This is a genomic window from Paraburkholderia sp. BCC1876, assembly GCF_902833695.1.
Classification (GTDB): domain Bacteria; phylum Pseudomonadota; class Gammaproteobacteria; order Burkholderiales; family Burkholderiaceae; genus Paraburkholderia.
In genome coordinates, this window is sequence record NZ_CADFGI010000004.1 from 688,230 (window position 1) to 743,904 (window position 55,675).

Genomic DNA, 55,675 nt, shown 5'->3' on the forward strand with positions numbered 1-55,675 from the left:
TGGGCGCCGATCGGCGTGGTAGTCGGTTTGTTGTGGCTGCTCTTTACGCTGTGGCACTGGTTCGGCGACGCGATCGCGGAATCGGAAAGCGGCATGTACGGCAAAAATGTCGACAAGTCGTACCGCTGGAGCATGAGCTGGTTCATCTTCTCCGAAGTGATGTTCTTCGGTGCGTTCTTCGGCGCGTTGTTCTATGCGCGTGAAATTGCGCTGCATCAACTGGGCAGCCTCGACTACAAGCTAATCTGGCCGGACTTTTCGGCGGTGTGGCCGAACAACGGTCCGGCAGCGCTGGTCTCGACCTTCAAGTCGATGCAGCCGTGGCCGGTGCCGACTATCAATACCGCGCTGCTGCTGTCGTCGGGCGCGACGTTGACGGTCTCGCACCATGCACTGCGTGAAGATCATCGCAAGAAGGCGATCATCTGGCTGGCGGCTACGCTGGTGCTCGGCGTCTGCTTCCTGTTCCTGCAAGCCTTCGAGTACTTCCACGCGTACAACGAATTGAATCTGACGTTGTCGTCGGGCGTCTATGGGTCGACCTTCTTCCTGCTGACGGGCTTCCACGGTTTCCACGTGTTCCTCGGCGGCACGATGCTGGCGGTGGTGCTGGTGCGATTGATTCGCGGCCACTTCACGGCGGAGCATCACTTCGCGTTCGAAGGCGCGGCGTGGTACTGGCACTTTGTGGACGTTGTGTGGCTCGGGCTGTACATCGTCGTGTACTGGCTGTAAGCAGGTGGTCTGGCAGTCTGGCCTGCGCCTACCGGTAGTCCGGAATGTGTGCAGGCCGCTCGCGTGACGTTCTTTGGGGCGTGGCGCACGAGCAGTATGCAAAGCACGTAAGCAGCGCCGCCCTCGACCCTGTCAGGGCGGCGTTTTGTTTGGCGGCGTGGAACGCTTGGAAGGCTTGATAAAGTCCCGCCGGGCTCAGCGCCCGTAGGGAATGCCGGTCGACTGAATCCAGCCCATCCAGTGAGCGAACAGGATGAACAGGAACAACGAGATCGACAGACCCACCCGCGTGGCGAGCGACCAGACCATCCGCTTGGTTTTGCCCTTGTCATGCATCATGAAATACAGCGCCGACACCATGCTGGCGATGATCAGGACGAAGGCGATGGGAACGAGAATGTGCATGGAAGCAGCTGAAACCCGAAAGCGCAGAGGCAAGACGTTTATTATCGCACCGCGCGCCGGCGTTTGCCGTCGCTTCCAGGCGGCGTCGCGAGCGGTGACAGCGGAGTGCCGTCAATGAAATTCCGCCTCATTCCCGCGCTGCTGATTCTGCTGGTGATCGTGGTGACGGTGCGACTTGGTTTCTGGCAGCGCGATCGCGCGCATCAAAAAGAAGCGCTCGAGGCGCACATCTCGCAGTTCGAGAACGCGCCCGCGCAGACGCTGAGCGGTACGCCGGTGGCACTGAAGGACATCGAATTTCATCGGGTGAAAGCGCGTGGCAGTTTCGTCGCGGACAAGGTGGTCTACCTCGATAATCGTCCGTATAACGATCAGCCGGGCTTTTACGTCGTGATGCCTTTTAAACTGGCCGACGGCGGCTACGTGCTGGTCAATCGTGGCTGGCTGCCGCGCAACATGAATAATCGGGAAACCATCGCGCCGTACAGCACGCCGCAGGGCGAGATCCAGATCGAAGGCATTGCGCGGGCGGATGCCACGCGCGCATTCGAGTTGGGGCAGGGCGGCTCGGCCGAGCATCAGTTGATCCGTCAGAATCTGGATACCGCCGCGTACGCCGCGGAAACCGGGCTGCCGTTGCAACCGTTCGTGATCCAGCAATTGAGCGACGACGGCGACAAGTTGGTGCGCGATTGGCCCGCGCCGGACAACGGCGTCGAGCGCAATTACGGCTACATGTTCCAGTGGTGGGGCATGGCCGCCGCCGCGCTGGTGTTCGGTCTGTATGCCGCGCGCCGGGCGGGCAGAAAAGCCCCGGTGTCCGGCGTATAACGCAAACACAGCACAAGCGGTTTCGCGAGAGCACGACGCAAACCGCGCAATTATTGAAGTGAGGTCCCGTAGTGTCGACGCAATCTCCCCGCACGCCGCAAGCCGGCAAACCCGCCGCACCGAAAGCGATGCCGGGCCAACCCAACGGCAAGGGCTCATGGCAACGTGGCCGCTGGATCCTGCTGCTGCTGGCGGTGATCTGCGCGGCGCCGATCGCCGTGTCGTATTTCACTTACTACGTGATCAAGCCGACCGGCGGCAGCACGAGCTACGGCACGCTGGTCGAGCCCCAGCGGCCGATTCCAGACTCGCTGACGGTCACCGGTGAAGACGGCAAGCCGCTCAAGCTCGAGTCGCTGCGCGGCAAGTGGCTGATGATCTCGGTCGACAACAGCGCGTGCGACAAAGCCTGCGTCACGAAGCTGTACTTCATGCGACAAATCCGCACAGCTCAGGGCCCGGAACGCGAGCGCGTCGTGCAAGTGTGGCTGCGCACGGATGCAGGCAATGTCGGTGACGTGATACAAAAGGCGTATCCCGACACCGACATGCTGATCGCCGATCCGGCCCAGGTCTCCGCCTGGTTGCCGACCGACACCGGCACCCAGGTGACCGACCACATTTATCTGGTCGATCCGAACGGCAATCTGATGATGCGTTTCCCGAAAGATCCGAACCCGAGCAAGATCAAGGGCGACGTGACCAAGCTGCTCAAATGGTCGAGCATCGGCTGATGCCGCAACCAGGGTAAGAGAGATGTTCGTACTGCAACTGGCCTTGATCGGCTTATGTATCGCGTTGTTGCCGCTGTCCTATGTGTGGGTCAAGGCCGACGACAACAAATTCCGCAAGCTGGTCTGGCTCACCACTTTCCTGACGCTCGATCTGGTGATGTTCGGCGGCTTCACGCGCCTCACCGATTCCGGGCTTGGCTGTCCCGACTGGCCGGGCTGCTACGGCACGTCGTCGCCGTTTATCGCGCATGCGGCGATCAGCGCGGCGCATCAGTTGATGCCCACCGGGCCGGTGAGTTTGACGAAGGCCTGGATCGAGATGATCCACCGTTACTTTGCGATGGCGATCGGCGTGCTGATCATCGCGCAGACGATCATTGCGTGGACCGCGCGTATCAAGCGCCGTCCGCTGCATGTGTCGCCGTGGTGGCCGACTTCGCTGCTGCTGCTGATCCTCGTGCAGGGTGCGTTCGGCGCATGGACCGTGACGATGAAGCTGCAACCGATCATCGTCACGACCCACCTGCTGCTCGGTCTCGCGCTGCTCGGCACGCTCGGCTGGCTGGCCGCGCGGCAAACGCCGCTGCCCGCCTACGAGCCCGAAGCCGCGCGCTGGCGCGTCGCGGCGCTCGCCGGCCTCGTGCTGCTGGTCGCGCAGATCGCGTTGGGCGGCTGGGTCAGCACGAACTACGCGGTGCTCGCCTGTACCGACTTCCCGACCTGCAACGGCCAATGGGTCCCGCCGATGGACTTCGCGCATGGCTTTCACCTGTGGCGCGCGCTCGGCATGACCGGCGACGGCGAGATGATCACGCAGGACGCGCTGGTCGCGATCCACTGGACGCATCGCACGTTTGCGATCGTGGTGGTCGCGTATCTGGTCTGGTTCGCGTTGAAACTGCGCCGTTTCGAGTCGCTGCGACGGCCGGCGAATGGCGTGCTGCTGGTGGTGCTGATCCAGTTCATCACCGGGTTGTCGAACATCGTTCTGCAATGGCCGTTGCCCATTGCAGTGGCGCATAACGGGGGGGCCGCGATCCTGCTGCTTCTGCTCGTTATGTTAAACTTTCGGATCGCTTATAGCCGTCCCGGCCGCGCCGCGCTTCCTGCGCGCGATGCCGCGCCAGCGTGACTCCACATGGACAGCACAACACTCTCCCAAACGCCCGGTAGCCGGGTCTCCCAGTATCTCGCCCTGACGAAACCGCGCGTCACGCAACTCGCCGTGTTCTGCGCCGTCATCGGTATGTTTCTGTCTACGCCCGGCATGGTGCCGTGGACCAAGCTGATCGGCGGCACTGTCGGTATCTGGCTGCTGGCCGGCGCCGCGTTCGCGATCAACTGTCTCGTCGAACAGAAAATCGACGCGAAGATGCGGCGCACGTCATGGCGTCCGTCGGCACGCGGCGAAATCACCACCCCGCAAATCCTGTCGTTCTCCGCCGTACTCGGCGGGCTCGGCATGTGGACGCTCTACACGTTCGCGAATCCGCTGACCATGTGGCTCACGCTGGCCACTTTCGTCGGCTATGCGGTTATCTATACGCTGTTGCTCAAGCCGGCCACGCCGCAGAACATCGTGATCGGCGGCGCTTCGGGTGCCATGCCGCCGGCGCTCGGTTGGGCCGCGGTCACCGGTCACGTGCCGGGCGACGCATGGATTCTGGTGCTGATCATTTTCGTGTGGACGCCGCCGCATTTCTGGGCGCTCGCGCTGTATCGCCGCAAAGACTACGAAAACGCCGGCCTGCCGATGCTGCCGAACACGCACGGCGAGCAGTACACGCGCCTGCATATTCTGCTGTACTCGGTGATCCTGTTCGCGGTCACGATGATGCCGTTCATCTCCGGCATGAGCGGCGTGGTGTACCTCGCGGCCGCTGTGCTGCTCGGCGCCCTATTCCTTGCGTACGCCTGGAAGATCTACCGGGAGTACTCGGACGATCTGGCGCGCAAGATGTTCCGTTATTCGATCGTCTATCTGTCGCTGCTGTTCGCCGCGCTGCTGATCGACCACTATGCGCGCGTCCTGATCGGCGCGTAACACCACACCATGTTCAAGAACCGCTTCGCACGCAGCACGCGTGCCGCTGTGATGGCTTGCGCGCTCGGCGCCGCGTTGATCGCCGCAGGCTGCGGCAAACAGCCGCCGGCGTTCACGAATCTCGACATCACCGGCAATACGCAATTCGGCAGTAACTTCTCGTTGCCCGACACGTCCGGCCAGGTTCGCACCATGGCCGACTACAAGGGCAAAGTGGTGGTGCTGTTCTTCGGCTACACGCATTGCCCGGACGTTTGCCCGACCACCATGGCCGAGCTTTCGCAGGCGCTGCAGCAACTTGGCCCAGACGCCGCGAAGCGCGTGCAGGTGCTGTTCGTCACCGTCGATCCCGAACGCGATACGCCAGCGTTGCTTGCGCAATATGTGCCGGCGTTCAACCCGACGTTCGTCGGCTTGCGTCCGGCGGATCAGGCGCAGCTCACCAAGATCACGAAAGACTTCCGCGTCTACTATGCGAAGGTGCCGGGCAAGACGCCGGACAGCTACACAATGGATCACACGGCCGCGAGCTACGTGTTCGATACCGACGGCAAGTTGCGTCTGTTCGCGCGCGACGGCCAGGGTGCAACGCCCTGGGTGCACGATATCAAGCTGCTGCTTGATTGATGATGCTGTGATGGAAGCGGGCGCGTGCTTGAAGCAGGTGCCCGTTTTTGACTCTGCGTCTCAGTCGAATTGGCGCCGCTTCAGACTTCAGCGCTGCAACCCCGCTCGCTTCATTCCTTCCGCCGTAACGCTCAAGCCGGCATCGGCAAATTCAAACCCGGCGCTAGCCGCGTCGCCTTGAACTCCGTCACCTCGTAGCGTGCGATCTGCTGCACCGCGAACGGGTCGCTGGCGAGAATCGCATCCAGTTTTTCACGCTCGACGCCCACCGCCAGAATGACGCCGCCATCGCGCGGCACCTTCGGTCCGGCCGCGACGAACACGCCGGCTTCGAACTGCTTTGTCAGAAACGCGCGATGCGCGTCGAGCACGTCGTCGACGCGTTCGAGCGATGCGATATAGCTCAGGTTGATGACGTACATGATGGTTCTCTTTTCTCCCAAGCGTCGATTATCGGTCAGCGGACGACTTATTGCGCGCGATCAACCCGAGCGCGCGCGACGCCGCAAAGCAATCAGTTTCCTTACAAGCTCCCTCAAGTTGGCCGCCTGCCATGCCGTTATAAATGGAGCAATCGTTTGCGGGCAGTCACGGTGACGAACCACGCGCCCGCATTCGCAAGCTGAAGCAAGCTGAAAACGGATCACACGAGAGAGACCATAACAATGAGCAGGATGAGTTTGAATCGCAAACTGTGGCTGTCGCTCGCACTTGTCTGGCTGGGTTTGCTCGGCGTCGGGCTGTGGAGCGCGGTCGAAACGCGTAGCACGATGCTGGCCGAGCGCAAGGCGGGCATGGTGAATCTCGTCGACGCGGCGCAGGGCGTCGTGAACGGCTATTACACGTTGTCGCAGGGCGGCAAGATGAGCGAGGCCGACGCGCAGCGCGAAGCGCTCGCCCGTCTCGCGACCATGCGCTACGGCGAATCCGGCTATCTGTTCGTGATGGATTCGAAGCCAGTTGTGCTGATGCATCCGACGTTGCCGCAAATGACCGGCAAACCCGTCGGCGATTTCAAGGACCCGGACGGCAAGCTGCTGTACGTCGCGATCGTCGACGCGGCCAAAGCAAGCGGCCGCGGCTTCGCCGAATATCGCGGACGTTTGCCGCACAGCGAAACGGCGGTGCCGAAGATCAGCTACGTGGTGCGTTTCGCGCCGTGGGACTGGAATATCACGAGCGGTGTGTTCATCAAGGACATCGACACCGTCTACTACGAGACCTTGGCGTTGCATCTGGCCGTGGTGCTGGTGATCGGCGCGATCATCACGCTTGCGATGTTGCTGATCATCCGCAACGTGCGCGCGAGCCTCGGCGGCGAGCCGGATCAGGCGGCGCGGATCGCGGCGAGCATCGCGCAAGGCGATCTGACGCAGGTCGTCGACGTGCGTCCGCAGGACACGACCAGCATGATGGCGGCGATGCACGGCATGCAGGACCGCTTGCAGCGGACCATCGGCGAGATTCGTCGGTCGTCGGAATCGATCGCGTCGGCGACGCAGCAGATTGCCGCGGGCAATAACGATCTGTCGCAGCGCACCGAGCAGCAGGCGGCTTCGTTGCAGGAGACCGCGGCGAGCATGGAAGAGCTGACCGCGACGGTCAAGCAGAACGCCGACAACGCGCGTCAGGCGAGCGGGCTCGCGCACAACGCGTCCGAAATCGCGACCCGCGGCAACGACGTGGTGAGCCGCGTGATCGGCACGATGGGCGAGATCAACGACAGCTCGCGGCAGATCGCGGACATCATCGGCGTGATCGAAGGGATTGCGTTTCAGACCAACATTCTCGCGTTGAACGCGGCCGTGGAAGCCGCGCGCGCCGGCGAACAGGGCCGTGGTTTCGCGGTCGTAGCGGGCGAGGTGCGCAGCCTCGCGCAGCGTTCCGGCACGGCGGCCAAGGAGATCAAGCAGTTGATCGGCGCGTCGGTGGAGCGCGTGCATAACGGCTCGACGCTGGTGCAGCAGGCCGGCACGACGATGGGCGAGATTCTGCTGGCCGTGCAACGCGTGACCGACATCATGGGTGAGATTGCGGCGGCGTCCGAAGAGCAAAGCACGGGCATCGCGCAGGTCGGCCGCGCCGTCACGCAGATGGATGAAGTCACGCAGCAGAACGCGGCGCTGGTCGAGCAGGCTGCGGCGGCCGCCGCTTCGTTGCAGGATCAGGCCGGCCGGTTGCGCGATACGGTGAGTGCGTTTCGGGTGAATGGCGGGGCGACGGTGGCGACGGGTTCATCGGTTTCGTTGGCTGCGACACGACTGGCGGCGGTCACTTCACGCGACGCCAAACCGGCGACGGCGCAAAGCGCTTCGAAGCGGGTCGCTAACGCGACGGGTTCGGCGCGGACTCATACGCCGGCATCGGCATCGGTGCAGGTTGAACCGAAGGTGTCGGCGTCCGCTTCGGCGGCATCCATGGCATCGAATGCGACGGTAGCGAGCGCGAAGCCCGCCGCGAACTCCAGGCCAACGCCGGCACCGACGCGCGTCTCCGCCGAACCTGCAAAATCCGCCTCCTCGGACGAGGACTGGACCACGTTCTAACGTAGCCGAAGCCGCAACCCAACCCAGCCGCGTGCCCATCCCGCACGCGGCCCCTCACGATGCATACCTATATGCGATCGTGATATTTCCCATCTCGCCGGGCATATGAGACCATTTGCGGTCCAGTTGGCGCCGCACTGCCAAAAGCAGCACGCGCGCCAACTTTCACCCGAATCTGACACCGATCAGAGCGTCGATCAGCCCATCGGATCGACTGGAACCAGCGAGAATCAAATGCAGCGCAGAAACATCCTCAAAGCCCTCTCCGCAGTGATCGCCGGCGCGGCGATCGTGACCAGCGTCGGCGCACATGCCGACGACAAAGTGATCGAGGTCGGCACCATCGGCGGCCCGGACGCGCAAATCTGGGAAGTCGTCACCAAGGTAGCGAAGCGCGAAGGTCTCAACGTGAAGGTCGTCGAATTCAACGACTACGTGCAGCCGAACGCCGCACTCGACGCGGGCGATCTCGACGCGAACAGCTTCCAGCATCAGCCCTACCTCGACAGCCAGGTCAAGCAACGCGGCTACAAGATCGTCAACGCCGGTCTCACGTACATCTCGCCGCTCGGCATCTACTCGAAGAAGCTGAAGTCGGTGAAGGATCTGCCGCAAGGCGCGAAGGTCGCGGTGCCGAACGACCCGTCGAACGAAAATCGCGCGCTGCTGTTGCTGCAGGCGCAAGGCGTGATCAAGCTGAAGGCCGGTGCCGGCACGAACGGCAATAACGCCACGCCGCTCGACGTTGCCGAGAATCCGAAGAAGGTCAAGCTCATCGAACTCGACGCCGCGCAACTGCCGCGCTCGCTGTCGGACGTCGACGCCGCCGTGATCAACACGAACTTCGCGCTGGCCGCCGGCCTGCAGCCGACCAAAGACGCGATCGCGCTCGAAGACATCCACAGCCCGTACGCGAACCTGATCGCCGTGCGCGCGCAGGACAAGGACAAGCCGTGGGTGAAGAAGCTGGTCGCCGCGTATCAGTCGGAAGAGGTGCGCCAGTTCATCAAGACGCAGTTCAAGGGTTCGATGGTGCCGTCGTTCTAAGCGACTGAATCACCCGAGCCGTAGCAGGGGCGTGTGCCGACACAGCGCCGCCCGCTTCCGCAAGCCCATGAGCACCGCTCGACACGGGCAACAAAGCGAGCGCATCGAGCAGCGCAGCGTTCCGTGCTGCCGCCTCGCTTCTACAACTCCAATTCCCATCGCTCGATCGTCAGATCCCTGCCGAAGCGGCGCTCCGGCGCCGTGCCGGCCAGCGTAAAACCGACGCGCTCGCACAAGCGTCGTGGCTCGGCAAGCGAAAGCGCGGTGGTCAACGTGAGCTTCGTATAGCCCGCGCGCCGCGCGAAGCGCACACATTCGCCGATCAGCTGCGTGCCGATGCCGAGCCGCTGCAAATCCGGCTCGACCCACAACAGCCGCACGCCCGCCACCGTCGTCGACACGCCGACGATGCACACCGAGCCGACCACCACGCCTTCCTGATCGGCGACCCAGCACATCTCGCGCACGGGGTCGCCGCGCTGCGTGTAATCCGCGACGACCCGCGCGAGCAGCCCCTCGAACGAACGATCCCAGCCGTATTGCGCCGCAAACCACTGCGCCTGCCGATGCACGAGCCAGCCGCATTCGCCGGGACGCGGTTGCCGTAGCAGCACGAGTTCGTGCGACGGCTGGGCGCGCAACAGCCGCTCGATCAGCTTCATCGCACCGATCAACTGTTCCTGGGAGAGTGGCGTAAGACCTTCGAGCAGCGCCGACACTTCTTCGATCGCGGCGGTATCGAGCGGCGCGTAGGCCGCGTGGCCGTTGTCGGTGAGGGCGATCAGCGACTGCCGCGCATCCGTATCCGACGGGCGCCGCGTGATCAGATTGCGTCGTTCGAAGCTGGTCAGCAGGCGGCTCAGATAACCGCTATCGAGGCCGAGCGCGCGCCCGAGCACCGAGGCCGTTTGCGCACGTCCACGGGAGAGTTCGTGCAGCACGCGCACTTCCGTCAGCGAGAACGCGCTCCTTGCCAAATGCTCATGCAGCGCGCCGATATGCTGGGTGTAGAAGCGGTTGAAATGGCGGACGGCCTGAGCGCGCCGCAGCGCCTCGGAATCTGTCAAATGCTGCTCCCCGGGGAATTTTTATGGCCTCGTATCCAGCACTATATTGGAACGTATCCCATTAAAAAAGACGCGCCGATCGTGCGGTAGAGGCACTGGTATCAGACAGGTATCGAGCGCGGTTTTCATCAGACCAGTTGAGAGCCCGCATGGGCTCCGCCAGCACGCTTTCAGAAGCCCGAATACGGGTAAGTCCTGGGCTCCGGAAAGCCCCGCCCAGCACCTTCAAAAATCGCGCAAACGCTTGCGGGATAAGGCTTTCAGGTGATCCAAACCAGCGTGATACCAGTTGATTGACTGGTATTATGTTGGTTATATAATGGGCTCTCATTTTTCGTCGGCCGACATCCCCGCAACGGCCCCCGGAGCCCCATGGAAACTCGCTGGTCCGCACTGATGCCTGACGCTCGCAACGTCACGCCGCTCTATTTGCAGCTCGCGCGCAATCTGGCGACGGCGATCCATTGTGGCGTCTGGTCGGCGGGTGAGGCGCTGCCGTCGGAGCGCACGTTGTCGGACGCGATCGGCGTGTCGCGCATCACCGCGCGCAAGGCGATCGAACTGCTGGTCGAGCAAGGCTTGATCCGGCGCGCTCGCGGCGCGGGCAGCTTCATTACGCCGCGGGTCGAAGATCCGCTGTCGCGCCTCACCGGTTTCACGAAGAAGATGCAGCAACGCGGTTTCCGGCCGGATTCGGTGTGGCTCGAGCGCGATATCCGCGCCGCCAATCGGGACGAACTGGTGCATCTGGGTCTGTCGCCCGGCGCGGCGGTGGCGAGTTTGCGGCGCCTGCGGCGCGCGGACGGCATCGTGATGGCGGTCGAGCATTCCGCGCTGCCGGCGGCGATCGTGCCCGACCCGCAAGCGATCGGCGTGTCGCTCTACGCGCATCTGGAGCAACGCGGCCAGGCCGTGGTCCGTGCGTTGCAGCACTTCCGTGCGGTCAACGCGTCGAGCGAGATTGCTTCGCTGATGGATATCGAACCGCGCTCCGCGCTGCTGGTCATTACCCGTATCGGCTATAGCGCGGACCAGCGCGCCATCGAACTGACCGACACCTATTGCCGCGACGATTACTACGACTTCGTCGCTGAATTGCGAACCTGACTGGCTGATCTGCCGGCGAGCCGCGAGGCCCACCGGGCGACGCGGCGACATCGAGCGCGATTCAGCCACACCCCGTATTACGCCTGACCAGAGAGACTCATGCTGACCGGAAACATACTCACCACCGATGGGTGGATTCACGGCACGCTCGAATACGAAAACGGCCGCATCACGGCACTGACCGGCGTTCGCGTCGATCCGTCGACGAACGACGCGCCGTACATCCTGCCCGGCTTCATCGATCTGCACGTGCATGGCGGCGGCGGTTCTGACGTGATGGAAGCCGGCGACGCGATCGAAACGATCACCCGCACGCATGCGCGCTACGGCACCACCAGCCTGCTGGCCACCACCATGACCGCGCCGCGCGACGAACTGATGGCCGTGGTCGCCGGTCTCGGCGATGTCGCGCGAATCCGCACGCCAGGCGGCGCGCGCGTGCTCGGCGTGCATCTGGAAGGGCCGTACATCAACCCCGGCAAACTCGGCGCGCAACCGGACGCCGCGGTCTCCGCGGTGATGGACGAAGTGCTGAAGTATCTGTCGATCGCGCCGATTCGCGTGGTCACGCTGGCGCCGGAAATTGCCGGTCACATGGAGATCATCTCCGCGATGGCGGCGCGCGGCGTGCGCGTGCAGCTCGGCCATTCGCTCGGCACCTACGACGACGCCGTCGCCGCGCTCAAGCACGGCGCCTGCGGCTTCACGCATCTGTTCAACGCGATGTCGCCGCTGCATCACCGCAATCCCGGCCTCGTCGGCGCCGCGCTCGCGCACGCCGAATTCGCCGAAATCATTCCCGATCTGCTGCACGTGCATCCGGGCGCGATCCGCGCCGCGTTGCGCGCGATTCCGCGTCTGTATGTGGTGACGGACAGCACCTCGGCCACCGGCATGCCGGACGGCGAATACCGCCTCGGCAGCCAGCACGTCACCAAGTGCCTCGGCGGCGTGCGTCTCGCCGACGGCACGCTCGCCGGCAGCACGCTGACCATGGATCAGGCGCTGCGCAATCTCGTCTCGATCGGCCTGCCGATCGCCGATGTATCAAACCGTTTGTCGCGCTACGCCGCCGACTATCTCGGCATCGAAGACCGCGGCCGCATCGCGCGCGGCGCGTGGGCCGATGTGGTCGTGTTCGATCGTGAACTGGCGTTGAGCGCGACTTACGTCGAAGGAGAAGCAATTGTCGAATATGCTTAAAGAGGCGCTGGCGTCCGCTGAAACGGTCGCCGCGCAACTCACGGACACCTCGCGCGTGGAGGCTTTGGCCGCGAAGCTTGCGCAGCAGCCGCGCCATGTCGCGCTCACCGTCGCGCGCGGCAGCTCGGACCATGCGGCGAGCTACTTCGCCAGCCTGACCATGAGCCGCCTCGGCGTGCCGGTCGCGTCGCTGCCGATGTCGGTCGCGACGCTTCAGCAGGCGCCGCTGCAAGTGCGCGATCAGCTCGCGCTGGCGTTCTCGCAATCGGGCAAGAGCCCGGATCTGGTCGGCACGATGCAAGCGCTCCGCGAAGCCGGCGCGCTGACCGTCGCCGCAGTGAACGCGCCGAACTCGCCGTTGGCCGATGCGTGCGAATGGCATCTGCCGCTCGTCGCCGGTCCGGAACTGAGCGTCGCGGCCACCAAAAGCTATATCGCGATGCTGTCGATCTCCGCGCAGCTGGTCGCGCATTGGCAGCAAGACGCCGACCTGCTCGCCGCATTGAACACGCTGCCCGACGCGCTGCAAACGGCGGGTACGCTCGACTGGTCGAAGGCCGTCGACGAATTGCGCGGCGTCGAACGCATGATCGTGATCGGCCGTGGTCTGGGTCTCGCGATCGCGCAGGAAGCCGCCCTCAAGCTGAAGGAAACCTCCGGCATTCAGGCCGAAGCGTTTTCGAGCGCGGAAGTGCGTCATGGTCCGATGGAATTGATCGACCGCGACTATCCGCTGCTGGTGTTCGCGCCGCGCGGACCCGAGCAGGCCGGCCTGCTGCAACTCGCCCGCGACATGCGCGCGCGCGGCGCCAACGTGCTGCTCGCGGCGCCCGCCGACGTGGCGGAAGCCACGCTGCCGCTCGCGACTACCGCTCATGCGGCGCTCGATCCGATCGCCGCGATCCTGTCCTTTTACGTGATGGCCGCCGGCCTTGCCGCCGCACGCGGGCGCAATCCCGATGCGCCGCGCCATCTCAACAAAGTCACCGAAACTCACTGACGAGAAATCAGATGCGACGTGTCGAGGAGTCCCGCTTGATGAGCCCCACTGCAGGCCATATTGTTTTGCTCGCGCCGATGACCGGTCCGGTCGTGCCGCTGGCGAAGGTGCCCGACCCTGTGTTTTCGGGCGGCATGTTCGGCGACGGCATCGGCGTCGATCCGCTCGAGGGGCGACTCGTCGCGCCGTGCGACGGCACCGTCACGCATCTCGCGCGCACGGGTCATGCGGTCACGCTGGCCACCGCCGAAGGCGCGGAGATCCTGCTGCATATCGGTATCGACACAGTCGAACTGAACGGCAAAGGTTTTGCGCCGATGGTCGCGCAAGGCGCCCATGTGCGTGCCGGCGACATCCTGATCGAGTTCGATCAGGATCAGGTCGCGCTGAATGCGCCGAGCCTGGTGTCGGTGATCGCGATTGCCAATTCGGATGCGTTCGAAATCGTCGAACGCGTGGAAGGCGGCATGCTGAAGGCCGGCGAAACGCCGCTGCTGGTGCTGCGTGCCCGCGACGGCGCAGTCGCCGAAGCGTCGCGCCAGGCGAGTGCCACGAATGTGACGGAAGAAGCGCGTCAGCAGGTCACGCTGGTTCACGCGGGCGGTTTGCATGCGCGTCCGGCGGCGCGTGCCCGTGAAGCGGCACGCGGTTTCGACGCGCGCGTCGAAGTGCGTTACGAAGGACGCAAGGCGTCGATCGAAAGCGTGGTCGGTTTGCTCGGCCTGGGTGCGGGCGAAGGTGCGACCGTCGAGTTGCTCGGCGTCGGCCCGCAAGCCAAGGCCGCGATCGAAGCGATCGCCCATGAATTGACGCGTGAAGCGCACGGCGAAGTCGAAGAGAAGCCGGCACGTCAAAGCTCGCCCGCGCCGCAAGCGGTGGCGCGTCCGGCGGGTGAAGCGCTCGCGCCGAATACGCTCGCGGGTGTGTGCGCGGCGCCGGGCGTCGCGGTCGGCAAGCTGGTGCGCTGGGACGACGCGGACATCGATCCGCCGGAGAAGGCGAACGGCACGTCGGCGGCGGAAAGCCGTTTGCTCGACAAGGCGATTGCCACCGTCGACGCGGACCTCGGCACGACGGTGCGCGATGCGTCGCAACGCGGCGCGGTCGGTGAGGCGGGAATTTTCGCGGTGCATCGCGTGTTGCTCGAAGATCCGACGCTGCTCGACGCGGCGCGCGATCTGATCAGCCTCGGCAAGAGCGCCGGTTTTGCGTGGCGCGATGCGATTCGCGCGCAGATCGCGATCCTGTCGAATATTGAAGACGCGTTGCTCGCCGAACGTGCCGCCGATCTGCGCGACATTGAAAAGCGCGTGCTGCGTGCGCTGGGTTATACGAACGCGGCGGCACGTGTGCTGCCGGAAGAAGCCGTGCTCGCGGCGGAAGAATTCACGCCGTCGGATCTGTCGACGCTGGATCGCTCGCGCGTCACGGCACTGGTGATGGCACGCGGCGGGGCGACCTCGCACGCGGCGATTCTCGCGCGTCAGGCCGGGATTCCCGCGCTCGTCGCAGTCGGCGATGCCTTGCACGCGATTCCCGAAGGCACGCAAGTCGTGGTGAACGCGACCACCGGCCGTCTGGAATTCGCGCCGACCGAAGTCGATGTGGAACGTGCTCGCACGGAACGCAGCCGCCTCGCTAACGTGCGTGAAGTGAACCGCCGCACGTCGCAGCAAGCCGCCGTGACCGCCGACGGTCGCGCGATCGAAGTAGCCGCGAACATCGCCACGCTCGACGACGCCAAGATCGCCGTCGACAACGGCGCCGATTCCGTCGGCCTGTTGCGCACCGAACTGCTGTTCATTCACCGCGCGGCGGCACCGACCACGGACGAACATCGGCAGAGCTATCAGTCGATCGTCGACGCGTTGAGCGGCCGCACCGCGATCATTCGCACGCTCGACGTCGGCGCCGACAAGGAAGTCGATTACCTGACGCTGCCACCCGAACCGAATCCGGCGCTCGGCCTGCGCGGCATTCGCCTCGCGCAAGTGCGCCCGGATCTGCTCGACGATCAGTTGCGCGGTCTGCTGGCTGTGCAGCCGCTCGGCGCCGTACGCATTCTGCTGCCGATGGTGACCGACGCCGGCGAGTTGATCCGCATCCGCAAACGTATCGACGAATTCGCCCGCGAGCTGGGCCGCACGGAGCCGATCGAAGTGGGCGTAATGATCGAAGTGCCGTCGGCGGCGTTGTTGGCCGATCAACTGTCGCAGTACGCGGATTTTCTGTCGATCGGCACCAACGATCTGACGCAGTACACGCTCGCAATGGACCGCTGCCAGGCCGACCTCGCCGCGCAAGCCGACGGCTTGCATCCGGCCGTGTTGCGCCTGATCGCGGCCACGGTAGAAGGCGCGGCGAAGCACGGCAAGTGGGTCGGCGTGTGCGGCGCGCTGGCGGGCGATCCGGTGGCGATGCCGCTGCTGGTCGGCCTCGGCGTGACCGAACTGTCGGTCGATCCGGTGTCGGTGCCGGGCATCAAAGCGCGCGTGCGCAATCTCGATTATCAGTTGTGTCGCCAGCGCGCCCAGGATGCCTTGGCGCTCGAATCGGCACAGGCGGTAAGAGCAGTAAGCCGCGAAACCTGGCCGCTGGACTGAGCACTACATAGTCCGCAGCCAGCTTCGCACAACGATGACGTGTAGCTAGAAAATTCAACGACAAACAGTCGACCACGAGACTAAGGATTGGAGGTATCGATGGATGGGAATCCGTTTCTGAAGATTCAGCGCCTGGGACGCGCGCTGATGCTGCCGATTGCGGTGCTGCCGGTTGCCGGCCTGCTGCTGCGCCTCGGCCAACCCGATGTGTTCAACATCAAGATGATCGCCGACGCCGGCGGCGCGATTTTCGACAACCTGCCGCTGCTGTTCGCAATCGGCGTGGCGGTCGGGTTCGCGAAAGACAACAACGGTGTGGCGGGTCTCGCGGGCGCGATCGGTTATCTGATCGAAGTCGCGGTGATGAAGGACATCAACGACAAGCTCAACATGGGCGTGTTGTCGGGGATCATCGCGGGTGTTGTCGCGGGCTTGTTGTACAACAAGTACAAGGACATCAAGCTGCCCGATTACCTCGCGTTCTTCGGAGGGAAACGCTTCGTGCCGATTGTCACGGGGCTGGTCTGCCTGGTGCTCGGCATAGCGTTCGGGTACGTGTGGCAACCGGTGCAAGCCGTGATCGATACGGCCGGCCATTGGCTGACCACCGCGGGTGCGCTCGGCGCGTTCGTGTTCGGCGTGCTGAACCGTCTGCTGCTGGTCACGGGTCTGCATCACATCCTCAACTCGCTGACGTGGTTCGTGTTCGGCACGTTCACGCCGCCGGGCGGCGTTGCGGTGACGGGCGACCTGCATCGCTTCTTCGCCGGCGACCCGACGGCCGGAACGTTCATGACGGGCTTCTTCCCGATCATGATGTTCGGTCTGCCGGCCGCGTGTCTGGCCATGTTCCATGAAGCGCCGAAGGAACGCCGTGCGATGGTTGGCGGCTTGCTGTTCTCGATGGCGCTGACCTCGTTCCTGACGGGCGTGACCGAGCCGATCGAATTCAGCTTCATGTTCCTCGCGCCGGTGCTGTATGTGATTCACGCGCTGTTGACCGGCTTGTCGCTTGCGATCTGCTCGGCGCTCGGCATTCACCTCGGCTTCACGTTCTCGGCCGGCGCGATCGACTACGTGCTGAACTACGGCCTGTCGACGAAGGGCTGGATGGCGATTCCGATCGGTATCGTGTATTCGGTGGTGTATTACGGGCTGTTCCGCTTCTTCATCCGCAAGTTCAACATGGCGACGCCGGGTCGCGAACCCGCTGCCGCTGACGAGCAGGTCGGATCGTTCGAGGCCGGCGGTTTCGTTTCGCCGGTGGCCGGTGCGGCAGTGCCGCGTGCGCAGCGGTATATCGCGGCGCTGGGTGGCGCGGCGAATCTGTCGAACGTGGATGCTTGCACGACACGTTTGCGTTTGTCGGTGGTCGATTCGAATCTGGTCTCCGAGAACGATCTGAAGACGATCGGCGCGCGTGGTGTGCTCAAGCGCGGTTCGGGCAATGTGCAGGTGATCATCGGGCCGGAAGCGGACATCATCGCGGATGAAATTCGTACGGTGATCGCGCAGGGTGGTGGTGAGGCGGTGAGGGCGGCGAGTGTTGCGCCTGCTGCTGCGCCGGTGGCTGCTGCGGCGGTTGCGGGTGGGCACGGTGGTCCGCTCGACCCGGATCCGCTGCGCTGGCTCGCCGTGTTTGGCGGCGCGGGCAACGTGGTGTCGCTGGATGCGGTCGCGGCAACGCGTTTGCGTGTGGTCGTGCGCGATCCGTCGGCGGTGGATCGTCAGCGGCTCGCTACGCTCGATACGGCATGGATCTCGGCGGATACGTTCCATATCGTAGTGGGCGATTCGGCGCAGCGCTATGCGGCGGTGCTGGCGACGCGTATGTCGTCAAATGGCGGCGCTGCTTCGCCTTTGCCGGCGTGATGCGGTGATGGCGTAACTGCGTCGTAACGGAGTGGGGCGGCTCGCGCCGTCCCGACTCAAGCCGACGCAGCACGCAGCAATAAAAAACGGCACCTTGAGTTTCTTCAAGGTGCCGTTTTTGCGTTAACCGACCGGCTTCATCGCAGCCGGTCCACATCGCCTCAGCGCGTCTTAACCTTGGCTTCCACCGGCTTGCGCGACTCCAGCCACATCACATTGATGATGCCGAACGCCAACGCCACGCCGATCCCAAGCAGCCAACTGAAATACCACATCACAAACTCCCATTAAAAGCGTAGTGCCGGTCAATACATCGAATGCTGGTTTTCTTCGAGTGCGGCGGCGGTCACCTTGCCGCGCATCACGCGATACACCCAACTGGTGTAGATCAGAATCAGCGGCAGGAAGATGATGACGGCCACCAGCATGATCTGCAGCGTCATGCGGCTCGACGTCGAATCCCACACGGTGAGACTGCTGCGACCGTCGAGCGACGAAGGCATGATGAACGGGAACATCGAAAAGCCCGCCGTCAGAATCACGCCGATGATCATCAGCGAGGTCGCCAGAAACGCGCTCTTCTCGAACCGCGAGCGCGCCAGCAGCAAAGCCAGCACACCGCCCACCAGACCCGCCACCGGCGCGGCGACCATCCACGGATAGTTCGCGTAGTTGGTGAGCCACAACCCAGGCGCGCCGATCACGTTCTTCATCAGCGGGTTAGCGACGGAATCGAGCGGCGGCGCGTCGATCACCTGATAGCCACCGATCACCGTCGCGATCAACACACCGGCAATCAGGAACAGCACCACGCCCACCAGCGACGCGATCCGCAGCGCGAGCGAGGCCCGCTCGGCCACCACGCCGTCCGACTTCATCTTCACGAAGGCCGCGCCATGGGCCGCCAGCATCGACACGCTCACCAGCCCGCACAACACCGCGAACGGATTGAGCAGCGCGAAGAAGCCGCCGTGATAGGTGACGCGCAGGTCGGTATCGAACGAGAACGGCACGCCTTGCAGCAGGTTGCCGAACGCGACGCCGATCACCAGCGAAGGCACGAAGCCGCCGACGAACAGCGCCCAGTCCCACGCACTGCGCCAGCGCGGGTCTTCGCGTTTGCTGCGGTAGTCGAAGCCGACCGGCCGGAAGAACAGCGAGAACAGCACCAGCAACATCGCGAAGTAGAAGCCCGAGAACGAGGCGGCGTACACCAGCGGCCATGCCGCGAACATCGCGCCGCCGGCCGTGATGAACCACACCTGGTTGCCTTCCCACGTCGCGCCGACCGTGTTCACGACAATGCGTCGTTCGGCGTCGGTCTTCGCGATGAACGGCAGCAGAATCGCCGCGCCCATGTCGAAGCCGTCGGTGAGCGCGAAGCCGATCAGCAGCACGCCGATCAGCACCCACCAGATCAGTTTGAGGGTTGCGTAATCCATGATGATCTTTTCCCTTGATGCTCAGTGGCGGCGCATCAGGCGGCCGTGTTGGTCGGCAGCGGCTGATTCAGCGGCTGTTCCAGTTCGTGGTGGTAGCGGCCCGTATGCAGCGACGACGGTCCCAGGCGCGCGTACTTGAACATCAGCATGATTTCGATGATGAACAGCACGGTGTAGAACACCACGAAGCCGCCGATGCTCAGATACAGATCGGTCGGCGTCAGGCTCGACACGGACAGGTTGGTCGGCAAGATGCCGGCAATCGTCCACGGTTGACGGCCCACTTCCGCGACGATCCAGCCGAACTCGGCCGCGAGCCACGGCAACGGAATCGCCCACACGGCCCAGCGCAGAAACCAGCGACGCTTTTCCAGCAGCAACGAGCGTTGCGCGCAGAACCAGAACGCCGTCACGAAGGTTGCAAGGAACAGGATGCCGAGGCCCACCATCAGACGGAACGAGAAGAACACGGGGGCGACCGGCGGAATCGTCTTCTTCGCCGCCTGGACGATCTGGTCCGGTGTGGCGTCGGTGACGTTCGCGGTGAACTGCTTGAGCATCAGGCCGTAGCCGAGGTCTTTCTTGTGCGCGTCGAAGGCGGCTTTGGCTTCGTCGGTGGCGTCGCCCTGCTTGAGCTTTTGCAGCGCGGCGTAGGCCAGCATGCCGTTCTTGATGCGCACTTCGTTTTGCGCCATCAGGTCTTTCAGGCCGACCACGGGTTCATCGACCGAACGGGTGGCGATCAGGCCGAGCGCGTACGGAATCCGGATCGCGTAGTCCGTGCGTTCTTCCTTCTGATTCGGAATACCGATGATCGTGAACGGTGCCGGTGCCGGCGCGGTGTCCCATTCGGATTCGATCGCGGCCAGTTTCACCTGCTGGACTTCACCGGTGCGATAGCCGGACTCGTCACCGAGCACGATCACGCACAGCGTCGATGCCAGACCAAAGCCGGCGGCAATCGCGAACGAGCGCAGCGCGAACTCGGTGTCGCGGCGCTTGAGCAGATACCACGACGACACGCCGAGCACGAACATCGACGCTGTCACATAACCGGCCGACACGGTGTGCACGAACTTCACCTGCGCGACCGGGTTGAACAGCACGGAGAAAATGCTGTCGAGCTCCATCCGCATGGTCTGGTAGTTGAAGGTGGCGCCGACCGGATTGTTCATCCAGCCGTTGGCCACCAGAATCCACAACGCGGACAGATTCGAGCCGAGCGCGACGAGGAACGTGACCATGACGTGCTGCACTTTCGAGAGCCGTTTCCAGCCGAAGAAGAACAGACCCACAAAGGTCGATTCCAGGAAGAACGCCATCAGGCCTTCAACGGCGAGCGGCACGCCGAAAATATCGCCGACGTAATGCGAGTAGTACGACCAGTTGGTGCCGAACTGGAATTCCAGCGTGAGCCCGGTGGTCACACCCATCGCGAAGTTGATCCCGAACAGCTTGCCCCAGAACTGGGTCATGTCCTTGTAGATCTGCTTGCCGGTCATCACATAGACGGATTCCATGATGACGAGCAGCCACGACAGGCCGAGCGTGAGCGGCACGAACAGAAAGTGATAAAGCGCCGTGATGGCGAACTGGAGGCGCGATAGTTCTACGACTTCGCTAACGGGCATGTTGATCACCTTGGGACGAATGCGAGGCAGGCACGGACAGCAGCATCTGCGCGACTTGTTCAGGCGGCAGCGACATATGCTCCGCCTGCGGATGATTGAAAAATGCGTATTTGAGCGCCATCAGCAGTGCAAATTTGATGGCGAGGACGATGGCGATGTCCCGCGCCAACGTCGGACCGCGCACCCAGCGGTCGAACCGTTTGCGCAGGTTCGAGCGGGGGCGGCTGTTGCGTTTGAGGGCTATGGTCATGATCGGTCGAAGGCGACTTCACGCCGGTGAGTCCGGCTGGATCCAGGCCGCTTCGAGCGGTCTGGCGAGTGCATCCCGATTCTAGGAGCAGAACCCTATGCGCATCATTTAAGCGCTGCGGCATTGGGTCGCTAGGCTCGCCCCGTCTGAACAGTATTGCTATCTGGTTTGTGTTACGTCAAGAAAACGTATGCCGGGTGGGCAAGGCCACGAAAGGGGTTGAGCGCAGTGAAGGCGTCGCCGCGCGGACGAAAAAAAGCCCCGCCGTTTTGCGAGGGCGGGGCTTTGCGGCCAGTTGGCGTTGGCCTGGCGGTGTGCCTTTTTTGCGAAGGTTTTAAGCCTTACGCATATTCGGTCAGCGCGCCGCGCATCTTCTTCATGGCGCTGGCTTCGATCTGGCGAATCCGTTCCGCCGATACGCCGAACTCGTCGGCGAGTTCGTGCAGCGTCGAGCCGCCCGAACCGTCGTCTTCCACCTTCAGCCAGCGTGCCTCGATGATGCGGCGGCTGCGGGCGTCCAGTGCGTCCAGCGCGCTCGCGATACCGTCGCTTTGCAGCTTGTCGCGCTGGCGCGAAGCCAGCACGGCGGTCGGTTCGCTATGCGAGTCGGCCAGATAGGCGATCGGCGCGTACGCTTCTTCACCGTCTTCAACCTGGCCTTCGAGCGCGATATCGCCGCCCGACAAACGCGTTTCCATTTCGGAGACTTCTTCGCGCTTCACGTTCAGCTCTTTGGCCAGATCGTCGATCTGGTCCGGCGTGAACGCGCCCAGTCCCTGCTTGTGGCTGCGCAGGTTGAAGAACAGCTTGCGTTGCGCCTTGGTGGTGGCGACCTTCACCATCCGCCAGTTGCGCAGAATGTATTCGTGGATCTCAGCCTTGATCCAGTGCATGGCGTACGACACGAGGCGCACGTTCTGCTCCGGGTCGAAGCGCTTCACGGCCTTCATCAGGCCGATATTGCCTTCCTGGATCAGGTCGGCGTGCGGCAGGCCGTAACCGAGATAATTGCGCGCGATCGACACGACCAACCGCAAGTGCGACAGCACCATACGGCGCGCGGACTCGAGGTTGTCCTGCTCGCGAAATTCGGTGGCGAACTGGCGTTCTTCCGCCGGCGTCAGCATCGGAATCCGATTAACGGCCTGGATGTAGGCGTCGATATTGCCCAGTTGACCGGGCAGCAGCGAGGAATGCGAGAGCGCCAGTGCACCTGCCGAAGCGGCCTTAGCCGCCGACGGGCTCAGAGTACTCGGAAGGGTCATTGCATGGCTCACGTGGAAAACTCCTTTGGAATCAGACAAAAGCGTATTCAGGTAAACGACTCCAGCGTTGGATGTTAGCACTCTGATTTCCCGAGTGCTAATACTTAGAGGCCGTAGGGACATCCAAGTTCCGTAAATCCCTATTGAAATTTGGATTTCAATAGCCATGATACGCTTCCCGCGCAGGCCATGCTCGAGTCGTATAACTTACCTGACAATTCACCTTCACTCTTATAACTGACCGATTTTTGCTGATTTTGAAGTGACTAATTGTGAAAACTTAGGTTTCTTCATACGATCCATCGATCCGACTTTGTCTTTAGAATAAGGGAACGGTTGCAGATTCTTTAACGTTCGGCGGAGATCGGGTGTTAGATGAACAATAAGAACGATGTGTTGCGTGGTCTGGCGCTAAAAGCCGCGTGTGCGGCGTTGTTGATCGGCGCTTCGGCGGCGGCTTCGGCCGACCAGTTCGGCGTGCAGATCGCCGGCGGTCTCGGCGACCGGCACGTCAAGAAACTCGATCTCGGCTTCGTCTGGGATCCGAATCTGACCTGGTGGCAGATCGGCGACTGGCATTTCTCGCTGATCGGCGAAGCGCACGTGGCCTGGTGGCACACCAACGAAGGCAATGTGCACGACAACATCGGCGAAGTCGGTGTGACGCCGATCATCCGCTTCATCAAGGGAAGCGGGTCGCTGCGTCCGTACGCCGAACTGGGCGCGGGCATCCGGCTGCTGTCGAGTCCGCGGCTGTCCGAGAAGTTCACGCTCGGCACCGCGTTCCAGTTCGCCGACATGGCGGGCGTGGGCCTGCAGTTCGGCAGCCACCAGCAGTACCAGGCGGGCTACCGTTTCCAGCATGTTTCCAACGGTGGTATCAAAGAGCCGAATCCTGGTATAAATTTCCACCAGCTATATCTGCAATATAACTTCTGACGACGGTGGCCACGTTCGGCTCACCGGTGCGAGGGGCTGAGCGATGGTGGCAAAGATGATCGAAGCGATTCGCGGGCTCGAGCGAGAGCGCTTTCGTGCGATGGTCGACGGCGACGGGCCCTCGCTCGACGCGCTGCTCGCGGATAACGTCAGCTATGTCCATACGAACGGCAAGCGGGAAACGAAGCGGCAGTTCATCGACGGAATCACCGCCGGGCGGCGGCGTTACCGGCAGATCGAGGTGCAGTCGCAAGAGGTCCTGCCGGTCGGCCGCGAGACCTGCGTCGTGACCGGCCGTGCGTTGATCGAGATGGAAGCGAATAACGGCGCGCTGTTGTTTCCGATTGCCTACACGGCCATTCATACGCAGGAAGACGGGCAATGGCGGTTGATCGCGTGGCAGGCGACCCGTTGTGCAATCGAGTGAGCCTTGTGGGCTCACGCTTTATTTTTCACGGCCGGTTGCGCCTTGTGAGCGCGCGGCCTTGAGAGGCGAGGGCGCGTGGGTTTCAGCGCCTCATCTCACCTCACCTAGCGTGCCAATCTCACGCGGCAATGCGTTGCTGACCTGCGCCGCTTTGTCCCACCCCGACACCAGCCCCATGGGTCAGGGTTTCTTCCTCGGTCACGGTTTCCTCGCCCGTGACGCTATCGCCTCGCTGTGCCTTCACCTGCATCGCCGCCACGCCCGCATACGGATGCCGCTGATGCACCGGAAGCTGGTTACAGCGCTCGACGACACGCCGCACCGCATCGATATCCGAGAAATCCAGACCTGAATCGAGGCCTTGCGCGTCGAGATTCATCGCGAGCGTGACGAGATCCAGATTGCCGGTGCGCTCGCCGTTGCCGAACAGACATCCTTCGACGCGGTCCGCGCCCGCCATCAGCGCCAGCTCCGCCGCGGCTACCGCCGTGCCGCGATCGTTATGCGGATGCACCGACAACACGATGCTGTCGCGATAGCCGAGATTGCGGTGCATCCATTCGATCTGATCGGCGAACACGTTCGGCGTCGCCGCTTCGACGCTCGCGGGCAGGTTGACGATCATCTTGCGATCGCGCGTGGGCCGCCACGTCTGCGCGACCGCGTCGCAAACCTCGCGGGAGAACGGCAGTTCCGCCGTGTTGAACGTCTCGGGCGAGTACTGGAAGGTCCACTGCGTCTCCGGCCGCGCCTGCGCGTGTTCCTTGATGACGCGCGTGCCTTCCACGGCCAGCGCCTTGATCTCGGCCTTCGACTGGTTGAAGACGATGCGCCGGAACGACGGACAGATCGCGTTATACAAATGGACGATGGCGCGCGGCGCGCCCGCGAGCGCGTCGAAGGTCCGCGCGATCAACTCGGCGCGCGACGGCACGAACGCTTCGATGGTCACGTCGTCGGGAATGCGCTTTTCCTCGATCAGCTTGCGCACGAAATCGAAGTCGGTTTGCGAGGCCGACGGAAAGCCGACCTCGATCTCCTTGAAGCCGATCGCCACCAGCATCTCGAAGAATTCGAGCTTCTGCGTGGCGTTCATCGGTTCGATCAGCGCCTGGTTGCCGTCGCGCAGATCGGTGCTCATCCAGACCGGCGGGTGGTCGATCGTGCGGCTCGGCCATTTGCGGCCGGTCAGCCGCACGGTGGGGAAGGGACGGTATTTTTCAGCGGGATTGCGCAACATGTCGGGCCTCGTTCGTTGTGTCGTGTGCGAAAGGGTGTGGCGTCGAGCGGTTGGCGGACTGCCACGGGTGCACGGTCCGCCAGCCGATGGCTAGCGGCACCAACGAACGGGCGCGAACGAACAGCGTCATGGTGACGACGAAAACGGACGTGGATGATGCCCATGCAACGTGCATATGACCCTCGCGCTTCGTCCGAACGGTAAACGGACGAATGCAAACGACTACAGGTTGTGAAGAACTACGGTTTGGGGTGACGCGGAAACTGCTGGGACTGCCGGGAGGACTGTGCGTGGCGCAACCCCTGCGGGTGGCCGCTGCGCAGCGCTACGTCTGACTTACGCTAGACGTAGCGATAGGGGCCGCGCCAGGCGGCCGAAACTAATTCGGAGGGTGTTCGGGAGGAAACGCATGGAGCTAATTTAAGACAGCGCGCGGCGGTGTGTCAACCCGCAGCGCTCGCGTCTTCTGAAACGAGCGCCGTTTTGCGGGCCGAGCTGCTGAGCGTAGCGTCCATCAAACCGGCATTCTCGCGACGTCGACGATCAGTTCGACTTGCCGCTCGATCGCGCTCGGGACGGGCGCTTCGCCACGCAACACGGCGGCGATCCATGCGGCGGTGGTCGGCGCGTCCTTGGCCTCGGGCAAGTCGACCTCGGGCGCATCCGGCGACGAGCGCTCGTGCGGCACGCGCGTTTCGCAGACGCCGTCGTGCAACCAGTCCACCTGCACCTGACGCCGCGTGTCGGCCACCGCTTCGCCCTCGGTGCCGCGCGCCAGCAGCGCGCCGCCCGCGGCCGCGTCGGGATGCGTGTTGAACAGTTGCGTGAGACTGTCCCGGTACGGCGGATGCGTGTAATTCACGAGGCGCAGTCCAGCCGGCGCGAACGGCTGCAGGATCTTCACCAGCGTATGCGTTGAATTGCGCACGCCCATACGTCGCCGCAGCGCGAGCAGGCGCGCGAGTTTCGGCGCCAGCACGTCGATCGGCGCGAACGCGATACGCCGCTCGGCGAGACCGTCTTCGATATCGGCGTGCTCGTGTGCGTGAGGAATCTGCAGATGCGTGAAGATTTCCGCGCTGGTCACACGACCCGGATCTTCGGTGACGCCGTGCACCAGCACCGGCACGCCTTCACGCGCCAGCAGCAGCGCGAGCAACGGTACCAGGTTGGGTTGCTTGCGCGCGCCGTTGTAGCTGGGGATCGACACCGGCCGGAACTCGCCGTGCGGCAGATGAATCGGCTCGAACGACGCATGCGCGCCGGCCAGCATCGCGGCGAGTTCATCGGCGGTCTCGCCTTTTACGCGGTACGCAAGCAGCACCGCGCCGAGTTCGAGCTCGGCCACGCGGCCATCGAGCATCGCGCTGTAGAGCGAGCGCGTGTCGTCGGCGGTCAGCGCGCGGGCGCCGTTCGGGCCGCGGCCGATTTCCTTGATGAATCGGGCGCAAGGGAAGGGGGTGACGGTGTCGGCGGAGTCGGTCATCGGGCGCGGGGGACGAGGTGGCGTGCCGCCTGGAGCGGTCTGCCACGGTATTCAAAGGACGGTGTTCGGTGTGAGTATCGCATCTATGACGCTTTGGCGAGACCGCGCGCCGGATTCGCCGCCACCGCGCGCGCTTGCCCGACTGCCGCGCGTGGCGCTTTTCCGCGCGTTACACTCGATGTTTTAGCGCCGCCGCGGCGGCACACCGCAGCGGTACACAGCGGTACACATCAAGCAACGGAGAACGGGATGAGTTACGTATTTGCACCCGCACCGCAGGTCGCGGTGCCGGTCGTGGGATCCAGCGAGCAATTCGCGGTGCGTCGCATCTACTGTGTGGGCCGCAATTACGAGGCGCACGCGCGCGAGATGGGACATGATCCCGACCGCGAACCGCCGTTCTTCTTCAGCAAGCCGGCCGATGCCGTGCTATACGTCGCACCCGGCACGACCGGCGAGTTCCCGTACCCGTCGCTGTCGAAAAACGTTCACTTCGAGATGGAGCTGGTGGCGGCGATCGGCCAGGGCGGCAAGAACATTCCGGCTGACAGCGCACTCGATCACGTCTATGGCTACGCGCTCGGTCTCGACATGACGCGCCGCGATCTGCAAGCCGAGGCGAAAAAGCTGGGCCGTCCGTGGGATACCGCGAAGGGCTTCGACCAATCGGCGCCGTTGGGCCCGATTCATCCGGTGACGACGGTGGGTCACGTCGGCAAGGGCGCGATCTGGTTGTCGGTGAACGGCGAGGAAAAGCAAAGCTCGGACGTGTCGCAACTGATCTGGTCGGTGGCCGAGACGATTGCGTATCTGTCGACGCTGTTCGCACTGCAAACCGGCGATCTGATTTTCACCGGTACGCCGGAAGGGGTTGGCGCGGTGGTACAGGGCGACCTGATGAAGGGCGGCGTGGACGGACTCGGCGAATTCAGCGTGCGCGTGGTCTGAGGGCATGCCGGAGGAGACAGACAATATGAAGCTCTACAGCTACTTCCGCAGCTCGGCGTCCTACCGCGTGCGCATTGCACTGAACGTGAAGAACCTGCCGTACGACTACGTGCCGGTGCACCTGGTGCGCGATGGCGGCGAGCAGTTGAAGCCGGAGTATCGCAAGGTGAACCTGGACGGCATCGTGCCGACCTTCGTCGACGGCAACGAGGTGATGCCGCAGTCGCTCGCGATCATCGAGTATCTGGAGGAAACGCATCCGGAGCCGCCGCTGTTGCCGGGGACGCCGGCCGAGCGCGCGTATGTGCGCTCGGTGGCGTTGCAGGTGGCGTGCGAGATTCATCCGCTGAACAATCTGCGCGTGCTGAAGTATCTGAAGCACACGCTATGCGTGGATGAAGATGCGAAAGACGCGTGGTACAAGCATTGGGTCGAAGCGGGTTTCGCGACGCTGGAGACCCATCTGGCCGGCGACCCACGTACCGGCAAGCTGTGTTTCGGCGACACACCGACGCTCGCGGACGCCTGTCTGATCCCGCAAGTGTTCAATGCGCAGCGCTTCAAGGTCGATACGGCGAAGTTTCCGACGATTCAGCGCATCTACGATCACGCGATGCAGCTCGACCCGTTTGCTCGCGCGGCGCCTGGCGCGCAGCCGGACGCTGAGTGAGGTGAGGGGTTGAAGGTAAAAAGGGCACTCCGCGGAGTGCCCTTTTTGCTTGTTGCGTCTTCTTGTTGCCGAGTTTCGTTTGTCGCTGCGTTTCGCCTACGGCTGCGTCAGGAGGTTCGCGTCGTTCAACCGCCCAGCAACGCGTCCGAAAACTCTTCCGCGCTGAACGGCTGCAAATCCTCGACCTTTTCGCCAACGCCGATGAAATACACCGGAATCGGCCGCTGCCGCGCGATGGCGGCGAGAATACCGCCCTTTGCCGTGCCGTCGAGCTTGGTAACGATCAGGCCGGTGAGGCCGAGCGCGTCGTCGAAAGCCTTCACTTGCGCGAGCGCGTTCTGGCCGGTGTTCGCGTCGATCACCAGCAGCACTTCGTGCGGCGCGCCGTCTTGCGCCTTGCCGATCACGCGCTTCACCTTGCGCAGCTCTTCCATTAGATGCAACTGGGTCGGCAGACGGCCGGCCGTGTCCGCCATCATCACGTCGATCTTGCGCGCTCGCGCGGCGCCGACCGCGTCGAAGATCACCGCCGCCGGGTCGCCGCTTTCCTGCGACACGACCGTGACGTTGTTGCGCTGACCCCAGATCGCCAATTGCTCGCGCGCGGCGGCGCGGAACGTGTCGCCGGCGGCCAGCAGCACCGACTGGTCGAAACTCTGCAGATGCTTGGCGAGCTTGCCGATGCTGGTGGTTTTGCCCGCGCCGTTCACGCCGGCGATCATCATGACGAGCGGCTGAGCGCGGCCGAGCATCAGCGACTTTTCGAGCGGCTTGAGCAGGTCGATCAGCAGAGTGCGCAGCGCCGCTTTCACCTGTTGCGGATCGGTGAGGCGCTCAGCGCGCACTTTTTCACGCAGCGACTCGAGCAGGAACTCGGTGGCGCCGACGCCCGCGTCGGACATCAGCAACGCGGTTTCGAGCTCTTCGTAGAGGTCGTCGTCAATCTTCGCGTTGACGAAAATGCCGGTCAGGCTGGAACTCGTTTTCGACAGGCCGGTTTTCAGGCGTGTTAGCCACGAGCGCTTGGCGCCTGCGTCCTGCTCGGGAGGCGGGACGATTTCGACGGTTTCTGGGGTTTCCGCGGATTCGTATTCTTCTTCGAGCGTGGCTTCTTCCGGCTCCGGCTCGATTGGAGCGGCCACAGGAGCCGGGGCAGAAGCAGGAGCGGCCGAAGCCACCGCCGGACGTGGCGCCGCCGGCGCGACAGGCGCGGCCGGCGTCTCTACCGCGCGCTCGGGCGCCTCGCCTTTCGGCGCGGACTGCGACTCTTCTGGCGCGTTATCGGACTCTTTCGAACCCTTGAATCGTTTGAAAAAGCTGAACATGATCTGGCGTGGTGACCGGTGGGAGCGGCAGGCAGCGTTGCGATGCGGGATGCAAGGCGCTGGAAACCGCACATTTTATCAGGCGCGCCGCCGCCCGTCGTATCGGCCGAACGGCCAGGCTGGACGCGGCGCGCCCCTGTGGTAACGTTGGCGCTCCGGCCCTCACGCATCGGCGTGGCGGGCGCCCACACCACGTCATTGAAACTGCATGCCCCGTTCTTCATCTTCACGCGCTCACGGCGCTTCGTCCAAAGGCGGCAAGCCGCACGCCATCCGTATCATTGGCGGCGACTGGAAGCGCACACCCTTGCCCGTGCTCGACCTCGACGGCCTGCGCCCCACGCCCGACCGCGTACGCGAAACGCTCTTCAACTGGCTCGGCCAGGATCTGGAAGGTCAGCGCTGCCTCGATCTGTTCGCCGGCAGCGGCGCGCTGGGCTTCGAGGCGGCTTCGCGCGGCGCGGCGCGGGTTCTGATGGTGGAGCGCAATACGCGCGCCGCCGCCCAGCTGCGCGCGAATCAGGAACGCCTCGCGGCGCGGACCATCGAAATCGCCGAAGCAGACGGCCTGCGGCTTGCTGCAAGCCTTGCGCCCGGCTCGTTCGACGTGGTGTTTCTCGATCCGCCATTCGACGCCGGTCTGCTCGACAAGGCGCTCGCGCTGGCCGTGCCGTTGATCAGCGCCGAAGGTTTCCTGTACGTGGAAACGGGCGAAGCGCTCGAACTCGAAGGCAACGAGACGCTAGCCGGCTGGGAAATCGTGCGGCAAGGGAAAGCGGGCGCTGTCCACTTTCATTTGCTGCAGCGCGAAAATAAGGAATAATGCGCGTTCCATAACAAGCGCCGGGCGGGTTACCGTTACGCGCGCGGTCGGTGCCGACGGCGTCGGATGGACGCTTTGACGTGCCCCTATGTCTGAAGAGAGGAGAAGTCTCATGGTAGTCGCCGTGTACCCGGGCACATTCGACCCGCTGACTCGCGGTCACGAAGACCTCGTGCGGCGCGCGTCGAGCATTTTCGACACGCTGGTGGTGGGCGTTGCCGACAGCCGCAACAAGAAGCCGTTCTTCACGCTGGAGGAGCGCCTCGACATCGCTCACGAAGTGCTCGGGCACTACCCGAACGTTCAGGTGATGAGCTTCAAGGGCCTGCTGAAGGACTTCGTGCGGAGCAATAACGCGCGAGTGATCGTGCGTGGCCTGCGCGCCGTGTCGGACTTCGAATACGAGTTTCAGATGGCCGGCATGAACCGCTATCTGCTGCCCGACGTCGAAACCATGTTCATGACGCCCTCCGATCAGTACCAGTTCATCTCCGGCACCATCGTGCGAGAAATCGCGCAATTGGGCGGCGATGTCAGCAAATTCGTGTTCCCGTCCGTCGAAAAATGGCTGAAAGAGAAGGTCGCCGCGCTGGATACCAGCGGTGAGGCGTCGGCGGGACAACCGTAACCGGCGTAAACTGTTGGTTTGACGGATCAAAGCCGGCTGCGGCCGGCGCGAAGTGAGAGAAGTATGGCCTTGATGATTACCGACGAGTGCATCAATTGCGACGTGTGCGAGCCCGAGTGCCCGAACGACGCGATTTCGATGGGCCCGGAAATCTATGTGATCGACCCGAAGAAATGCACCGAATGTGTCGGCCATTTCGACGAGCCGCAGTGTATTCAGGTGTGTCCGGTGGAGTGCATTCCGCGCGATCCCGAGCATCTGGAAACGCCCGATGGGTTGATGGCGAAGTACCACGCGCTGGTGGCGGCGAAAGAGGCGTGATCGCGTGAGTTAGCGCGGTGCGAGAGTGGATGAACGGCGAGGCTTGGGCCTCGCCGTTTGCTTTTGGGGTTGAGCTTTGCGTGACGCACTAGGTGCAGAGCCCTAATCCCCGCGCGTCCTGCTTTGCGCGCTCGGTTACCCGATGTACGCGCTGAAAATATCGCGCAGCGCGGCCAGCAGAATCTCGCATTCGGCCTCGGTGCCGATCGATATCCGCAAATGCTGGTCAATGCGCGGCGCCTTGAAATGGCGCACGAAAATCTCCCTCTCCCTGAGCCGCAACACGAGCGTGGCGGCGTCGTAACCCTCATGGCGCGCGAACAGCAGATTCGCGGCCGACGGCACCACCTCGAAACCCAGCGCCGTCAGTCCCGCGGCCAGCCGCTCGCGGCTCGCAATCACCTTGGCGCAATGGTCGCGAAACCACGCGTCGTCTTCATAGGCTGCGGTGGCGGCGACCTGCGCCAGCCGGTCGAGCGGATACGAGTTGAAGCTGTCCTTCACGCGGTTCAGCGCATCGATCAGCGCCGGATGGCCGAACGCAAAGCCGACGCGCATACCGGCAAGCGATCGCGCCTTCGACACGGTCTGAATGACAAGCAGATTCGGATAGCGGTCCAGCAGCGCGATGGCTGACTCCGCGCCGAAATCCACGTAGGCCTCGTCGATCACCACGACGGAATCGGTGTTGCGCGCGACCAGACGCTCGATATCGGCGAGCGGCAGCGGACGGCCCGTCGGCGCGTTCGGATTCGGGAGCAGGACGCCGCCATTCGGCGTCGCGTAATCGTCGACGTGAATGGCGAAGCTGTCGTCCAGCGGAATGGTTTTATATTCCACCTCGAACAGCCGCGCGTAGGTCGGATAAAAGCTGTACGTGATATCCGGGAACAGCAAGGGCTCGTCGTGCTTCAGCAGCGCCTGGAACGTGAACGCGAGCACTTCGTCCGAGCCGTTGCCCACGAAGATCTGCTCGGCGCGGATGCCATGATGCGCGGCCACTGTTTCGCGCAGCTTGAGCGCCGTCGGATCCGGATAGCGCCGCAGAGACTCGCCGGCTTCGCCCAACTCGCGGCGGATTGCCTCGACCACGCGCGGTGACGGCGGATAGGGATTCTCGTTCGCATTCAGCTTCACCGGATGCGCGGCCACGGGCTGTTCGCCCGGCACATACGGCGTCAGGCGATGAACGACGTCACTCCAATAGCGGCTCAAGCGATTCTCCTATCGAGGGCGATGCGGCGTGAAACCCCGCTATGAGCGGGGCGAGACGGGGCAAGTCAACCTATACCAGGCCAACGCAGGGCAGATCAGAGATCGGTCACGGATTGCGATGCAGCTGCGTCATCGCCCGTTCCAGTTCGCCCTTGATGATCTGCGGCATGACAGCGAGCGCGCGTTCAACCGATGCATCGATGACGTCCTGCTCTTCACGCCGCGGCGGCTTCAGCACGTAATTGGCGACATCCGGCTTGGCGCCGGCACGCGCGCTTTCGGGAATCAGGTCACGCGGATGTCCAATGCCGATCCGCAGTCGCCAATATTGCTGCGACGACAAATGCGCGGTGATGTCCTTCAGACCGTTATGGCCGCCGCTGCCACCGCCCAGTTTCAGCTTGACGCTGCCGGGCGGCATGTCGAGCTCGTCATGCGCGACCAGAATCTCGTCGGGCAGAATTTTGAAGAACTGCGCCACCGCCACCACCGATTGACCGGAGCGGTTCATATAGGTCTGCGGTTCCAGCAGATGCACTTCCTCGCCGTGCAGCCGCGCCTTCGCGTAGAAACCGTGGAAGCGCCGCTCGTCGCGCAGCGTCGTGCCTGCTTCGCGCGCCAATTGATCGACCAGCCAGAAGCCGGCGTTGTGGCGCGTCGCGGTGTATTCGGCGCCCGGATTGCCGAGCCCGACGATCAGCTTGATCATGATTGCGTTGGTCCGTCTGGCCCGGTAGCTGAACGCCGCCGTGCCGAAAAGAAAACGAAAAAAAACCCGCCGGGGCGAACCTCGGCGGGTCACGTCGACCGTTTCATTGAAACGGATCGAGAGGATTACTTGTTCTTTGCCTGAGGCATTCTTAAGCAGCCGGCTTTTCGCCTTCAGCAGCAGCGGCAGCGTCGCCTTCAGCGATTGCGCCAGCCGGGATCGTTGCAGCTGCGATCACCGGATTTTCCGCTTCGACGTGAGCAACCAGCGACACACCTGCCGGCAGCTTGATGTCCTTGGCGTGAACCGAGTGACCTGCTTCGATCGTTGCCAGATCAACTTCGAGGAATTCCGGCAGTGCCGACGGCAGGCACTCGATTTCGATTTCGTTGATGACGTGCGAAATCACCGCGCTCGACAGCTTGACTGCCGGGTTCGATTCCTGGTTCATGAAGTGCAGCGGCACCTTGGTGTGCAACTTCTTCTTCGCGTCGACACGTTGGAAGTCCACGTGCAGCACGAGCTGACGGAACGGGTGGTATTGCACGTCGCGCAGCAGAACCTGTTGCGACTTGCCTGCCACTTCCAATTCGAGGATCGACGAGTGGAAAACTTCTTTCTTCAGCGCGTGCCACAGTGCGTTGTGGTCCAGTTCGACCAATTGCGTGTCAGCACCAGCGCCATATACGATACCGGGGGTCTTACCCGCGATACGCAGGCGGCGGCTCGCACCCGTACCTTGCAAAGAACGCTCGAAAGCGACTACTTTCATGTTGAATCTCCAATGCACTGCCCGCGACCAGGCAGTAAAAACGGGGCCTCCAAGCCTTTATGGCTGAGGCCCCAGAGCTGCGGCACAAACCTTCGTTCGTTCATGCCGATTGTGCAAAAGCGCCGCGGGCCGCCTGAAGCGGCGCGCGGCGCCTTCGCAAATACTTAACTTTCAGCGAACAGTGACATGACCGAGTCGCCGCGGCGAATCCGCGAGAACGTTTCGGCCAGCAAACCGGCGCTGGTCAGCGAACGGATCTTTGCGCACGAGCGGGCTTCTTCGCCGAGCGGGATCGTGTCCGTGACAACGAGTTCGTCGAGTGCGGAAGCGGCGATACGCTCGCCTGCACCGCCCGACAGAACCGGGTGGGTAGCGTAAGCGAACACCTGCTTCGCACCGCGTTCCTTCAAAACCTGAGCTGCCTTGCAAAGCGTGCCGGCGGTGTCGACCATGTCGTCCATGATCACGCAGGTACGGCCTTCGACTTCACCGATGATGTTCATCACTTCGGCAATGTTCGCCTTCGGGCGACGCTTGTCGATGATCGCGAGGTCGCAGTTCAGTTGCTTCGCCAAAGCCCGGGCACGCACCACGCCGCCGACGTCCGGCGAAACGACCAGCAGGTTCTCGTAGTTCTGCTTGCGCAGATCGCCGAGCAGCACGGGCGTAGCGTAGATATTGTCGACCGGGATGTCGAAGAAACCTTGAATCTGGTCAGCGTGCAGATCCATTGTGATGATCCGCTCGACGCCCGCGATCTCCAGCATGTTCGCCACGATCTTCGCCGAAATGGCGACGCGCGCGGAACGCGGGCGACGATCTTGACGGGCATAACCGAAGTAGGGGATGGCTGCGGTGATCCGGCCAGCGGATGCGCGCTTGAGCGCATCGACCATGATCATCAGTTCCATCAGATTGTCGTTCGCCGGTGCGCACGTGGACTGCAGGACGAAAACATCCTTGCCACGCACGTTTTCCTGAATCTCGACCTGGATTTCACCGTCCGAGAAACGGCTAACCATTGCTTTGCCGAGGGGAATACCGAGGATTTTGACGACTTCCTGTGCAAGCGCGGGATTTGCGTTGCCAGTAAAAACCATCAGGCCGTCATGGCTGCTCATCGTGCACCTACTTCAGGCTGGGGGCGAGGGAAATGCGAGAATTTTTGGCAGGGGAGGAAGGAGTCGAACCTTCGAATGCCGGAATCAAAATCCGGTGCCTTAACCAACTTGGCGACTCCCCTACACTAACTTTGAGCCTCACCGAACGTGGAGTTTCGTTCGATGACGCAAAACTATGACGCGAAAGTAAAGAGTGGATGTTGCTCTAGACTGGCGGCCACTGCGCTGTTCCATTCGCTGGGCAGATTGGCTTGCGCCGCCTCTGCCTCAACTTTACTACGAAACGCTGCAAAGACACTTGCACCTGATCCAGACATCCGCGCTGGCGCGACGTTTTCAAACCATCGCAGCACTTGCGCTACTTCCGCGTATTTTCCTACGACAACCTGCTGCATGTCATTCCGGCCAAAACTTTCCGGCCATTCAGTGTTGCAGCTAAGTTCTGCAGGAAAGTCCGTAATTATGAGAGGTTTCGAATCCCTTGTCAACGCTTTTTCGGAAAAAATCGCTGCAGTGGGAACCTGAACTCTCGGCGTCACTACTAGGAAATGGCGCGGCGGCAATTGTACAACGGCTAATGCTTCGCCGACACCCTCTGCGAACGCATTTTTTCCAAAAACAAAGAACGGCACGTCCGCGCCGAGTTTCAGCGCCAGTTCCTGCAGTTCCAGGCGCGGCAGATCGAGCTTCCACAGACGGTTCAGCGCAAGCAGCGTGGTCGCCGCGTCGGAGCTGCCGCCGCCGAGGCCGGCGCCCATCGGCAGGCGCTTGTCGATTTCGATGTCGACGCCTTCGCGCGAGCCCGTATGCGCCTTCAATAGCGTCGCGGCGCGTACTGTGAGGTCGTGTTCCGCCGGTACGTCGGTGATCTCGGTGCTACGCGTGATCAGTCCGTCGTCGCGACGTTTGAAGTGCAGCGTGTCGCCCCAGTCGAGCAACTGGAAGACCGTTTGCAGCGTGTGATAGCCATCCGGCCGACGGCCCGTGATGTGCAGGAAGAGGTTGAGTTTCGCGGGCGCGAGGCAATCGCGCAGCGAATCGCTGGTTTCAATCATGAGTGATTCGAGGCTACGTGCGCCATAGGGGCGCTAAAAAGCAAGGCCGCGCGACGACATCAGTCGAAGCGCGGCGCGAGTCGATGCGTTACTGATCCAGCACGAGCTTGATGTCGAGCGGCGGTTCCGAGCGGCTCAGGTTCAGGCGCTTCACGCCAGTGGCCGGAGCGTCGGCATACGCGAGGTAGTCGATCGTCCAGCCATCTTGCGTGATCTGCTTCAGACGCGACGGCTGGTCCGGATCCTTCTCGGTCCTGGCGCGCGAAGTCGGCGCCGGCGACGGTTGCAGCCAATAACGCAGCCCTTCGACCGGCAACGCGAAGCCGAGCGCGTTCTGCATCAACGTGGAGACGTTATCCGCGGTGAGCGGTTGCTTGTTCGGCAGTTCGAGCGTGGCCGACGCCGGCGACGACGTCACGATTGCCAACGTCTGGCCAAGCGGATTGCGCAACTGCAGGGTCACGGTGTCGCCGGTTTCCTGCCAGATGAAGTTGCCGTACGCGTTCCGCTGCTGGCCGTTCTGATCGTTGTACTGGATCGCGAAGCGGCCTTGATAAGCGCGGGTGGTTTGCGCGGTCACGGAAGTCGCCGCATTCGACGTGGACGGCCCTTTCGGCGTGACCGACGCGCAGCCAGCCAACGCGACAGTGGCCGCCGCTGCGAATCCGAGCACCGCGCCACGCGGCGCCCGGAGAAAGGAAAGCAAACGGGAAAGACGCATCAAAGATCGTTCACCTGAAGTCGTTGAAGCGTTTTGACCAGCGTGTCGTTATCCGGTTCGAGCTTGCGGGCGTCGCGGAAGGCCGCGCGCGCCTGGTCCTGCGCGCCGGTTTTCCACAACACTTCGCCGAGATGCGCGCCGATTTCGGCGTTCGGCTGGATGTCGTACGCCTTGCGCAGCAGCTTGATCGCGTCCGACGTATCGCCCATGCGGTATTTGACCCAGCCGACGCTGTCCATGATGAATGCGTCGTTAGGCGCCAGCGACGACGCCTTCTCGACCAGCTTGTCCGCTTCCGCGAGACGCTGGCCGCGATCGGCCAGCGAATACCCCAGTGCGTTGTACGCCTGGGGATTGTCCGGCTGCGTCTGGATCAGCTTGCGCAACTGCGCTTCCATCACGTCGTAATGGCCGGTTTTTTCGGCGGCCATCGCGTAGTCATAGGTCAGATCGGGATCGTCGGGGAAGTTCGCCGTGGCTTGCTGCAGGCGCGACTCCGCTTCCGGGTAGCGCTTCGCGTCGAACAGGATCGCCGCGTCGGTGCGGGCAATCAGCGCCTGGTCACGCGGATCGGACGCCGGCAAATTGGCCAGCAGCTTGCGTGCGTCGTCGGTCTTGCCCTGCTTGGCGAGCAACTGGGCGCGCGTGATCTGCGCCGGCACGTATTGCTGGCTTTGCGGCGAAATCTTGTTCAGCCAGTCGCCCGCGGCAGCCTCGTTCTTCTGCTCCAGCGACAACTGCGCCAGGTAGATATACGCCTGGCCCGGATCCGCGCCGGGCGTTTTCTCGGCCTGCTGCGCGTACTGCGTCAGATACGTTTGCGCGTCGGTGAAATTCTTCTGCTGGATCTTGATCAACGCGAGCGCCATGAGCGGCGTGAGATCTTTCGCGTCGTTCTTGTGCATGGTCTCGAACTGCTTCTGCGCGTCGTCCAGACGGTCGCTCGCGAGATACATCTGCGCGAGCGCGAGACGCGCGTCATGCGATTTCGGATTCTGCTGCACGTACTTTTCGAGCGACGCAATGCCTTCCTTGCGCTCTTCCGGGCCCATTTGCGACAGCATCAACGCGGCCGGCAGGTAGTCCGGCTTGAGCGTGAGCGCCTGTTCGAGCGACTTGCGCGCACCCGGCGCGTCGTCCGCCTGAATCTGCTGACGTGCGATAGCCAATTGCGCTTCCGGCCGGTCCATGTCGTTCTTCAACAGGTCCTGCAGCACGTGCAGCCCGCCAACGCGATTCGGTCCGCGCGAGAGCAGCAACTGCAACGCCAGAATCGCGCTGCCGCGATTTTCGGCCGGCACCTTGGTGAGTTCGCGGGCGAGGATCGGCTCGGCGTCGTCAGGCTTGCCGGACAACACGAGCAGCGACGCGTCGAGTTGCGCGGCGCGCTCCGAACTCGGCGCATACTGCTGCCACAACTGCGCGGCGGCCAGTGCGTCCGACGGGCTTTGCGCGGCCAGCGCGATTTCGGTGGCGCGCTGCGCCATGCGCGGATCGTGCGTGTCGCGCGCGAGCGCGAGATAGGTCTGGTAGGCGGGCGCGGGCTGGTCGCGTTGCAACGCGACTTCGGCGGCGAGCACCTGGAATACGATCTGACTTGTCAGCGGCACATTCGGCAGAGACTTCTGGTCTTCAGCCGATGCGGGCCCAAGCGGGTCCGGCAGGGTGACCGAAGTGTCATCCGAGTCTGGGGAAGGGTCCTGCGCGTGCGCGGGCACGGCGGCCAGCGCCCAGACCGCGAGCGCGGCGGCACCTAGCATCCGGCGGGCGGACACGGCGTGCGGCACGCGGAATGCGCTAGCCGGGCGCTTCGAAAACAGCTTCACGAAGGACAAGTTCATGGAAATCCGTTCAATGTTTCGGACGATTGTAACGCGCTCGCTACAATACGCGCACAACCACTCACGCAAGTTGCAGACCAGTTAGACATGCCAGAGTTGCCAGAAGTTGAGGTTACCCGACGGGGAATCGAACCGTATGTGTCCGGCCGCAAGGTTGAACGCGTCGATATCCGCACGCCCGCGCTGCGCTGGCCGATTCCGGCCGAGCTTGCGAAAACCTTGCGCGGCCGTGTGGTCCGTAAGGTCGAGCGGCGCGGCAAGTATCTGCTGTTCGAAATCGACGCGGGCTGGTTCATTGTGCATCTTGGCATGACTGGCACGCTGCGGGTGCTGCGTCACGTGCCGCATCCGCCGGCCGCGGCGAAACACGATCACGTCGACTGGATTTTCGACGAATTCATTCTGCGCTATCGCGATCCCCGGCGCTTCGGCGCGGTGCTATGGCATTCGCGTGAAGCCGGCGACGTGCTCGAGCATCCGCTGCTCGCCGGGCTTGGCGTCGAGCCGTTTTCGCCGGCGTTCTCCGGTGCGCTGATGCATCGTCTCACGCGCGGGCGCAAGGTGTCGGTGAAGCAGGCACTGCTGGCCGGTGAAATCGTGGTCGGTGTGGGCAATATCTACGCGTCGGAGAGTCTGTTTCGCGCCGGCATCCGGCCGACCACGGCGGCGGGCCGCGTCTCGCTGGTGCGCTACGACCTGCTTGCTGACGCCGTGCGCGTAACGCTCGCCGCCGCGATCGAGAAGGGCGGCAGCACGCTGCGCGATTTCGTCGGCAGCAACGGCGAAAGCGGATACTTCCAGCTCGACTATTTCGTCTATGATCGCGCGGGGCTGCCGTGCCGCGTGTGTGAAACGCCGATCAAACAGATCGTGCAGGGGCAGCGCTCCACGTATTTCTGTCCCACCTGTCAGCGTTAATTCCTCAATGCCTTCTCGCTTAACACCGCGTTTGAATTCGTCCGCTGCGCCCCAAGCTGCTTTCCCGGTCATGTCTGATTTTTCCGCGCGGCTGATCGCGTGGCAGCGTCAGCATGGGCGTCACGATCTGCCGTGGCAGAACACGCGCGATCCGTACCGCATCTGGCTGTCGGAAATCATGCTGCAGCAGACCCAGGTCTCGACGGTGATTCCGTACTACGCGAAGTTTCTAGCGCGTTGTCCGGATGTCGCCGCGCTCGCCGCCGCGCCGGTTGACGACGTCATGGCGCTGTGGGCCGGCCTCGGTTACTACACGCGTGCGCGCAATCTGCATCGCTGCGCGCAAACCGTCGTCGAGCGGCATGGCGGCGCGTTTCCGGCCTCGGTCGAAGAGCTTGCGGAATTGCCGGGCATTGGCCGATCGACGGCGGCGGCGATCGCGTCGTTCGCGTTCGGCGCGCGCGCGACGATTCTCGACGGCAATGTGAAGCGCGTGCTGGCGCGCGTATTCGGCGTCGAAGGTTTTACCGGCGAAAAGAAAGTCGAAAATGCGATGTGGACGCTGGCGGAATCGCTGCTCCCGCTCAACGCGTCGGACGACGAAGTCAGCGCCTACACGCAAGGTCTGATGGACCTCGGCGCCACGCTGTGCGTGCGCGGCAAGCCGGATTGTTTGCGCTGCCCGTATGCGGTCGACTGTGTAGCCAACGTAACGGGACGTCAGCGCGAACTGCCCACGGCACGTCCGAAGAAAACCGTGCCGACGCGTCGCACCTGGATGCTGGTGCTGCGCGACGGCAACGCGGTGATGCTGGAGAAGCGGCCTCCGTCGGGCATCTGGGGCGGCTTGTGGAGCCTGCCTGAAGCTGCCGACGAAGCCGCGCTCGCCGAGCGTGCGCGCGCGTTCGGCGGCGACGGCGCGGTCTCGCCGCTGGCGCCGCTCACGCATGTGTTCACGCACTTCAAGCTGGATATCGAGCCACGCCTCGCCGAGTTGGATCGCGAGGTAGGCGCGCTGGCCGTGCTAGGTGACGCGGACACCGCGTGGGTCCCGTTGAGCGATCTCGATTCGTTCGGTGTGCCGGCGCCGGTGCGCAAGCTGCTGGAAGGCTTGCAGGGTTCGTTGATCTGATCAATCGCCGGCCAATCGCCGGCGAGAAGTGGCTTGTACGTCTGTCTGCCGGGAACGTGCCTCTTTAACGCTAGCTTCGCAACGCACTCAAAGCAGTTGATGCTGCTGCATATAGTGATGAACCACATCGATCCGTGCGCCGGCGTCCTGCAATTCCATCAATTTCTGACGCGCGCGCAACGCGATCGGCAGCACTTCGGCGAGCCGGTTCGACACCCACGAAGGATCTTCGAGCCTGAACGGCTCCGCGAACGGCAGGCTATCGGCGTCCCGCTCGCGGATCGTGGCAATGATCCGCTCGAGCACTTCCGCGCATGCGCCGAATTTGGCCAGCAGTTCATTGCCTTCGAGCGGCATATCCTCGCCGAGCGGTTCGGCCATGCCGACCAGCAAGCCATTGTGTTCCACCCGATGCGACAGCAGCCGGAAGCGCCGCGTGCCGCGTGCGCGAATCAGCAGCATGCCGAAGGCTTCGACATCGCACTCTTCGATTTCGGCCAGACAGCCGATTGCTTCGGGCACCGAAGGCTCCTGCTCGCGCGCGACCTCGGCGCCGCTTTTCAGCAGACACACGCCGAACGGCGTTTTCTCGCGCAGACAGTCGCGCGCCATGTCGAGATAGCGCGCTTCGAAGATCTTCAACGGCAGCAGGCCGTCGGGAAACAGCACCGTATGCAGCGGAAACAACGGCACATCGGCAAGCACAGTAGAAGTAGAAGACATGGCGCAACGCTTCGAGTTAAGGCCGCGCGATGCGGCCGGTTAAGCCACTAACTTCGATGATGCGCTGGCGTCGACCGGCGCATCGCGGTGCCGCACAATGACATTCGCCGAGGCTGCGAGACGCGCGGCAAGCGTCTCCGCGATGAACACCGAACGGTGCTGGCCACCCGTGCAACCAATCGCGACGGTCAGATAACTACGATTGTCGTCGCGGAAATGTGGGAGCCATTTGGCGAGAAACTTCTCGATATCGTCGATCATTTCATGCACAACCGGCAATGCATCGAGAAAATCCATCACCGGTTTGTCGAGGCCCGTAAGCGGCCGCAATTCGTGGTCGTAATACGGGTTCGGCAGCGTGCGTACGTCGAAGACGAAATCGGCGTCGAGCGGCACGCCACGCTTGAAGCCGAACGACTCGAACATCAGCACGAGCCCCGCGTCTTCCTGCTCGATGAAACGCTTGACCCACGCGCGCAACACGTTCGCGCGCAGATTGCTGGTGTCGATCTGATGCCCGAATTCCGCGAGACCCGCGACGAATTCGCGTTCACGTTCGATCGCTTCCGCGAGCGAGGTGAGCAGGCCGACGTCCGCATCATGCGCGGTAGAACCCGACAGCGGATGACGGCGGCGTGTTTCGGAGAAGCGCTGGATCAGCGACTGCGTGCTCGCGTTCAGGAAGAGGACGCGCACGTCATGCGCGCGCGACAGGTCGCGGATCATGGCGGGCATGTCGTCGAGAGAGGCGCTTGAACGTGCGTCGATTGCGACCGCGAGGCGGTCGTGCCCGTCTTCGGCGAGGTAGGACGCCAGCTGCGGCAGGAAACGCGGCGGCAAATTGTCGACGCAGTAATAGCCCGCGTCTTCAAGCGCGTTCAAGGCAACTGACTTGCCGGAGCCGGATATACCGGTGATCAGGATTATGCGCATGGAGTCGTCAAAACCGTACATTTCATCATAGCATCTGGTCCCCATGCTCGTACCCGCAGCCAGCCGTAGGCAGCGGGTGCGTCATGGTGTCGCGAACTCAGATCAGTTTGCCGGGAAACTGGCTGTCGGGGTCTTGCATTGCGAGGCGCTGCCGGTCCATGAAGTCGCGCAGCGTGTCGATGCCGCGCAGTTGCAGGATCGTGTTGCGCACCGCCGCCTCGACCAGCACAGCGAGATTTCGGCCGGCGGCCACCTGAATCGTGACCTTGCTGATCGGCAGGCCGAGCACGTCGACGGTTTGGCTTTCCAGCGGCAGGCGCTGGAATTCACCGTCAGGACGGCGTACCAGTTGCACGATCAGCTTCAGCTTCATTTTCCGCCGCACAGCGGTTTCACCGAAGATCGTCTTGATGTCGAGCAGACCGAGGCCGCGTACTTCGAGCAGGTTCTGCAGCAGCGGCGGGCAACGCCCTTCGACGAAGTCCGGGCCGAGGCGCACGAAATCCACGGCGTCGTCCGCAACGAGGCCATGGCCGCGGCTGATCAACTCCAGCCCGAGTTCGCTCTTGCCGAGGCCCGAGTCGCCGGTGAGGAGCACGCCCATGCCGAGAATGTCGAGAAACACGCCGTGCAGCGTGGCGCGCGGCGCGAGAATGCGCGACATGTACAAACGCAGGCTGTCGATCACCGCGGCGGCGGACATCGGCGTGGTGAACAGCGGCGTGGACGAGCGCGTGCAGCGCAGCACCAGTTCCGGCGGCGCGGCCACGCCGCCCGCCACCACCAGAAACGGTGGCTCCAACGCGATCAGCTCGCCCATGTGGCGCGAGCGGTCTTCGTCGGTTTGGCGCTTGTAATAGTCGATTTCGGCGTCGCCGAGCACCTGGATCCGGTTCGGGTGGATCAGGTTCAAGTGGCCGACAAGGTCGGCGCTCGACGTGGCATTGGCGACCGATTCCGAAGAAAAGCCGCGCTCCCAGCCTTCATGCCCCGTCAGCCAGCTCAGTTTCAGCATGGCGGCGTTGTCGTCGAAAATGCTCTGGGCGTTGATGCTGGACGTATCCATGAGTCAGTGACTCCAGTGTGGGCCGCTAGCCCGGCAACCAGGCGGCCGCGTAAACGCGGTCCGCTCCCGTTGCGAGACCTTACCCGCGCGCGGATGGCCACCGCGCATGCGGATCAGCGGCGTGCGGATAACCGCCGCTACATCAAGGTTGCCACTGAGTGAGCAGGCGATGCAATGATTCGCGGTCTTCTTCCGTGTGCAGGCGCTCGCGGGCTTCGCGATCGGACAGCAACTGGGCGATTTCCGAAAGAATTTCGAGGTGCTGCTGGGTGGCCTGTTCGGGCACGAGCAGGAAGATCAGCAGCGAAACCGGCTGACCGTCGGGCGATTCGAAGGGGATGGGTTCGGCAAGACGGACGAACGCGGCGAGCGGCTGCTTCAAGCCTTTGATCCGGCCATGCGGAATCGCGACGCCTTCACCGAGCCCCGTCGATCCGAGGCGCTCACGCGCAAACAGATTGTCAGTGACCGTGCTACGGGCGATGCCGTTCTGGTTCTCGAAGATCAGGCCCGCTTGCTCGAATACACGTTTCTTGCTGGTGACCGATAGTCCGACGACGACGTTCTCGAGGGGAAGAAATTTGGCTAAACGATTCATGTTGACAGGCGAAAACGTGGCCTGGATTCTCCTCGCTGGGGCGTTTGAGTGACGTTCCATTCGTTTGATGTTCGCGACGACGTGCGTTGGAGTCCGAAAGCACAAGACTCCTGCCGACTTCCGTTAGCGCTGGCTTGACCCCGATGGTAACCGGAACATTATAGAACAGGGTAGCAACAGATGGTGCGGCGCGCCATCGATGCGCGACGGGTTTTTGAAGGATCGTTCGACGCCACACGATTCTCGCGGAAAAAGCGCTCACACAACGAAAAACCGCCCGATTTCGGGCGGTTTGGCTAGGGTAGGGAATATGAAGCGGCGCTTCTAATTTGCCCTATTGCGGCGGCACGTCTATCTGCGGCGCCGGCTGATACTTGATCGCCTCATGCGCATGGCCTTGCAGACGATCCTTGTGGCGTAACACCTGTCGGTCAAGCTTGTCGATCATCAGATCGATCGCAGCGTAGAGGTCGCTGTCACAGCTCTCGACAAAGATGTCCTTGCCTTTTAGATGCAGGTTAATTTCAACCTTTTGACGCTTTTCCTTTTCCTTGTGGTTGTCGACCGAGAGGACCACACTGCCGTCGATTACCTGATCGAAATGTCTTAGCACCCTATCCAGTTTGGTGATCACGTATTCGCGCAACGCAGGCGTTACTTCGAGGTGGTGTCCACTGATCTGCAGATTCATAGTGCTTCTCCAAGCTAATGGCCGCTTGTTCCGCACGATGACGTAGGTCCGGTCGATCTGTCGGCTTGCCTGAGTCGCCCCCCGGTGACTGACTTCTGGCAGGTCGCATCGGCCGGCCTGTCCGCCAACTGCGGAGCGGCCGGTAAATGCCCGCCACGGAAGGCGACGGGCTACAGAGACTTGCGCAGGTTGACTGCCGGAATCTTGAGTGCTTCGCGATACTTCGCCACAGTGCGGCGCGCGACCACGAAGCCCTGTTCCGCCAGCAGTTCGGCTATGCGGCTGTCTGAAAGAGGAGATTTCGGGTTTTCCGCTCCTATCAGTTGCTTGATGAGCGCACGGATCGCCGTTGAAGACGCCGCGCCGCCCGTGTCAGTCGAAACGTGTGATCCGAAGAAGTACTTAAATTCAAGCGTCCCGAATGGGGTCAGCATGTATTTACCGGTTGTCACACGCGAGACAGTTGACTCGTGTAGGCCTAGCGTATCAGCAATTTCCCGCAAGACCAAGGGGCGCATAGCAATTTCGCCGTGGACAAAAAAGCTCTTTTGACGTTCCACAATAGCTTGCGCAACCCGCAGGATGGTCTCGAAACGTTGCTGGATATTTTTGATCAACCAGCGTGCTTCCTGCAGTTGCTGGCGCAACGAACCGCTACCCGGATCGCCCCGGTTATTGCGCAGAATATTGGCGTACAGATGATTGATACGCAGCTTCGGCACGACTTCCGGATTCAGTTCGGCCTGCCAGCCCTGCGCCGTTTTACGCACCATGATGTCGGGCACCACGTAGTCCGCTTCGGCTTTGCCGTAGGCGGCGCCGGGAAACGGCTCGAGCGAGCGGATCAGCACGTGCGCGTCGCGCAGGTCGTCGTCGTTGGCCTTCAGGTGTTTGCGCAGACGTGTGAAATCGCGAGCCGCGAGCAGTTCCAGATGGTGAGCCACGATGTCGAGCGCGAGCGTACGCGTAGGCGACGTGTCGAGCCGGAGCAATTGCAGCTTCAGACATTCGGATGCAGAGCGCGCGCCCACACCTGCCGGGTCGAAGCTATGCAGCAGCGCTAGCGCGGCATTCAGTTCGTCGGTGTCGACTTCGAGTTCGTCGGGCAGATCGGCGAGCACTTCGTCGAGCGTGGCGGCGAGATAGCCGTCGTCGTCGAGCGATTCGATCAGGAACGTGATCAGCGCGCGGTCGCGTTGACCCGCCTGGGTCACGCGCAATTGCGCCATCAGATGATCGCGCAGCGAGGTACTGGATTCGTGAATTTGCAGCGGCGGCAGATCGTCGTCGTCCGACGCGTTGCCGGAGCGGCCGTAGTCGTCGAGATTCCATTGCGACGCGTCGCCGTTGCTGTCGCCCGAGAGGCCGTTGTATTCGTCCACGCCTTGCGGCTCGCCATTCTCGGCGCGCTCGCTGCTGCTGGACGATGACGACGTGTTGCCGCCCATCTGGTCCGGCGGTGCGGATGAATTGGGCGCTTGCGCGATCAGCGAGCCGTCCGCCGCCACGCGCAACGGGCTCGCGATCCAGTCGTCCTCGTTTTCGAGGAGCGGATTCTGCGAGATCGCCATTGCGACTTCCTGCTGCAGTTCGAGCGTAGACAACTGAAGCAGCCGGATGGACTGCTGCAGTTGTGGCGTCAGCGCAAGATGCTGCGATAGGCGGAGTTGGAGGCTGGCTTTCATGGCAAGTTGAGATTCATTGTAGAGAGTTTGCCACGACCGCGATACATTGCGACATTCGCAATTACGCGTGCGCCCGTTTTCGGCGGCGCCGGGCGCGAACGGCCCGGGTCAGGATGCGGATGTGCGGTTGCCGCAAAGGGACTGGCGTATGCGCGTTGGCATAGCCGGCGTGTCCCTTGTGTGCTTACATGCGGAAGTGCTCGCCCAGATAGACGCGCCGCACGCTTTCGTTTTCGATGATGTCGCTCGGCGCGCCGGAAGCCAGCACGCTGCCGTCGCTGATGATGTACGCGTGATCGCAGATGCCGAGCGTTTCGCGCACGTTGTGGTCGGTGATCAGCACGCCGATATTGCGCTGCTTCAGAAATTTAACGATCTTCTGGATTTCCAGCACCGCGATCGGGTCGACGCCCGCGAACGGTTCGTCGAGCAGAATAAAGCTCGGATTGGTGGCCAGCGCGCGCGCGATTTCAACCCGGCGACGTTCGCCACCCGACAGCGACAGCGCCGGATTCTGGCGCAAATGCGCGATCTGCAACTCGTCGAGCAACGCTTCGGTGCGGCTCGTGATGGTGTCTTTGCTGAGCCGCTTGCCGTTGTCTTCGTGCTGCAACTCCAGCACCGCGCGAATGTTTTCTTCGACGGTGAGCTTGCGGAACACGGAAGCTTCCTGCGGCAGATACGACAAGCCCAGCGAAGCGCGTTTGTGGATCGGCAGCAGGCTGATCGACTTGCCGTCCAGATCGATTTCACCGGCGTCGAGCGGCACGAGGCCGACGATCATGTAGAACGAGGTCGTCTTGCCGGCGCCGTTAGGCCCAAGCAGACCGACCACTTCGCCGCTTTTCACGTCGAGCGACACGTCTTTGACGACCGTGCGCGAACCGTAGCGCTTCTTCAGATTGCGTACCACCAGCGAGCTGCTGGTGCCGGCCGGCTTGCGATTGGGGAGGGACGCGGAGGTGCTCACTGATTCGGCGCTCCCTGGATCGAGGTGGACGGCGCGAGCGTGGCCGATGCGCCGTTCAGCGGCGCGGCGCCGCCATTGCGCGGCGACAGCATGGCGCGCACGCGGCCGCTCGGATTACCCGGGCCGGCGACGTCTTTGCCCGCCTTCGCGGTGTAGAAGTCGTTCTGGCCGTCATAGGTAATGACGCTGCCGTGCACCTGGTCCATCACGGTGGCGAGGCCTTGCAGGCGCTTCACGGTTGCATTCGTGGTGAGCGTGGTCAGGTCCTGCTTGCCGTCGTAGTCGATGCGGATCGCCGTGCCTTCGATGTACTCGTCGAGGCCTTCACGCTTCTGGCGGAAATACGACAGATTGCCGCCGCTCGACGTGCCGGTAGCGTACTGATAGCCCTGCGGGTCTTGCGTCACTTCGACGCGATCGGCCTTGATCACGATCGTGCCTTTGGTGGCGACCACGTGGCCGGTGAAGATGTTGACCTGCTTGAGGTCGTCGTAAGTCATGTTGTCCGCTTCGACGTTCAGCGGCTTGTCCTTGTCGGCGCGGTCCGCGTGCGCAAGCGGCGCGAAGCCGGCGAGCGGCAACGCGACGAGCAGCGCAGCGAGTCCGGCGCGCCACGCGGACAAAGCGCGCGAGCGGCCGGTATCAAAACGGGGGAACGATTCGTTCATGCAGTCACGCCTGGAATAGATTACCCGGGTTGCTTGGGCGAGCTGCCACCGGCTTCGGACGGCGCGATCGCGCCTTTCACGTTGCCGAACAGCTTCATCACCCGGGTGACGTTGTTGTAATTCATGCCGCTGGCAGTCATCACTGACATGCCGCGCTGAAGTTTAACCGGCTTTTCAGTCTCGATCACATCGTCGTTGACCAGCACCTTAAAATGCGCCGAATCGGCCTGCATCTGCGGATCGCCGTAGCCGGGCGCCCGCAGAATACGCGCATTGCCGTACAGATCGACGATCGAGGCGTCGCCGTTCACCGTGCCGGTGTCGCCGGTCGCGGTGACGATCGGCTTGCCGGGCTGGAACGCGCGCATGGCCGGCTTGACGAGGTCGCTCAGTTCGTCGTCTTCGTAATGAATCAGCGATTCAGCGGTCAGACGGTATTGCGTCGAGCCCGACTGATCGAGTTCGGAGACCGAGAAGTTGTCCGCGAAGTAGTCCGGCGTGTGTTCTTTGGGACGCACCACGCCTTCGTTCTGCCGCGGCAGGGTGGCCTGCAGTAGCCACCAGGTGATACCGGCGAGCGCGGCCATGGCCACCAGCGGGATCAGCGAAGTCAGGCGAAACTGGTTCATCCGACGAGGCCTCGCTGTTCGCCGCTACAGGCTGCCGCGAGCAGCGCTTCATATTTGTGCTGGGCGCGCAGCAGCGTGTCGACGACTTCACGCGCCGCCCCGTGGCCGCCGCGTGCCTCGCTCACCCAATGCGCGCGCGCGATCACTTCAGGATGCGAGTTGGCGGGCGCTGCCGCGAAGCCGACCTTCAGCATGACCGCGAGATCGACCCAGTCGTCGCCCATGTAGCCGCATTCTTCCGCCGTCAGGCCGGTCTGCTGGAGCAGGTCCGCGAAGGCCGCTGGTTTGTCCTGCACGCCTTGATAGACGTGCGTGACGTTCATTTCTTTCGCCCGCACCGCGACGATGCCCGACTTGCGCCCGGTGATGATCGCCGTGTCGATGCCGGCCTGGCGCAGCAGCTTCATGCCGTGGCCGTCCATCGAGTGGAAGCCTTTCATCGTGTCGCCTTCCGCTGTGAACAGCAGGCCGCCGTCGGTGAGTACACCGTCGACGTCGAAAATCATCAGCTTCACGCGGCTTGCGCGTTCGGTAGCGGTCACAGGGGCGATGGCCATCAGATCACCTTCTTCGAGAACAGGTCGTGCATGTTGAGTGCGCCGATCAGCTTGCCTGCTTCGTCGACGACCAGCATCTGATTGATGCGGTGGCGCTCCATCAGTTCCACGGCTTCCACCGCGAGGTGGTCCGGGCCGATGGTGCGCGGACCGGCTGTCATGACCGAGGCGATCGACAGGCCGCGGAAATCGCCGTCGCGTTCGAGCACGCGGCGCAAGTCACCGTCGGTGAAGATGCCGGCAACACGGTCTTCGTGATCGACGATCGCGGTCATGCCCATGCGCTTGGCGGTCAACTGGAACAGCGCGTCGCGCACGGTGGCCTCGGGCGTGACCTTCGGCACCTGGTCGCCGGTGCGCATCACGTCGCGGACATAAGTGAGCAGGCGGCGGCCGAGCGCGCCGCCCGGATGCGAGCGCGCGAAGTCGTCGCGGCCGAAACCGCGCGCGTCGAGCACCACGACCGCGAGCGCGTCGCCGAGCGCGAGCGCGGCGGTGGTGCTGGCGGTGGGCGCAAGATTCATCGGACAGGCTTCTTTTGCCACCGCGGAATTCAGGTGCACGTCGGCCAGTTGTGCGAGACTCGACGACGGACGTCCGGTCATTGCGATCAGCTTCGCGCCGAGCCGCTTGATGAGCGGCAGGATCGCCACGAGTTCTTCGGTTTCGCCGGAATTGGACAGCGCGATAAACACGTCGTCGGCCGTGACCATGCCGAGGTCGCCGTGACTGGCTTCCGCGGGATGCACGAAGAACGCCGGTGTGCCGGTACTGGCGAGCGTGGCCGCGAGCTTGCGCGCCACGTGGCCGGATTTGCCGATGCCGGAAACGACTACGCGCCCACGGCAGCCCAGGATGAAATCGACCGCCCCGACGAAGCCTTCGTCGAGTTGATCGCGAAGCGCGCGCACGGCGTCCGCTTCGATGTCGAGCACGTCACGAGCGAGCGTGAGTGCCCGGTCGCCATTGATTTTCGCTATCATTCGCGGAGTATAGCAAAGGCGCTTGTTCGCCGCGCCGGGCCTGCTGTGCCAAGCCGCTGCCTTTATTGCTGTTTTTTACGGCCCCTCAACCTTGTCGCACGGCGTTTTGCGTGCGCGGTTCCGCTGACGAACGAGGACGCTTTACCGATGCGTTTTTGCCGATGATTTCCCCCCTCGAAATGACGCTGTTCCTGCTGCTGGCATCGGTGGCGGGCGTGGTGATCTTTCGCTTTCTGAATCTTCCGCCGATGCTCGGCTATTTGTCGGTGGGGATCGTCGTCGGGCCGCATGCGTTCGGTTTGATCCCCGACTCGGCCGGCGCGCAGAACCTCGCCGAATTCGGCGTGGTGTTCCTGATGTTTTCGATCGGGCTGGAGTTTTCGCTCGCCAAGCTGCGTGCCATGCGCCGGCTCGTGTTCGGCCTCGGCCTGTTGCAGGTGATCGGCACGATCGTGGTGGCGGTCACGCTCGGCTTCGTGCTGGAGCGCTGGGTGCATATCACGTGGCAGGCGAGCGTGGCGCTGGGCGGCGCGCTGGCCATGTCGTCGACGGCGATCGTCAGCAAGATGCTGGCGGAGCGGCTCGAAATCGAAACCGAACATGGCCGCAATATCTTCGGCGTGCTGCTGTTCCAGGATCTGGCGGTGGTGCCGCTGTTGATCGTGATCGCGGCGCTCGGCGGCGATTCGAAAGACCTGGTGAGCGCGCTCGGCCTCGCGTCGATCAAGATCGTCGTGGCGTTGGCGCTGTTGCTGATCGTCGGACAGCGCTTCATGACGCGCTGGTTCAACGTGGTCGCGCGGCGCCGGTCGCAGGAACTGTTCATTCTCAATCTGCTGCTGGTCACGCTCGGCGCGGCGTTCATCACGGACAAATTCGGTTTGTCGCTCGCGCTCGGCGCGTTTATCGCCGGTATGTTGATTGCCGAGACGCCCTACCGGCATCAGGTGGAAGAGGACATCAAGCCGTTTCGTGACGTGCTGCTGGGGCTGTTCTTCGTCACCACCGGCATGCTGCTGAATCCGCGTGTGATCTGGGAGCATCCGTTTATCGTGCTCGGCTTTCTGGTCGGGCCGATCGTGCTGAAAGCGGTGATGGTGACGGGGCTGTCGCGCCTCTTCGGCGCGTCGCCGGGTGTGGCGATGCGCACCGGTATCGGCCTCGCGCAAGCCGGCGAGTTCGGCTTCGTGCTGCTGAATCTGATTCTCGACAAGCATCTCGTCGACGCCACGTTGCTGCAGGCGATTCTCGCGGCGATGCTGCTGTCCATGCTCGCCGCGCCGTTCCTGATCCAGAACGCGGATCGGATCGTGCTGCGCTTGTCTTCCACTGAATGGATGATGCAGTCGTTGCAAATGACGCGTATCGCCACGCAGAGTTTGAAGCAGAGCGGTCACGTGATCATCTGCGGATACGGCCGGGCCGGACAGAATCTGGCGCGCATGCTCGAACATGAAGGGCTCTCGTACGTCGCGCTCGATCTCGATCCCGATCGCGTGGCGGCTGCCGCCGCGGCCGGTGAATCGGTTGTGTTCGGCGACGCGGGGCGGCGCGAATCGCTGCTCGCCGCCGGTATCCATCGCGCGGCCGCGATTGCGATTACCTACGCGAATACGCCGTCCGCTTTGCGCGTGCTGCACAACATTCACGAACTGGAGCCGACGCTGCCGGTGATCGTACGCACCGTCGACGACGCCGATCTGGAAAAGCTGCTGGCCGCCGGCGCGACCGAGGTGATTCCGGAAATCGTCGAAGGTAGTCTGATGCTGGCGTCGCACACGCTGGTGGTGATGGGTGTGCCGATGCGGCGCGTGGTGCGGCGGGTCGAGGAAATGCGCGACGAACGCTACGCGCTGCTGCGCGGTTATTTCCACGGCGCCGACGACGTGGAAGACGACGACGGCCACGAACAGGTGCGGCTACAATCGGTGCCGGTCGACGAAAATGCCGACGCCGTGGGCCGCACGCTGGCCGAATTGGGTCTGTTCGAACTGGGCGTCGAAGTCACGGCGATTCGGCGGCATGGCATTCGCGGCGTCGAGCCGGACCCGTCCACCAAGCTGCGCGCGAGCGACATCGTGGTGTTGCGCGGTTTGCCCGAGCAGTTGGCGAGCGCCGAGGAACGGTTGTCGAAGCACCGCCGCGCGGGCGCCGCCGCGGCATAGGCGCGTGCGGCGGACCTGCCTCGATTGCACTGACGGTCCCGCCCGACCACCCCGATTTCGCTTTTCATCGGACCTGACAAGGTCCATCCGGAGACACCATGTCCAACGCGCTCCCGAGCGCGCCGCTCGATGCGGCCGACTACATCAAAAGCCACATTCGCACGGTGCCCGACTGGCCGCAACCGGGTGTGCAGTTCCGCGATATCACGCCGTTGCTGCAGGAGCGCAAGTCGTTGCGCGTGCTGATCGATCTGTTCGTGCAGCGCTATATCGACGCGAAGCTCGACTACATTGCCGGGCTCGATGCACGCGGTTTCATCATCGGGCCGATTCTCGCGTATGAGCTGAACCTCGGCTTCATTCCGATCCGCAAGGCGGGCAAGCTGCCGTACAAGCGGGTTTCGCAATCGTACGAACTCGAATACGGCAGCGCGACCGTCGAGATTCACGAAGACGCCTGCAAGCCGGGCGACCGCGTCGTGATCGTCGACGATCTGATCGCCACCGGCGGCACGATGCTGGCCGGCAAGATGCTGCTCGAGCGGCTCGGCGCGGTCGTGGTGGAAGGCGCGGCGATCATCGATCTGCCTGAACTCGGCGGCTCGAAGCTGCTGCGTGACGGCGGCTTGCCGCTTTATACGGTGACGGGATTCGACGGTCACTGAGCCGTTGTAGTGAGTTTGCCTTGAACCCTGCTTCGCGCTGTGCGTTGAACCACGCGTTGAACGACGCGTTGAATCAGCTTCTTTCCTGAACACCATCACGAAGGTCAGAACGATGCCCAACTTCCTGCTGTTTCTCGCCACGTCGATCGCGATCACCATGGCGCCCGGTCCGGACAATCTGCAAGTGCTCGCACGCGGCATTTCCCAAGGCCGCGCGGCGGGGCTCGTCGCCGCACTCGGCTTCGCGGCCGGCATCACGTTCCACACCACGCTGGCCGCGCTGGGCGTCGCCGCGTTGCTGCGTTCGTCGCCGGTTGCGTTCGAGGTGATCAAGCTGGCCGGCGCCGCCTATCTGGTCTGGATCGGCATCAAGGCGCTGCGAAGCCAGGGCCTCGCGACCGCACACGAACGCGCGCCGCAGCCGTTGTCGACGGTGTTTCGCCAAAGCGTGCTCGGCAATCTGCTGAATCCGAAAGTGACGTTGTTCTTCGTCGTGTTCCTGCCGCAGTTTGTGAAGCCGAACGGCACGCAAAGCGTCACGCTGCAGATGCTCGAACTCGGCGTGCTGTTCATGTTGCAGACCGTGGTGGTGTTTTCGCTGTTCGGTGTGTGCGCGGGGATGATCGGCGGCTGGTTGAAGCGCCGGCCGCGTGTGGGCGTGTGGCTCGACCGCCTGGCGGGCGCGACCTTCATTGCGATCGGGATTCGCGTCGCGCTGCGCGATTGAACACGCGATTGAACACGCGCTCGACGCGTGACTGAACACAGTTAGTCTGGAGTTTTGCATGACCTTGCCTTCCCTCGTCGCCGCGCGCCGCTTCGACCAGCACGCGCATTTGCCGTTCTGGATCGACGCCGAACAGGTCGGCTGGATTCGTTCGAGCGATGTGCCCTTGCTCACGCGCTGGCCCGATGTGTTCGCGATCGACAGTGCGCGCGTGACGCTCACGTCCGTGTTCAACACGGTCGATCTGCGCAGCGCGGCGCTCGGTTCCGTGATCGACGCACTCGCCGCTGAAGGCCGCATTCCTGGCTGGCGCAACGAGACCTACGCGATCCGCAACGCGTTCGACGCGCCGCCGCTCGCGTATATCGAGCGTGCGGCGTCGCGCTTCTTCGGCACGCAGACCTACGCGGTGCATCTGAACGGCGTCGTAGAATATGCGGATGGCGGCGCGCCGCAGTTGTGGATCGCGCGTCGCAGCGACACCAAGGCGACCGATCCGGGCATGCTCGACAATGTCGTCGCGGGCGGGATCGGCTGGGGCTTCGGCGTCGAGGCGACGATCATCAAGGAGTGCTGGGAAGAAGCCGGCATTCCCGAGGAAATCGCCGCACGCGCCGTGGCGGGCCGTACCGCGCATGTGCTGCAATCGTTGCCGGAAGGCACGCAGGCCGAACAGATTTTTATCTACGACCTCGCGTTACCCGCTGATTTCACGCCGCGCAATCAGGACGGCGAAGTGGGCGAGCATCGCCTCGCACGCATCGACGAAGTCGCGCGCTGGATCGAAGAAGACGCCATGACGGTAGACGCAAGCCTCGCTACGCTGGACTGCCTGCTGCGCCGCCGCTGGATCGACGAAGAAGCGTGCGCCGGTATCGAAGTCCTGTTCACGCCGCCGGTGCTTGCATAAGATAGACGCTCGCGCCGCACACACTGAATAAACCACGCATTGAAGAAGGGAGTCATCCAGGTCATGTCGACCGATCACAGCTTTATTCTCAAACTGTCGTGCGCCGACCGGCCCGGCATCGTCCATGCGGTATCGGGCTTTCTGTTCGAGCGTGGCAGCAATATTCTCGACTCCGCGCAGTTCGGCGACAGCCGCACCGGCGAGTTCTTCATGCGCGTGCATTTCCAGCAGGTGGGCGGCGATCCGGGTCTGGAGGCGCTGCGCGCGTCGTTCCTGACGCTCGCTGAACAGTTCGGCATGCGTTGGGAGTTGCACGACGCGTCGGTGAAGCCGCGCGTGGTGATCATGGTGTCGAAGATCGGCCATTGCCTGAACGATCTGCTGTTCCGCTATCGCACCGGTCAATTGGGTATCGAGATCGCCGCCATCATCTCGAACCACAAAGAGTTTTATCAGCTCGCCGCGAGTTATGACGTGCCGTTTCATCACTTCCCGCTGATGGGCGCCACGCCCGACGCGAAGGCCGCGCAGGAAGCGCGCGTGCTCGAAGTGATCGACGAGCATCAGGCCGACCTGGTGGTGCTCGCGCGCTACATGCAGATTCTGTCGCCGAAAATGTGCGAGGCGCTGGCCGGCCGCGCGATCAACATTCATCACTCGTTCCTGCCGAGCTTCAAGGGGGCGAAGCCGTATTACCAGGCGTTCGACCGCGGCGTGAAGCTGATCGGCGCGACCGCCCACTACGTGACGACGGATCTCGACGAAGGTCCGATCATCGAGCAGGAAGTGGAGCGCGTGGACCACAGCATGACGCCGGAGCAACTCACGGCGATCGGCCGCGACGTCGAATGCGTGACGCTTGCGCGTGCGGTGAAGTGGCACGTCGAGCATCGCGTCGTGTTGAACGGCAGCAAGACGGTGGTGTTTCGCTAGAAGCGGTTGATGTGCTGGCAAGGCGAGGACCCAGCGTGCCTCTCCTCTGCAACGCTGCCGTTAGCTCAGGCA

At 63.1% G+C, this 55,675-nt stretch carries 55 protein-coding genes, 1 tRNA gene and 1 pseudogene (1 of these 57 running past the window's edge); 27 read left to right on the top strand and 30 right to left on the bottom strand.

Features of this window, described 5'->3' with window-relative positions; genetic code table 11:
• On the top strand, positions 1–735 hold the 3' portion of the coding sequence (locus HWY05_RS18465; protein WP_035553662.1) for a cytochrome c oxidase subunit 3. The gene continues 123 nt to the left of window position 1, outside the view; the window shows 735 of its 858 coding nt (coding positions 124–858); the start codon falls outside the window, past its left edge; the stop codon is at positions 733–735.
• Between the two features lie 195 nt (positions 736–930).
• Here HWY05_RS18465 and HWY05_RS18470 read toward each other — a convergent pair whose 3' ends face one another.
• Entirely contained in the window at positions 931–1,140 is a 210-nt protein-coding gene (locus HWY05_RS18470; protein ID WP_007179452.1) for a twin transmembrane helix small protein, read from the bottom strand.
• Between the two features lie 114 nt (positions 1,141–1,254).
• Here HWY05_RS18470 and HWY05_RS18475 point away from each other — a divergent pair, with 114 nt between their 5' ends.
• The 5 genes from HWY05_RS18475 to HWY05_RS18495 all read left to right on the top strand — a co-directional run bounded on the left by HWY05_RS18475 (position 1,255) and on the right by HWY05_RS18495 (position 5,376).
• Entirely contained in the window at positions 1,255–1,971 is a 717-nt protein-coding gene (locus HWY05_RS18475) for an SURF1 family protein (RefSeq protein ID WP_035553660.1), read from the top strand.
• Between the two features lie 128 nt (positions 1,972–2,099).
• On the top strand, positions 2,100–2,705 hold the full coding sequence (locus HWY05_RS18480) for a cytochrome C oxidase subunit I (protein WP_244146646.1): 606 nt from the start codon (positions 2,100–2,102) through the stop codon (positions 2,703–2,705).
• Positions 2,706–2,727: 22 nt separating this feature from the next.
• Complete coding sequence (locus tag HWY05_RS18485) at positions 2,728–3,837, top strand: COX15/CtaA family protein (RefSeq protein WP_035553656.1); 1,110 nt, start codon at positions 2,728–2,730, stop codon at positions 3,835–3,837.
• Positions 3,838–3,843: 6 nt separating this feature from the next.
• The gene (gene cyoE / locus HWY05_RS18490; protein ID WP_176059151.1) at positions 3,844–4,749 is read left to right on the top strand and encodes a heme o synthase; all 906 of its coding nucleotides are present in this window, start codon (positions 3,844–3,846) and stop codon (positions 4,747–4,749) included.
• Positions 4,750–4,758: 9 nt separating this feature from the next.
• On the top strand, positions 4,759–5,376 hold the full coding sequence (locus HWY05_RS18495; protein ID WP_035553650.1) for an SCO family protein: 618 nt from the start codon (positions 4,759–4,761) through the stop codon (positions 5,374–5,376).
• A 131-nt stretch (positions 5,377–5,507) separates the two neighbouring features.
• Here the strand turns inward: HWY05_RS18495 and HWY05_RS18500 are convergent, their stop codons facing one another.
• On the bottom strand, positions 5,508–5,798 hold the full coding sequence (locus HWY05_RS18500) for a YciI family protein (protein ID WP_035553646.1): 291 nt from the start codon (positions 5,796–5,798) through the stop codon (positions 5,508–5,510).
• Between the two features lie 252 nt (positions 5,799–6,050).
• On the opposite strand from HWY05_RS18500, the gene HWY05_RS18505 reads away from it, so the two are divergent.
• Together HWY05_RS18505 and HWY05_RS18510 are read left to right on the top strand one after the other, a co-directional pair.
• Positions 6,051–7,922 carry a methyl-accepting chemotaxis protein gene (locus HWY05_RS18505; RefSeq protein WP_176059152.1) on the top strand — a complete coding sequence of 624 codons (1,872 nt, stop codon included), beginning with the start codon at positions 6,051–6,053 and terminating at the stop codon, positions 7,920–7,922.
• A 234-nt stretch (positions 7,923–8,156) separates the two neighbouring features.
• Positions 8,157–8,969 (top strand): MetQ/NlpA family ABC transporter substrate-binding protein, encoded by an 813-nt coding sequence (locus HWY05_RS18510; RefSeq protein ID WP_176059153.1) that lies wholly within the window; start codon positions 8,157–8,159, stop codon positions 8,967–8,969.
• A gap of 140 nt (positions 8,970–9,109) precedes the next feature.
• Here HWY05_RS18510 and HWY05_RS18515 read toward each other — a convergent pair whose 3' ends face one another.
• Positions 9,110–10,036 carry a bifunctional helix-turn-helix transcriptional regulator/GNAT family N-acetyltransferase gene (locus HWY05_RS18515; RefSeq protein ID WP_035553641.1) on the bottom strand — a complete coding sequence of 309 codons (927 nt, stop codon included), beginning with the start codon at positions 10,034–10,036 and terminating at the stop codon, positions 9,110–9,112.
• 372 nt (positions 10,037–10,408) lie between these two features.
• Between HWY05_RS18515 and HWY05_RS18520 the strand changes: the two genes are divergently transcribed.
• The 5 genes from HWY05_RS18520 (at position 10,409) to nagE (ending at position 17,821) form a co-directional block, all read left to right on the top strand.
• Positions 10,409–11,143, top strand: coding sequence for a GntR family transcriptional regulator (locus HWY05_RS18520; protein ID WP_035553637.1), 735 nt, complete (start codon positions 10,409–10,411; stop codon positions 11,141–11,143).
• A gap of 99 nt (positions 11,144–11,242) precedes the next feature.
• Positions 11,243–12,346 (top strand): N-acetylglucosamine-6-phosphate deacetylase, encoded by a 1,104-nt coding sequence (gene nagA, locus HWY05_RS18525; protein ID WP_176059154.1) that lies wholly within the window; start codon positions 11,243–11,245, stop codon positions 12,344–12,346.
• Positions 12,339–13,346, top strand: coding sequence for an SIS domain-containing protein (locus HWY05_RS18530; RefSeq protein WP_035553632.1), 1,008 nt, complete (start codon positions 12,339–12,341; stop codon positions 13,344–13,346). Before nagA ends, HWY05_RS18530 begins: the two co-directional genes overlap by 8 nt.
• A gap of 11 nt (positions 13,347–13,357) precedes the next feature.
• Positions 13,358–15,949, top strand: a complete 2,592-nt coding sequence (ptsP, locus tag HWY05_RS18535) for a phosphoenolpyruvate--protein phosphotransferase (protein ID WP_176059155.1) — start codon at positions 13,358–13,360, stop codon at positions 15,947–15,949.
• 99 nt (positions 15,950–16,048) lie between these two features.
• Complete coding sequence (gene nagE / locus HWY05_RS18540; RefSeq protein ID WP_035553627.1) at positions 16,049–17,821, top strand: N-acetylglucosamine-specific PTS transporter subunit IIBC; 1,773 nt, start codon at positions 16,049–16,051, stop codon at positions 17,819–17,821.
• 161 nt (positions 17,822–17,982) lie between these two features.
• Here nagE and cydX read toward each other — a convergent pair whose 3' ends face one another.
• The 5 genes from cydX to rpoH all read right to left on the bottom strand — a co-directional run bounded on the left by cydX (position 17,983) and on the right by rpoH (position 22,421).
• On the bottom strand, positions 17,983–18,096 hold the full coding sequence (gene cydX / locus HWY05_RS18545; RefSeq protein ID WP_035553624.1) for a cytochrome bd-I oxidase subunit CydX: 114 nt from the start codon (positions 18,094–18,096) through the stop codon (positions 17,983–17,985).
• A 30-nt stretch (positions 18,097–18,126) separates the two neighbouring features.
• Positions 18,127–19,263 carry a cytochrome d ubiquinol oxidase subunit II gene (gene cydB, locus HWY05_RS18550; protein WP_035553622.1) on the bottom strand — a complete coding sequence of 379 codons (1,137 nt, stop codon included), beginning with the start codon at positions 19,261–19,263 and terminating at the stop codon, positions 18,127–18,129.
• A gap of 35 nt (positions 19,264–19,298) precedes the next feature.
• A complete protein-coding gene (locus tag HWY05_RS18555) occupies positions 19,299–20,894 on the bottom strand; it encodes a cytochrome ubiquinol oxidase subunit I (protein WP_176059156.1) in 1,596 nt (531 codons plus the stop codon).
• On the bottom strand, positions 20,884–21,144 hold the full coding sequence (cydP, locus tag HWY05_RS18560) for a cytochrome oxidase putative small subunit CydP (RefSeq protein ID WP_035553617.1): 261 nt from the start codon (positions 21,142–21,144) through the stop codon (positions 20,884–20,886). Before cydP ends, HWY05_RS18555 begins: the two co-directional genes overlap by 11 nt.
• Before the next feature lie 341 nt (positions 21,145–21,485).
• Positions 21,486–22,421 (bottom strand): RNA polymerase sigma factor RpoH, encoded by a 936-nt coding sequence (gene rpoH, locus HWY05_RS18565; RefSeq protein ID WP_035553615.1) that lies wholly within the window; start codon positions 22,419–22,421, stop codon positions 21,486–21,488.
• A 363-nt stretch (positions 22,422–22,784) separates the two neighbouring features.
• Here rpoH and HWY05_RS18570 point away from each other — a divergent pair, with 363 nt between their 5' ends.
• Positions 22,785–23,348, top strand: coding sequence for an acyloxyacyl hydrolase (locus HWY05_RS18570; protein ID WP_035553613.1), 564 nt, complete (start codon positions 22,785–22,787; stop codon positions 23,346–23,348).
• Between the two features lie 43 nt (positions 23,349–23,391).
• A complete protein-coding gene (locus tag HWY05_RS18575; protein ID WP_035553611.1) occupies positions 23,392–23,775 on the top strand; it encodes a nuclear transport factor 2 family protein in 384 nt (127 codons plus the stop codon).
• Between the two features lie 262 nt (positions 23,776–24,037).
• Here the strand turns inward: HWY05_RS18575 and HWY05_RS18580 are convergent.
• Both HWY05_RS18580 and ybiB read right to left on the bottom strand, forming a co-directional pair.
• Positions 24,038–25,015 (bottom strand): annotated as a pseudogene (locus HWY05_RS18580) (2-isopropylmalate synthase); the annotation flags it as partial.
• 514 nt (positions 25,016–25,529) lie between these two features.
• Positions 25,530–26,501 (bottom strand): DNA-binding protein YbiB, encoded by a 972-nt coding sequence (gene ybiB / locus HWY05_RS18585; protein WP_176059158.1) that lies wholly within the window; start codon positions 26,499–26,501, stop codon positions 25,530–25,532.
• A 249-nt stretch (positions 26,502–26,750) separates the two neighbouring features.
• On the opposite strand from ybiB, the gene HWY05_RS18590 reads away from it, so the two are divergent.
• Positions 26,751–27,449, top strand: coding sequence for a fumarylacetoacetate hydrolase family protein (locus HWY05_RS18590; protein ID WP_176059159.1), 699 nt, complete (start codon positions 26,751–26,753; stop codon positions 27,447–27,449).
• Positions 27,450–27,474: 25 nt separating this feature from the next.
• Entirely contained in the window at positions 27,475–28,119 is a 645-nt protein-coding gene (gene maiA, locus HWY05_RS18595) for a maleylacetoacetate isomerase (RefSeq protein ID WP_035553603.1), read from the top strand.
• 125 nt (positions 28,120–28,244) lie between these two features.
• On the opposite strand, the gene ftsY is transcribed toward maiA, so the two are convergent.
• A complete protein-coding gene (gene ftsY / locus HWY05_RS18600; protein WP_176059160.1) occupies positions 28,245–29,444 on the bottom strand; it encodes a signal recognition particle-docking protein FtsY in 1,200 nt (399 codons plus the stop codon).
• Positions 29,445–29,652: 208 nt separating this feature from the next.
• Here ftsY and rsmD point away from each other — a divergent pair, with 208 nt between their 5' ends.
• The 3 genes from rsmD (at position 29,653) to HWY05_RS18615 (ending at position 31,216) form a co-directional block, all read left to right on the top strand.
• Complete coding sequence (rsmD, locus tag HWY05_RS18605) at positions 29,653–30,267, top strand: 16S rRNA (guanine(966)-N(2))-methyltransferase RsmD (protein ID WP_035553599.1); 615 nt, start codon at positions 29,653–29,655, stop codon at positions 30,265–30,267.
• A gap of 112 nt (positions 30,268–30,379) precedes the next feature.
• The gene (gene coaD / locus HWY05_RS18610) at positions 30,380–30,895 is read left to right on the top strand and encodes a pantetheine-phosphate adenylyltransferase (protein WP_035553596.1); all 516 of its coding nucleotides are present in this window, start codon (positions 30,380–30,382) and stop codon (positions 30,893–30,895) included.
• Positions 30,896–30,958: 63 nt separating this feature from the next.
• The gene (locus tag HWY05_RS18615) at positions 30,959–31,216 is read left to right on the top strand and encodes a YfhL family 4Fe-4S dicluster ferredoxin (protein ID WP_035553594.1); all 258 of its coding nucleotides are present in this window, start codon (positions 30,959–30,961) and stop codon (positions 31,214–31,216) included.
• 135 nt (positions 31,217–31,351) lie between these two features.
• Here HWY05_RS18615 and hisC read toward each other — a convergent pair whose 3' ends face one another.
• From hisC to HWY05_RS18655, 8 genes are all read right to left on the bottom strand, one after another.
• A complete protein-coding gene (gene hisC / locus HWY05_RS18620; protein ID WP_035553592.1) occupies positions 31,352–32,431 on the bottom strand; it encodes a histidinol-phosphate transaminase in 1,080 nt (359 codons plus the stop codon).
• Between the two features lie 106 nt (positions 32,432–32,537).
• Entirely contained in the window at positions 32,538–33,140 is a 603-nt protein-coding gene (gene pth / locus HWY05_RS18625) for an aminoacyl-tRNA hydrolase (RefSeq protein ID WP_035553589.1), read from the bottom strand.
• Between the two features lie 151 nt (positions 33,141–33,291).
• Positions 33,292–33,912 (bottom strand): 50S ribosomal protein L25/general stress protein Ctc, encoded by a 621-nt coding sequence (locus HWY05_RS18630; RefSeq protein WP_035553586.1) that lies wholly within the window; start codon positions 33,910–33,912, stop codon positions 33,292–33,294.
• A 164-nt stretch (positions 33,913–34,076) separates the two neighbouring features.
• Positions 34,077–35,033 (bottom strand): ribose-phosphate pyrophosphokinase, encoded by a 957-nt coding sequence (locus tag HWY05_RS18635; RefSeq protein WP_035553584.1) that lies wholly within the window; start codon positions 35,031–35,033, stop codon positions 34,077–34,079.
• Positions 35,034–35,078: 45 nt separating this feature from the next.
• A tRNA-Gln gene (locus HWY05_RS18640) sits at positions 35,079–35,155 on the bottom strand.
• 51 nt (positions 35,156–35,206) lie between these two features.
• Positions 35,207–36,088 (bottom strand): 4-(cytidine 5'-diphospho)-2-C-methyl-D-erythritol kinase, encoded by an 882-nt coding sequence (gene ispE / locus HWY05_RS18645; protein WP_035553579.1) that lies wholly within the window; start codon positions 36,086–36,088, stop codon positions 35,207–35,209.
• Positions 36,089–36,176: 88 nt separating this feature from the next.
• Entirely contained in the window at positions 36,177–36,809 is a 633-nt protein-coding gene (gene lolB / locus HWY05_RS18650; protein ID WP_176059161.1) for a lipoprotein insertase outer membrane protein LolB, read from the bottom strand.
• On the bottom strand, positions 36,809–38,650 hold the full coding sequence (locus tag HWY05_RS18655) for a tetratricopeptide repeat protein (RefSeq protein ID WP_035553576.1): 1,842 nt from the start codon (positions 38,648–38,650) through the stop codon (positions 36,809–36,811). Before HWY05_RS18655 ends, lolB begins: the two co-directional genes overlap by 1 nt.
• A gap of 87 nt (positions 38,651–38,737) precedes the next feature.
• Here HWY05_RS18655 and mutM point away from each other — a divergent pair, with 87 nt between their 5' ends.
• Together mutM and mutY are read left to right on the top strand one after the other, a co-directional pair.
• Positions 38,738–39,568 carry a bifunctional DNA-formamidopyrimidine glycosylase/DNA-(apurinic or apyrimidinic site) lyase gene (mutM, locus tag HWY05_RS18660; RefSeq protein WP_035553573.1) on the top strand — a complete coding sequence of 277 codons (831 nt, stop codon included), beginning with the start codon at positions 38,738–38,740 and terminating at the stop codon, positions 39,566–39,568.
• Positions 39,569–39,638: 70 nt separating this feature from the next.
• Positions 39,639–40,700 carry an A/G-specific adenine glycosylase gene (gene mutY, locus HWY05_RS18665; protein ID WP_176059162.1) on the top strand — a complete coding sequence of 354 codons (1,062 nt, stop codon included), beginning with the start codon at positions 39,639–39,641 and terminating at the stop codon, positions 40,698–40,700.
• Between the two features lie 87 nt (positions 40,701–40,787).
• On the opposite strand, the gene HWY05_RS18670 is transcribed toward mutY, so the two are convergent.
• From HWY05_RS18670 to kdsD, 11 genes are all read right to left on the bottom strand, one after another.
• Complete coding sequence (locus tag HWY05_RS18670; protein WP_035553568.1) at positions 40,788–41,423, bottom strand: LON peptidase substrate-binding domain-containing protein; 636 nt, start codon at positions 41,421–41,423, stop codon at positions 40,788–40,790.
• A 39-nt stretch (positions 41,424–41,462) separates the two neighbouring features.
• A complete protein-coding gene (rapZ, locus tag HWY05_RS18675) occupies positions 41,463–42,356 on the bottom strand; it encodes an RNase adapter RapZ (RefSeq protein WP_035562446.1) in 894 nt (297 codons plus the stop codon).
• Between the two features lie 97 nt (positions 42,357–42,453).
• On the bottom strand, positions 42,454–43,422 hold the full coding sequence (gene hprK, locus HWY05_RS18680) for an HPr(Ser) kinase/phosphatase (protein ID WP_035553565.1): 969 nt from the start codon (positions 43,420–43,422) through the stop codon (positions 42,454–42,456).
• A gap of 142 nt (positions 43,423–43,564) precedes the next feature.
• A complete protein-coding gene (locus tag HWY05_RS18685) occupies positions 43,565–44,080 on the bottom strand; it encodes a PTS sugar transporter subunit IIA (RefSeq protein ID WP_081935991.1) in 516 nt (171 codons plus the stop codon).
• Between the two features lie 274 nt (positions 44,081–44,354).
• The gene (gene raiA, locus HWY05_RS18690) at positions 44,355–44,711 is read right to left on the bottom strand and encodes a ribosome-associated translation inhibitor RaiA (RefSeq protein ID WP_035553562.1); all 357 of its coding nucleotides are present in this window, start codon (positions 44,709–44,711) and stop codon (positions 44,355–44,357) included.
• A gap of 170 nt (positions 44,712–44,881) precedes the next feature.
• On the bottom strand, positions 44,882–46,396 hold the full coding sequence (locus tag HWY05_RS18695; protein WP_035553560.1) for an RNA polymerase factor sigma-54: 1,515 nt from the start codon (positions 46,394–46,396) through the stop codon (positions 44,882–44,884).
• Positions 46,397–46,580: 184 nt separating this feature from the next.
• Entirely contained in the window at positions 46,581–47,366 is a 786-nt protein-coding gene (gene lptB / locus HWY05_RS18700; RefSeq protein ID WP_035553558.1) for an LPS export ABC transporter ATP-binding protein, read from the bottom strand.
• A complete protein-coding gene (lptA, locus tag HWY05_RS18705) occupies positions 47,363–48,034 on the bottom strand; it encodes a lipopolysaccharide transport periplasmic protein LptA (protein ID WP_035553555.1) in 672 nt (223 codons plus the stop codon). Before lptA ends, lptB begins: the two co-directional genes overlap by 4 nt.
• Positions 48,035–48,054: 20 nt before the next feature.
• Entirely contained in the window at positions 48,055–48,663 is a 609-nt protein-coding gene (gene lptC, locus HWY05_RS18710) for an LPS export ABC transporter periplasmic protein LptC (RefSeq protein ID WP_035553553.1), read from the bottom strand.
• Positions 48,660–49,220, bottom strand: a complete 561-nt coding sequence (locus tag HWY05_RS18715; RefSeq protein WP_035553550.1) for an HAD family hydrolase — start codon at positions 49,218–49,220, stop codon at positions 48,660–48,662. Before HWY05_RS18715 ends, lptC begins: the two co-directional genes overlap by 4 nt.
• A complete protein-coding gene (gene kdsD / locus HWY05_RS18720; RefSeq protein ID WP_035553549.1) occupies positions 49,220–50,203 on the bottom strand; it encodes an arabinose 5-phosphate isomerase KdsD in 984 nt (327 codons plus the stop codon). The genes HWY05_RS18715 and kdsD overlap by 1 nt, the downstream gene beginning before the upstream one ends.
• Before the next feature lie 161 nt (positions 50,204–50,364).
• Between kdsD and HWY05_RS18725 the strand changes: the two genes are divergently transcribed.
• From HWY05_RS18725 to purU, 5 genes are all read left to right on the top strand, one after another.
• Complete coding sequence (locus tag HWY05_RS18725) at positions 50,365–52,368, top strand: cation:proton antiporter (protein ID WP_176059163.1); 2,004 nt, start codon at positions 50,365–50,367, stop codon at positions 52,366–52,368.
• Positions 52,369–52,466: 98 nt separating this feature from the next.
• Positions 52,467–53,033, top strand: coding sequence for an adenine phosphoribosyltransferase (locus HWY05_RS18730; protein ID WP_035553545.1), 567 nt, complete (start codon positions 52,467–52,469; stop codon positions 53,031–53,033).
• Between the two features lie 112 nt (positions 53,034–53,145).
• The gene (locus HWY05_RS18735; RefSeq protein WP_105510895.1) at positions 53,146–53,760 is read left to right on the top strand and encodes a LysE family translocator; all 615 of its coding nucleotides are present in this window, start codon (positions 53,146–53,148) and stop codon (positions 53,758–53,760) included.
• 58 nt (positions 53,761–53,818) lie between these two features.
• Entirely contained in the window at positions 53,819–54,670 is an 852-nt protein-coding gene (locus tag HWY05_RS18740) for a DUF4743 domain-containing protein (protein WP_176059164.1), read from the top strand.
• A 63-nt stretch (positions 54,671–54,733) separates the two neighbouring features.
• Entirely contained in the window at positions 54,734–55,603 is an 870-nt protein-coding gene (gene purU / locus HWY05_RS18745; RefSeq protein ID WP_035553537.1) for a formyltetrahydrofolate deformylase, read from the top strand.
• Positions 55,604–55,675: the final 72 nt, after the last annotated feature.

Coding starts and splice junctions, on each gene's coding strand:
- HWY05_RS18470 (WP_007179452.1), bottom strand. CDS start 1,140: ATGCACATTCTCGTTCCCATCGCCTTCGTCCTGATCATCGCCAGCATG.
- HWY05_RS18475 (WP_035553660.1), top strand. CDS start 1,255: ATGAAATTCCGCCTCATTCCCGCGCTGCTGATTCTGCTGGTGATCGTG.
- HWY05_RS18480 (WP_244146646.1), top strand. CDS start 2,100: ATGCCGGGCCAACCCAACGGCAAGGGCTCATGGCAACGTGGCCGCTGG.
- HWY05_RS18485 (WP_035553656.1), top strand. CDS start 2,728: ATGTTCGTACTGCAACTGGCCTTGATCGGCTTATGTATCGCGTTGTTG.
- cyoE (WP_176059151.1), top strand. CDS start 3,844: ATGGACAGCACAACACTCTCCCAAACGCCCGGTAGCCGGGTCTCCCAG.
- HWY05_RS18495 (WP_035553650.1), top strand. CDS start 4,759: ATGTTCAAGAACCGCTTCGCACGCAGCACGCGTGCCGCTGTGATGGCT.
- HWY05_RS18500 (WP_035553646.1), bottom strand. CDS start 5,798: ATGTACGTCATCAACCTGAGCTATATCGCATCGCTCGAACGCGTCGAC.
- HWY05_RS18505 (WP_176059152.1), top strand. CDS start 6,051: ATGAGTTTGAATCGCAAACTGTGGCTGTCGCTCGCACTTGTCTGGCTG.
- HWY05_RS18510 (WP_176059153.1), top strand. CDS start 8,157: ATGCAGCGCAGAAACATCCTCAAAGCCCTCTCCGCAGTGATCGCCGGC.
- HWY05_RS18520 (WP_035553637.1), top strand. CDS start 10,409: ATGGAAACTCGCTGGTCCGCACTGATGCCTGACGCTCGCAACGTCACG.
- nagA (WP_176059154.1), top strand. CDS start 11,243: ATGCTGACCGGAAACATACTCACCACCGATGGGTGGATTCACGGCACG.
- HWY05_RS18530 (WP_035553632.1), top strand. CDS start 12,339: ATGCTTAAAGAGGCGCTGGCGTCCGCTGAAACGGTCGCCGCGCAACTC.
- ptsP (WP_176059155.1), top strand. CDS start 13,358: ATGCGACGTGTCGAGGAGTCCCGCTTGATGAGCCCCACTGCAGGCCAT.
- nagE (WP_035553627.1), top strand. CDS start 16,049: ATGGATGGGAATCCGTTTCTGAAGATTCAGCGCCTGGGACGCGCGCTG.
- cydX (WP_035553624.1), bottom strand. CDS start 18,096: ATGTGGTATTTCAGTTGGCTGCTTGGGATCGGCGTGGCGTTGGCGTTC.
- cydB (WP_035553622.1), bottom strand. CDS start 19,263: ATGGATTACGCAACCCTCAAACTGATCTGGTGGGTGCTGATCGGCGTG.
- HWY05_RS18555 (WP_176059156.1), bottom strand. CDS start 20,894: ATGCCCGTTAGCGAAGTCGTAGAACTATCGCGCCTCCAGTTCGCCATC.
- cydP (WP_035553617.1), bottom strand. CDS start 21,144: ATGACCATAGCCCTCAAACGCAACAGCCGCCCCCGCTCGAACCTGCGC.
- HWY05_RS18570 (WP_035553613.1), top strand. CDS start 22,785: ATGAACAATAAGAACGATGTGTTGCGTGGTCTGGCGCTAAAAGCCGCG.
- HWY05_RS18575 (WP_035553611.1), top strand. CDS start 23,392: ATGGTGGCAAAGATGATCGAAGCGATTCGCGGGCTCGAGCGAGAGCGC.
- ybiB (WP_176059158.1), bottom strand. CDS start 26,501: ATGACCGACTCCGCCGACACCGTCACCCCCTTCCCTTGCGCCCGATTC.
- HWY05_RS18590 (WP_176059159.1), top strand. CDS start 26,751: ATGAGTTACGTATTTGCACCCGCACCGCAGGTCGCGGTGCCGGTCGTG.
- maiA (WP_035553603.1), top strand. CDS start 27,475: ATGAAGCTCTACAGCTACTTCCGCAGCTCGGCGTCCTACCGCGTGCGC.
- ftsY (WP_176059160.1), bottom strand. CDS start 29,444: ATGTTCAGCTTTTTCAAACGATTCAAGGGTTCGAAAGAGTCCGATAAC.
- rsmD (WP_035553599.1), top strand. CDS start 29,653: ATGCCCCGTTCTTCATCTTCACGCGCTCACGGCGCTTCGTCCAAAGGC.
- coaD (WP_035553596.1), top strand. CDS start 30,380: ATGGTAGTCGCCGTGTACCCGGGCACATTCGACCCGCTGACTCGCGGT.
- HWY05_RS18615 (WP_035553594.1), top strand. CDS start 30,959: ATGGCCTTGATGATTACCGACGAGTGCATCAATTGCGACGTGTGCGAG.
- pth (WP_035553589.1), bottom strand. CDS start 33,140: ATGATCAAGCTGATCGTCGGGCTCGGCAATCCGGGCGCCGAATACACC.
- HWY05_RS18630 (WP_035553586.1), bottom strand. CDS start 33,912: ATGAAAGTAGTCGCTTTCGAGCGTTCTTTGCAAGGTACGGGTGCGAGC.
- HWY05_RS18635 (WP_035553584.1), bottom strand. CDS start 35,033: ATGAGCAGCCATGACGGCCTGATGGTTTTTACTGGCAACGCAAATCCC.
- ispE (WP_035553579.1), bottom strand. CDS start 36,088: ATGATTGAAACCAGCGATTCGCTGCGCGATTGCCTCGCGCCCGCGAAA.
- lolB (WP_176059161.1), bottom strand. CDS start 36,809: ATGCGTCTTTCCCGTTTGCTTTCCTTTCTCCGGGCGCCGCGTGGCGCG.
- HWY05_RS18655 (WP_035553576.1), bottom strand. CDS start 38,650: ATGAACTTGTCCTTCGTGAAGCTGTTTTCGAAGCGCCCGGCTAGCGCA.
- mutM (WP_035553573.1), top strand. CDS start 38,738: ATGCCAGAGTTGCCAGAAGTTGAGGTTACCCGACGGGGAATCGAACCG.
- mutY (WP_176059162.1), top strand. CDS start 39,639: ATGTCTGATTTTTCCGCGCGGCTGATCGCGTGGCAGCGTCAGCATGGG.
- HWY05_RS18670 (WP_035553568.1), bottom strand. CDS start 41,423: ATGTCTTCTACTTCTACTGTGCTTGCCGATGTGCCGTTGTTTCCGCTG.
- rapZ (WP_035562446.1), bottom strand. CDS start 42,356: ATGCGCATAATCCTGATCACCGGTATATCCGGCTCCGGCAAGTCAGTT.
- hprK (WP_035553565.1), bottom strand. CDS start 43,422: ATGGATACGTCCAGCATCAACGCCCAGAGCATTTTCGACGACAACGCC.
- HWY05_RS18685 (WP_081935991.1), bottom strand. CDS start 44,080: ATGGAACGTCACTCAAACGCCCCAGCGAGGAGAATCCAGGCCACGTTT.
- raiA (WP_035553562.1), bottom strand. CDS start 44,711: ATGAATCTGCAGATCAGTGGACACCACCTCGAAGTAACGCCTGCGTTG.
- HWY05_RS18695 (WP_035553560.1), bottom strand. CDS start 46,396: ATGAAAGCCAGCCTCCAACTCCGCCTATCGCAGCATCTTGCGCTGACG.
- lptA (WP_035553555.1), bottom strand. CDS start 48,034: ATGAACGAATCGTTCCCCCGTTTTGATACCGGCCGCTCGCGCGCTTTG.
- lptC (WP_035553553.1), bottom strand. CDS start 48,663: ATGAACCAGTTTCGCCTGACTTCGCTGATCCCGCTGGTGGCCATGGCC.
- HWY05_RS18715 (WP_035553550.1), bottom strand. CDS start 49,220: ATGGCCATCGCCCCTGTGACCGCTACCGAACGCGCAAGCCGCGTGAAG.
- kdsD (WP_035553549.1), bottom strand. CDS start 50,203: ATGATAGCGAAAATCAATGGCGACCGGGCACTCACGCTCGCTCGTGAC.
- HWY05_RS18725 (WP_176059163.1), top strand. CDS start 50,365: ATGATTTCCCCCCTCGAAATGACGCTGTTCCTGCTGCTGGCATCGGTG.
- HWY05_RS18730 (WP_035553545.1), top strand. CDS start 52,467: ATGTCCAACGCGCTCCCGAGCGCGCCGCTCGATGCGGCCGACTACATC.
- HWY05_RS18735 (WP_105510895.1), top strand. CDS start 53,146: ATGCCCAACTTCCTGCTGTTTCTCGCCACGTCGATCGCGATCACCATG.
- HWY05_RS18740 (WP_176059164.1), top strand. CDS start 53,819: ATGACCTTGCCTTCCCTCGTCGCCGCGCGCCGCTTCGACCAGCACGCG.
- purU (WP_035553537.1), top strand. CDS start 54,734: ATGTCGACCGATCACAGCTTTATTCTCAAACTGTCGTGCGCCGACCGG.